At 73.4% G+C, this 55301-nt stretch carries 56 protein-coding genes and 1 pseudogene (2 of these 57 running past the window's edge); 33 read left to right on the forward strand and 24 right to left on the reverse strand.

Annotated elements, in window-relative coordinates:
- On the forward strand, positions 1–480 hold the 3' end of the coding sequence (locus ACQEVB_RS14660) for an MFS transporter (RefSeq protein ID WP_432970553.1). The gene continues 966 nt to the left of window position 1, outside the view; the window shows 480 of its 1446 coding nt (coding positions 967–1446); its start codon lies beyond the left edge, outside the window; the stop codon is at positions 478–480.
- Positions 453–1289: a DeoR/GlpR family DNA-binding transcription regulator gene (locus ACQEVB_RS14665; RefSeq protein WP_432970556.1), complete on the forward strand. Its 837-nt coding sequence runs from the start codon at positions 453–455 to the stop codon at positions 1287–1289. The genes ACQEVB_RS14660 and ACQEVB_RS14665 overlap by 28 nt, the downstream gene beginning before the upstream one ends.
- Here ACQEVB_RS14665 and ACQEVB_RS14670 read toward each other — a convergent pair.
- Positions 1265–1495: a hypothetical protein gene (locus ACQEVB_RS14670; RefSeq protein ID WP_432970559.1), complete on the reverse strand. Its 231-nt coding sequence runs from the start codon at positions 1493–1495 to the stop codon at positions 1265–1267. The genes ACQEVB_RS14665 and ACQEVB_RS14670 overlap by 25 nt on opposite strands.
- 214 nt (positions 1496–1709) lie before the next feature.
- Between ACQEVB_RS14670 and ACQEVB_RS14675 the strand changes: the two genes are divergently transcribed.
- The 6 genes from ACQEVB_RS14675 (at position 1710) to ACQEVB_RS14700 (ending at position 8786) form a co-directional block, all read left to right on the forward strand.
- Positions 1710–3539, forward strand: a complete 1830-nt coding sequence (locus tag ACQEVB_RS14675) for an ABC transporter ATP-binding protein (RefSeq protein WP_432970562.1) — start codon at positions 1710–1712, stop codon at positions 3537–3539.
- Between the two features lie 183 nt (positions 3540–3722).
- Entirely contained in the window at positions 3723–4097 is a 375-nt protein-coding gene (locus ACQEVB_RS14680) for an NUDIX domain-containing protein (protein ID WP_432970565.1), read from the forward strand.
- Positions 4098–4302: 205 nt separating this feature from the next.
- Positions 4303–5298, forward strand: a complete 996-nt coding sequence (locus tag ACQEVB_RS14685; protein ID WP_432970568.1) for a helix-turn-helix domain-containing protein — start codon at positions 4303–4305, stop codon at positions 5296–5298.
- Between the two features lie 275 nt (positions 5299–5573).
- Positions 5574–5783 (forward strand): hypothetical protein, encoded by a 210-nt coding sequence (locus ACQEVB_RS14690; RefSeq protein ID WP_432970571.1) that lies wholly within the window; start codon positions 5574–5576, stop codon positions 5781–5783.
- A gap of 478 nt (positions 5784–6261) precedes the next feature.
- Positions 6262–7650, forward strand: coding sequence for a glutamine synthetase (locus tag ACQEVB_RS14695; protein WP_432970574.1), 1389 nt, complete (start codon positions 6262–6264; stop codon positions 7648–7650).
- Positions 7650–8786, forward strand: coding sequence for an amidohydrolase family protein (locus tag ACQEVB_RS14700; protein WP_432970577.1), 1137 nt, complete (start codon positions 7650–7652; stop codon positions 8784–8786). The genes ACQEVB_RS14695 and ACQEVB_RS14700 overlap by 1 nt, the downstream gene beginning before the upstream one ends.
- 170 nt (positions 8787–8956) lie before the next feature.
- On the opposite strand, the gene ACQEVB_RS14705 is transcribed toward ACQEVB_RS14700, so the two are convergent.
- Genes ACQEVB_RS14705 through ACQEVB_RS14715 form a run of 3 tightly spaced genes read right to left on the reverse strand, consistent with a single transcriptional unit; the run spans position 8957 to position 12086 of the window.
- Complete coding sequence (locus tag ACQEVB_RS14705) at positions 8957–9700, reverse strand: class I SAM-dependent methyltransferase (RefSeq protein WP_432970579.1); 744 nt, start codon at positions 9698–9700, stop codon at positions 8957–8959.
- Between the two features lie 14 nt (positions 9701–9714).
- Positions 9715–10830 carry an RNA polymerase subunit sigma-70 gene (locus tag ACQEVB_RS14710; protein ID WP_432970582.1) on the reverse strand — a complete coding sequence of 372 codons (1116 nt, stop codon included), beginning with the start codon at positions 10828–10830 and terminating at the stop codon, positions 9715–9717.
- A gap of 38 nt (positions 10831–10868) precedes the next feature.
- Positions 10869–12086, reverse strand: coding sequence for an MFS transporter (locus ACQEVB_RS14715; protein ID WP_432970585.1), 1218 nt, complete (start codon positions 12084–12086; stop codon positions 10869–10871).
- A gap of 136 nt (positions 12087–12222) precedes the next feature.
- Here ACQEVB_RS14715 and ACQEVB_RS14720 point away from each other — a divergent pair, with 136 nt between their 5' ends.
- On the forward strand, positions 12223–12750 hold the full coding sequence (locus ACQEVB_RS14720) for an RNA polymerase sigma factor (RefSeq protein WP_432970588.1): 528 nt from the start codon (positions 12223–12225) through the stop codon (positions 12748–12750).
- A complete protein-coding gene (locus ACQEVB_RS14725) occupies positions 12747–13733 on the forward strand; it encodes a CU044_5270 family protein (protein WP_432970591.1) in 987 nt (328 codons plus the stop codon). Before ACQEVB_RS14720 ends, ACQEVB_RS14725 begins: the two co-directional genes overlap by 4 nt.
- Here ACQEVB_RS14725 and ACQEVB_RS14730 read toward each other — a convergent pair.
- The 9 genes and pseudogenes from ACQEVB_RS14730 to ACQEVB_RS14770 all read right to left on the reverse strand — a co-directional run bounded on the left by ACQEVB_RS14730 (position 13727) and on the right by ACQEVB_RS14770 (position 19842).
- Positions 13727–14659, reverse strand: coding sequence for a nucleoside hydrolase (locus ACQEVB_RS14730; protein WP_432970594.1), 933 nt, complete (start codon positions 14657–14659; stop codon positions 13727–13729). The two genes, ACQEVB_RS14725 and ACQEVB_RS14730, sit on opposite strands and share 7 nt — an antisense overlap.
- Positions 14660–14676: 17 nt before the next feature.
- Positions 14677–15147: a cupin domain-containing protein gene (locus ACQEVB_RS14735; RefSeq protein ID WP_432970597.1), complete on the reverse strand. Its 471-nt coding sequence runs from the start codon at positions 15145–15147 to the stop codon at positions 14677–14679.
- Between the two features lie 34 nt (positions 15148–15181).
- Entirely contained in the window at positions 15182–15565 is a 384-nt protein-coding gene (locus ACQEVB_RS14740) for a VOC family protein (RefSeq protein ID WP_432970600.1), read from the reverse strand.
- Positions 15562–16284 (reverse strand): hypothetical protein, encoded by a 723-nt coding sequence (locus ACQEVB_RS14745; protein ID WP_432970603.1) that lies wholly within the window; start codon positions 16282–16284, stop codon positions 15562–15564. Before ACQEVB_RS14745 ends, ACQEVB_RS14740 begins: the two co-directional genes overlap by 4 nt.
- Positions 16285–16300: 16 nt before the next feature.
- Positions 16301–16924 (reverse strand): TetR/AcrR family transcriptional regulator, encoded by a 624-nt coding sequence (locus ACQEVB_RS14750; protein WP_432970606.1) that lies wholly within the window; start codon positions 16922–16924, stop codon positions 16301–16303.
- Positions 16925–17012: 88 nt separating this feature from the next.
- Positions 17013–17635, reverse strand: a pseudogene (locus ACQEVB_RS14755) (SAM-dependent methyltransferase).
- Positions 17636–17690: 55 nt separating this feature from the next.
- Positions 17691–18089 carry an STAS domain-containing protein gene (locus ACQEVB_RS14760; RefSeq protein WP_432970609.1) on the reverse strand — a complete coding sequence of 133 codons (399 nt, stop codon included), beginning with the start codon at positions 18087–18089 and terminating at the stop codon, positions 17691–17693.
- 116 nt (positions 18090–18205) lie between these two features.
- Positions 18206–18721 (reverse strand): N-acetyltransferase family protein, encoded by a 516-nt coding sequence (locus ACQEVB_RS14765; RefSeq protein WP_432970612.1) that lies wholly within the window; start codon positions 18719–18721, stop codon positions 18206–18208.
- Positions 18722–18762: 41 nt separating this feature from the next.
- Positions 18763–19842 carry an aldo/keto reductase gene (locus tag ACQEVB_RS14770; RefSeq protein ID WP_432970615.1) on the reverse strand — a complete coding sequence of 360 codons (1080 nt, stop codon included), beginning with the start codon at positions 19840–19842 and terminating at the stop codon, positions 18763–18765.
- A gap of 90 nt (positions 19843–19932) precedes the next feature.
- Between ACQEVB_RS14770 and ACQEVB_RS14775 the strand changes: the two genes are divergently transcribed.
- Positions 19933–20790 carry a helix-turn-helix domain-containing protein gene (locus ACQEVB_RS14775; protein WP_432970618.1) on the forward strand — a complete coding sequence of 286 codons (858 nt, stop codon included), beginning with the start codon at positions 19933–19935 and terminating at the stop codon, positions 20788–20790.
- Here the strand turns inward: ACQEVB_RS14775 and ACQEVB_RS14780 are convergent.
- Entirely contained in the window at positions 20766–20945 is a 180-nt protein-coding gene (locus ACQEVB_RS14780) for a hypothetical protein (RefSeq protein WP_432970621.1), read from the reverse strand. The genes ACQEVB_RS14775 and ACQEVB_RS14780 overlap by 25 nt on opposite strands.
- A 340-nt stretch (positions 20946–21285) precedes the next feature.
- Between ACQEVB_RS14780 and ACQEVB_RS14785 the strand changes: the two genes are divergently transcribed.
- Both ACQEVB_RS14785 and ACQEVB_RS14790 read left to right on the forward strand, forming a co-directional pair.
- Positions 21286–21825 carry a hypothetical protein gene (locus ACQEVB_RS14785; protein ID WP_432970624.1) on the forward strand — a complete coding sequence of 180 codons (540 nt, stop codon included), beginning with the start codon at positions 21286–21288 and terminating at the stop codon, positions 21823–21825.
- Positions 21826–21858: 33 nt separating this feature from the next.
- Positions 21859–22392 carry a MauE/DoxX family redox-associated membrane protein gene (locus ACQEVB_RS14790; RefSeq protein WP_432970627.1) on the forward strand — a complete coding sequence of 178 codons (534 nt, stop codon included), beginning with the start codon at positions 21859–21861 and terminating at the stop codon, positions 22390–22392.
- Between the two features lie 2 nt (positions 22393–22394).
- Here ACQEVB_RS14790 and ACQEVB_RS14795 read toward each other — a convergent pair whose 3' ends face one another.
- Entirely contained in the window at positions 22395–22829 is a 435-nt protein-coding gene (locus ACQEVB_RS14795) for a S26 family signal peptidase (protein ID WP_432970630.1), read from the reverse strand.
- A 129-nt stretch (positions 22830–22958) separates the two neighbouring features.
- Here ACQEVB_RS14795 and ACQEVB_RS14800 point away from each other — a divergent pair, with 129 nt between their 5' ends.
- The 14 genes from ACQEVB_RS14800 to ACQEVB_RS14865 all read left to right on the forward strand — a co-directional run bounded on the left by ACQEVB_RS14800 (position 22959) and on the right by ACQEVB_RS14865 (position 41709).
- Entirely contained in the window at positions 22959–23981 is a 1023-nt protein-coding gene (locus tag ACQEVB_RS14800) for a LacI family DNA-binding transcriptional regulator (RefSeq protein ID WP_432970633.1), read from the forward strand.
- Between the two features lie 127 nt (positions 23982–24108).
- On the forward strand, positions 24109–25410 hold the full coding sequence (locus tag ACQEVB_RS14805) for an ABC transporter substrate-binding protein (RefSeq protein WP_432970636.1): 1302 nt from the start codon (positions 24109–24111) through the stop codon (positions 25408–25410).
- 2 nt (positions 25411–25412) lie between these two features.
- A complete protein-coding gene (locus tag ACQEVB_RS14810) occupies positions 25413–26378 on the forward strand; it encodes a carbohydrate ABC transporter permease (RefSeq protein WP_432970639.1) in 966 nt (321 codons plus the stop codon).
- Positions 26375–27256, forward strand: a complete 882-nt coding sequence (locus ACQEVB_RS14815; protein ID WP_432970642.1) for a carbohydrate ABC transporter permease — start codon at positions 26375–26377, stop codon at positions 27254–27256. The genes ACQEVB_RS14810 and ACQEVB_RS14815 overlap by 4 nt, the downstream gene beginning before the upstream one ends.
- 24 nt (positions 27257–27280) lie before the next feature.
- Complete coding sequence (locus tag ACQEVB_RS14820) at positions 27281–28732, forward strand: GH1 family beta-glucosidase (RefSeq protein ID WP_432970645.1); 1452 nt, start codon at positions 27281–27283, stop codon at positions 28730–28732.
- A gap of 289 nt (positions 28733–29021) precedes the next feature.
- On the forward strand, positions 29022–29363 hold the full coding sequence (locus ACQEVB_RS14825; RefSeq protein WP_432970648.1) for a phosphopantetheine-binding protein: 342 nt from the start codon (positions 29022–29024) through the stop codon (positions 29361–29363).
- A gap of 11 nt (positions 29364–29374) precedes the next feature.
- Positions 29375–30601 (forward strand): glycosyltransferase, encoded by a 1227-nt coding sequence (locus ACQEVB_RS14830; RefSeq protein WP_432970651.1) that lies wholly within the window; start codon positions 29375–29377, stop codon positions 30599–30601.
- The gene (locus ACQEVB_RS14835; protein WP_432970654.1) at positions 30598–31839 is read left to right on the forward strand and encodes a glycosyltransferase; all 1242 of its coding nucleotides are present in this window, start codon (positions 30598–30600) and stop codon (positions 31837–31839) included. The genes ACQEVB_RS14830 and ACQEVB_RS14835 overlap by 4 nt, the downstream gene beginning before the upstream one ends.
- Positions 31836–32738 carry a thiamine pyrophosphate-dependent dehydrogenase E1 component subunit alpha gene (locus ACQEVB_RS14840; RefSeq protein WP_432970657.1) on the forward strand — a complete coding sequence of 301 codons (903 nt, stop codon included), beginning with the start codon at positions 31836–31838 and terminating at the stop codon, positions 32736–32738. The genes ACQEVB_RS14835 and ACQEVB_RS14840 overlap by 4 nt, the downstream gene beginning before the upstream one ends.
- Positions 32726–33733: an alpha-ketoacid dehydrogenase subunit beta gene (locus ACQEVB_RS14845; RefSeq protein WP_432970660.1), complete on the forward strand. Its 1008-nt coding sequence runs from the start codon at positions 32726–32728 to the stop codon at positions 33731–33733. The genes ACQEVB_RS14840 and ACQEVB_RS14845 overlap by 13 nt, the downstream gene beginning before the upstream one ends.
- Positions 33726–34787 carry a 2-oxo acid dehydrogenase subunit E2 gene (locus ACQEVB_RS14850; protein WP_432970663.1) on the forward strand — a complete coding sequence of 354 codons (1062 nt, stop codon included), beginning with the start codon at positions 33726–33728 and terminating at the stop codon, positions 34785–34787. Before ACQEVB_RS14845 ends, ACQEVB_RS14850 begins: the two co-directional genes overlap by 8 nt.
- Positions 34784–40093: a non-ribosomal peptide synthetase/MFS transporter gene (locus tag ACQEVB_RS14855; protein WP_432970666.1), complete on the forward strand. Its 5310-nt coding sequence runs from the start codon at positions 34784–34786 to the stop codon at positions 40091–40093. Before ACQEVB_RS14850 ends, ACQEVB_RS14855 begins: the two co-directional genes overlap by 4 nt.
- Entirely contained in the window at positions 40090–41265 is a 1176-nt protein-coding gene (locus ACQEVB_RS14860; RefSeq protein ID WP_432970669.1) for a glycosyltransferase, read from the forward strand. The genes ACQEVB_RS14855 and ACQEVB_RS14860 overlap by 4 nt, the downstream gene beginning before the upstream one ends.
- Positions 41266–41277: 12 nt before the next feature.
- Positions 41278–41709 (forward strand): S-adenosylmethionine decarboxylase, encoded by a 432-nt coding sequence (locus tag ACQEVB_RS14865; protein ID WP_432970672.1) that lies wholly within the window; start codon positions 41278–41280, stop codon positions 41707–41709.
- Between the two features lie 244 nt (positions 41710–41953).
- Here ACQEVB_RS14865 and ACQEVB_RS14870 read toward each other — a convergent pair whose 3' ends face one another.
- The gene (locus ACQEVB_RS14870) at positions 41954–42583 is read right to left on the reverse strand and encodes a nuclear transport factor 2 family protein (RefSeq protein WP_432970675.1); all 630 of its coding nucleotides are present in this window, start codon (positions 42581–42583) and stop codon (positions 41954–41956) included.
- Positions 42584–42695: 112 nt separating this feature from the next.
- Between ACQEVB_RS14870 and ACQEVB_RS14875 the strand changes: the two genes are divergently transcribed.
- Positions 42696–44102, forward strand: a complete 1407-nt coding sequence (locus ACQEVB_RS14875) for an MFS transporter (protein ID WP_432970678.1) — start codon at positions 42696–42698, stop codon at positions 44100–44102.
- A complete protein-coding gene (locus tag ACQEVB_RS14880) occupies positions 44099–45061 on the forward strand; it encodes a sigma-70 family RNA polymerase sigma factor (RefSeq protein ID WP_432970681.1) in 963 nt (320 codons plus the stop codon). Before ACQEVB_RS14875 ends, ACQEVB_RS14880 begins: the two co-directional genes overlap by 4 nt.
- A 13-nt stretch (positions 45062–45074) precedes the next feature.
- Here the strand turns inward: ACQEVB_RS14880 and ACQEVB_RS14885 are convergent, their stop codons facing one another.
- From ACQEVB_RS14885 to ACQEVB_RS14895, 3 genes are all read right to left on the reverse strand, one after another.
- Positions 45075–45401 (reverse strand): ArsR/SmtB family transcription factor, encoded by a 327-nt coding sequence (locus ACQEVB_RS14885; RefSeq protein ID WP_432970684.1) that lies wholly within the window; start codon positions 45399–45401, stop codon positions 45075–45077.
- Positions 45402–45477: 76 nt separating this feature from the next.
- Complete coding sequence (locus ACQEVB_RS14890) at positions 45478–46053, reverse strand: hypothetical protein (protein ID WP_432970687.1); 576 nt, start codon at positions 46051–46053, stop codon at positions 45478–45480.
- Positions 46054–46055: 2 nt separating this feature from the next.
- Positions 46056–46871, reverse strand: coding sequence for a hypothetical protein (locus ACQEVB_RS14895; RefSeq protein ID WP_432970690.1), 816 nt, complete (start codon positions 46869–46871; stop codon positions 46056–46058).
- A gap of 108 nt (positions 46872–46979) precedes the next feature.
- Here ACQEVB_RS14895 and ACQEVB_RS14900 point away from each other — a divergent pair, with 108 nt between their 5' ends.
- Positions 46980–47486 (forward strand): beta-class carbonic anhydrase, encoded by a 507-nt coding sequence (locus tag ACQEVB_RS14900; protein ID WP_432980361.1) that lies wholly within the window; start codon positions 46980–46982, stop codon positions 47484–47486.
- A 5-nt stretch (positions 47487–47491) separates the two neighbouring features.
- Here the strand turns inward: ACQEVB_RS14900 and ACQEVB_RS14905 are convergent, their stop codons facing one another.
- Positions 47492–48586 (reverse strand): alpha/beta hydrolase fold domain-containing protein, encoded by a 1095-nt coding sequence (locus ACQEVB_RS14905; protein WP_432970693.1) that lies wholly within the window; start codon positions 48584–48586, stop codon positions 47492–47494.
- 84 nt (positions 48587–48670) lie between these two features.
- Complete coding sequence (locus ACQEVB_RS14910; protein WP_432970696.1) at positions 48671–49309, reverse strand: QsdR family transcriptional regulator; 639 nt, start codon at positions 49307–49309, stop codon at positions 48671–48673.
- A gap of 74 nt (positions 49310–49383) precedes the next feature.
- Between ACQEVB_RS14910 and ACQEVB_RS14915 the strand changes: the two genes are divergently transcribed.
- From ACQEVB_RS14915 to ACQEVB_RS14925, 3 genes are all read left to right on the forward strand, one after another.
- On the forward strand, positions 49384–50172 hold the full coding sequence (locus ACQEVB_RS14915; RefSeq protein WP_432970699.1) for an SDR family NAD(P)-dependent oxidoreductase: 789 nt from the start codon (positions 49384–49386) through the stop codon (positions 50170–50172).
- A gap of 13 nt (positions 50173–50185) precedes the next feature.
- Positions 50186–52126, forward strand: a complete 1941-nt coding sequence (locus ACQEVB_RS14920; protein ID WP_432970702.1) for a glycoside hydrolase family 127 protein — start codon at positions 50186–50188, stop codon at positions 52124–52126.
- 106 nt (positions 52127–52232) lie between these two features.
- Positions 52233–53030 (forward strand): SAM-dependent methyltransferase, encoded by a 798-nt coding sequence (locus tag ACQEVB_RS14925; protein WP_432970705.1) that lies wholly within the window; start codon positions 52233–52235, stop codon positions 53028–53030.
- A gap of 3 nt (positions 53031–53033) precedes the next feature.
- Here the strand turns inward: ACQEVB_RS14925 and ACQEVB_RS14930 are convergent, their stop codons facing one another.
- The 3 genes in view from ACQEVB_RS14930 to ACQEVB_RS14940 are tightly spaced (each overlapping or abutting the next) and all read right to left on the reverse strand, a layout consistent with a single transcriptional unit that may run on beyond the window.
- Positions 53034–53492, reverse strand: a complete 459-nt coding sequence (locus ACQEVB_RS14930; protein ID WP_432970708.1) for an SRPBCC family protein — start codon at positions 53490–53492, stop codon at positions 53034–53036.
- Positions 53489–54271 carry an SDR family oxidoreductase gene (locus ACQEVB_RS14935; RefSeq protein WP_432970711.1) on the reverse strand — a complete coding sequence of 261 codons (783 nt, stop codon included), beginning with the start codon at positions 54269–54271 and terminating at the stop codon, positions 53489–53491. The genes ACQEVB_RS14930 and ACQEVB_RS14935 overlap by 4 nt, the downstream gene beginning before the upstream one ends.
- On the reverse strand, positions 54268–55301 hold the 3' portion of the coding sequence (locus ACQEVB_RS14940) for a sulfotransferase family protein (RefSeq protein ID WP_432970714.1). Its footprint extends 112 nt past the window's final position; 1034 of the gene's 1146 nt are visible here — the last part of the coding sequence; its start codon lies beyond the right edge, outside the window; it ends in the stop codon at positions 54268–54270. Before ACQEVB_RS14940 ends, ACQEVB_RS14935 begins: the two co-directional genes overlap by 4 nt.

Raw genomic sequence — 55301 nt, forward strand, 5'->3', positions numbered from 1 at the left:
GGCACGCAGGTGGGGGAGCGCCTGACCACCCGGCTCGGCACGCGCACCACCCTGATCACGGGGTTCGTCGGCGGCGTCGTGGGCACGGCGGTGCTCGCCCTCGGATTCGGCGCCGACCAGGGCTACCTCGCGCTCGTGCCCGGTCTCGTCGTCTCCGGGGTCGGCCAGGGCATCGTCTGGACGTCCATGTGGATCGCCGCTGGTACCGGCGTGCAGCCGTCGGAGCAGGGCGTCGCGAACGGCATGGCGTCCACCACGTTGAACATCGGCAACGCCATCGGCCTCGCCGTCCTGATCGCGATCTCGAACGCGGACGTCGCCGGCAGGTCGGGACCGGCGCTGCCGGACGCGCTGGCCGCCGGCGGTCGCACCGCCGTCCTGATCGCCTCCGCCGGCATGGTGATCGGCCTGCTCCTCGCGCTGTCGTTCCCCACGGGCCGCGCGGAGGACGGATGCTCGCCCGGCAACGCCAGGGGCTGATCCTCGACGAGGTCCGCACCGCCGGCGGGGTGCGCGTCTCGGAGCTGGTCGACCGGCTCGGCGTCTCGGACATGACGATCCGTCGTGACATCGAGGTACTGGCCGGGCGCGGGCTCGTCGCCCGCGTGCACGGCGGAGCCACCAGCGTGGCCGAGCCTCGCCCCACCACCCGGGCGGCGGCGCGCACCGAGGCCGAGCGGGCGATCGCCGCGGCAGCGGCGACGCTCGTCGAGCCCGGTTCCTCGGTGGCGATGTCCGCTGGCCCGACGACCACCCTGCTGGCCGCGGCGCTGTCGTCGATCCCCCGCCTGACGGTCGTGACGAACTCGCTGCCCGTCGCCGCGGTGCTGCACGAGACGGGCCGCGCCGATCTCGCGGTGGTGCTGACCGGCGGTGAACGCACGGCGTCCGACGCGCTCGTCGGGCCGGTCGCGGTTGCGGCACTCGCCGGCCTGCACGTCGACCGGCTGTTCCTGGGGGTGCACGGGATGGACGCCACCGCCGGGTTCACCGCACCCGGCCTGGCCGAGGCGGCGACCGACCGCGCGCTGATCCGCAGCGCGCGGTCCACGACCGTCCTGGCCGCCAGCGCGACGTGGGGGGTGGTGGGACTGAGCACGATCGCCGCGCTCGACGACGTCGACCTCGTCGTGACGGACGACGGGCTCGACCCGCACGTGCGGGAGATCCTGCAGGCCGAGTGCGGCGATCTGGTGCTGGCGGGCGCTGCGCCACGCGGGCTGCCGCCCGCCGCGGCGATCAGCGTCCGGTCACGCGATGCGGGTCAGCAGAGGTCGCCCGTCTCGTAGCAGGACCCGCAGACCCCGCCGCAGCAGATGCGGACCTGACGCTGCTTGACCAGCGGGTTTCCGAGCATGGAAACGCAGCCGCAGAACTCCTCGTACTGCTCGCAGGCCAATGCCTTCTCGGTGGGCAGGAACAGCGCGACGAGGCGGTCGGCGATCCTGGCGACGTTTTCCACGACCTGCTCACGGTATCCGGATGTCCCCGACATGACTCCCTCTCGTTGACGGTTGTTGATCGAGCCGCCGCAGGCTACACGTCGGCCTTGCGCACCGCGACGGCCGTCATCTCCATTGCGCGCACAAATGCGTTGCGCTCAGTGGGTGCAAAATCACGATGGGTGACTCGGTTACGCTCGCGGAAGTGCGCGGTTCGGATTCTCCGGCCGACGGCACGTCGGGGTGCGCGGGCGTACGGGGGAGCGAGTGGGGGGTCGCACGGTGCTGGGCGGCGCGCTGGGCGCGGGCCGGCTGGCGTTGCGGGCCGCGCCGTTGCTGATCGTCGGCCAGGTGCTGGTGGCGTTGACGACGGCGGCGCTGCCGGTGCTGGTGGCGTGGCTGACCAAGCTGGTGATCGACGCGCTCGTGAACGGCGCGCCGGACGGGCTGGAGCCACTGCTGTGGCTGGCCGGCGGGCTGGTCGGCGCGGGCCTGCTGGTGGCGCTGCTGCCGCGGGTGGCGATGTTCCTGCGGCAGGAGGCGGGCCGGGCGATCGGCCGGTGGGTGCAGGACCGGCTCTACCGCGCCGTCGAGGCGTTCTCCGGGTTGACGCGGTTCGAGACGCCGACGTTCCTCGATCGGTTGCGGCTGGCGCGGCAGGCGGGCGCGCAGTCGCCGGGCAGCGTCGTCGAACAGGGGATCGCGCTGGTCGGAGGCGTGGTGACGGCCGCGGGGTTCCTCGGCTCGCTCGTCGTCATCAGCCCGGTGATGGCGGGCGTGGTGCTGGCGGCGGCGGTGCCGACGGTGCTGGCGCAGCTGCAGCTGGCGCGCCGCCGCGCGGGGATGATGTGGTCGCTGGGCCCGCGGGAGCGACGGGAGTTCTTCTTCGGTTCGCTGCTGAGCGACGTGCAGGCCGCGAAGGAGATCCGGCTGTTCGGGTCCGGGCCGTTCCTGCGCGGACGCATGATGACCGAGCGGCGGGCCACGGACGTGCAGAAGGGGGCGCTGGACCTGCGGGAGCTGTGCACCCAGGGCGGGCTCGCCGTGCTGTCGGCCGCGGTGGGCGGCGCGGGCCTGGTGTGGGCGATCGCCGACGCCTACCACGGCGTGCTCACCGCGGGGGACGTGACGATGCTCGTCGCGGCGATCGCCGGCGTGCAGAGCGCGCTGGGCGGGGTGACGGTCGCGCTGGCCGGCGTGCACCAGCACGTGCTGCTGTTCGAGCACTACCTCGCCGTCGTCGAGGCCGGTCCGGACCTCCCGGCGGCGGCGCACCCCGTGCCGACGCCGCCGTTGACGGGCGGGATCGAGCTGCGGGACGTGTGGTTCCGCTACTCCGATGATCACCCGTGGGTGCTGTCCGGCGTGGACCTGTTCCTGCCCGCCGGCCAGGCGGTCGCGCTGGTCGGGCGCAACGGCGCCGGCAAGTCCACGCTGGTCAAGCTGCTGTGCCGGCTCTACGACCCGAGCAAGGGCGCGATCCTGTGGGACGGGGTCGACCTGCGCGACATGGACGTCGCCGAGCTGCGGCGCCGCATCGGTGCGGTGTTCCAGGACTTCATGCACTACGACCTGACCGCAGCGGAGAACATCGCCCTCGGCGACGTCGAGGCGCTCGACGACCGGGACCGCATCACCGCGGCCGCCCGCCTGGCCGGCGTCCACGACATGATCGAGGCCCTGCCGCGTGGCTACGACACCCTGCTGTCGCGGATGTTCGTGTCCGAGCAGGACAAGGCCGACCCCGACACCGGGATCGTGCTCTCGGGCGGGCAGTGGCAGCGCCTCGCGCTCGCCCGTGCGCTGCTGCGCGGCAACCGCGACCTGCTGATCCTCGACGAACCCAGCTCAGGCCTCGACGCCGTGGCCGAGCACGAGGTGCACACGCGGCTGCGCGCGCACCGCAGCGGCCGCACCAGCGTGCTGATCTCGCACCGGCTCGGCGCGGTGCGCGAGGCCGACCAGATCGTCCTCCTCGACGACGGGCGGATCACCGAGCGCGGCACGCACGACGAGCTGATGGCCGTCGACGGCGGGTACGCGGAGCTGTTCCGGCTCCAAGCTGCCGGTTACCAGGAGAACGTGGGAGCGCGCTGAGCCATTTCCCACTCCTCGATCCGCCGAGTGAGCCGGAAACGGGCAGGGATGGTCGTTCCGAAAACGAAGGAGCGCGCAGAATCCGAGGATCGCGCCGATCTGCGAGAACGGTGAAGAGCACGGGCAGCATTCTTCGGCGGCTTCACCCCGCCCGTCGGCGCGCGGTTCTGCCATCCTTCGCTCGTGGGCGAGGTCGTGGTCGCGATCGTCACGGACGCTCGCGGTGTGCTGGTCGGGCAGCGACGCGACGGCGCACCGCCGTGGACGTTCCCCGGCGGGAAGATCGAACCCGGTGAGACTCCTGAGGCGGCAGCGTGCCGGGAGGTTCGCGAGGAGACCGGTGTGGAGATCCAGGTCGTGGGCGAGATCGGTCGGCGCGTCCACCCGCGCACCGGGCAGGTCCTGATCTACCTCGCCGCCCGCCCGTCGGGGTCGCTGACGCCGCGAGCGGATGGCCGTGAGCTGATCACGCTCAGGTGGGTGCGGTGGCATGAGATCGATCAGCTGATGCCGGACCTGTTCGCGCCCGTCCGCGTCCACCTCCTCGATCACCGTTGAGACTCGCCGGTGCCGCGCAGCCGCGTGAAGGGGCGTGCGACCCGTTCCGCCAGGATGCGCGCCGCCGAGATGTCCCCTCGTGGATGGGTCTTCGCGTGGCGGGCTCGTACCCGGCTTCCGGGGTACGGTGAACACCCGAGAGACGGAAGTGCCCTCGCGTGCGGATGAGGCGGCGGGGCGCGGACCGAGAAGCGGAGTCTCGGACATGAGCGAGAGTGCCGAGTTCAGCGGCGGCATCGGTCGTCGCTTGCGCGAGATCCGGGTCTGGCGCGGCCTGTCGCTGCGAGCAGCCGGTGAGCTGGCCGGGTTCTCCGCCGCCTATCTGTCCCTCATCGAGAGAGGGGTGCGACCCATCGAACGCCGATCAACCCTGGAGGCGCTGGCCGGAGCGCTGCAGGTGTCGCCATCCGAGCTGACCGGCACCGCCACGCGCGCCGCAGAGGACAGGGAGTCCGGCCCGGCCGTGGCCGCGCTGCGCCTGGCCCTCGCCGACGTCGAGTTCGGGGAGGCCGTCGACGCGCCCGCCCGCCCGTGGCCGGATGTAGCTGCCGACCTGGCCGCCATGAACGCGTTGCGCCCGCAGGCCGCCTACGGAGCACTCGGCGCCGTCCTGCCAGCGTTGGTCGTCGACCTGCACGCGCACCTCACGACCGAGCACCGCCGGGCCGCGCTCGCGGGGCTGGTGGACTGCTACGCCGCGGCCCAGTTCCTCGCGAAGAATCTCGGCGTGCCCGACCTCGCACTCGTCGCGTCGCGGCACCTTCGCGACGCCACCAGCGCCTTGTCGGGTCCCGAGTGGGCGGGCCTCGCCGCGTGGTCGCGCGCGCAGGCGATCAGCCAGTCAGCTCGAGACCGAGCGCATGCGGTTGCAACGCGCGGCGCCGCCGACATCGCCAGCGAGCTGGACCGCCCGCAGGTGGCCGACGTGTACGGGTCGCTGCACCTCACCGCGGCCTTGGCGTCGATGACCCTGGGCAGGACCGACACGGCCGCCGATCACCTCGACGAGGCGGCCGCGGTAGCTACGCGTCCCGGTGTCGGGACCGGCTTCGGCAACCTCTGGTTCTCCAGCGGCAACGTGCAGGTGTGGCGCACGATGCTCGCCGTCGAGGCCGGTGACGGTGGCCGCGCCGTCGAGATCGCGCGTGGCGTGGACCCAGCGACGCTGCCGGAGTCGCCGAACCGTCAGGCCGCGTGGTGAATCGACATCGGCCGCGGGCTCGCGATGGAGCGGCGCACCCGCGATGACGCCCCGCAGGCCTTCCGGCGAGCGGAGCAGCTCGCCCCGCAGCGGTTCCGGGCCAACCCGTTCGCCCGTGAGGCGGTTACGGACCTGCTAACCCGCGCACGGCGTGACGCCGGTGGACGGGAGCTACGGGGAATCGCCTACCGCATGGGTATCTCGGCCTGAGCCAGCTGCGGCAGCGTCAACCAGCTGTCAACAACTGAATGCGGAGCGCTCGTAGCTTCCCGGCCATGTCCCACGACCTCACCTTCGCGCTGGTCGACATCCTGGCACGCAACCCGGGTGCCACCGACCGGTTGCTCGCCGAGCACGTCGACGACGGTAGCGGCCGCTGCCAGGTGTGCTCTGCCGGCCCACAGGCTGGACGGATGATGTGGCCCTGCCGCCTCTACGGCGTCGCGGAGGTCGCAGCCCGCGTGGTCGCCGGGAGCGGCTCGTGATCTACGAGTGCGACGCATGTGGCCGCCCGGTCCGGTTCAGAGGTCACGAACGCGGCTACGAGCATCTCCAGCTGACGACCTGCACCGGGATCGACGGGATCGTCCTCGGCGTCGTGGCGAGGGATCGCTCACCAGCGCCGGCCGAGCCTCACCCGTCGGATCAGGCGCGCGCCGCCCGCCCGCCGGGCTCGATCAGCTGAAGGGACCGTCCGCGTCCGGCTCGTCGATCACGTCCACATTGCGCTCCCGGGCCTGGACGTTCCCCGGCAGACGGCGTGAAATCGCTGTGCAACGCGTTCCCGCCAGGATGTGTCGACGGCTCGCCGGCCTGCGTGGCGGACGCCTCGTCTCCGTTCGGGGTTCGATCCGAGGAGGGGCTCATGGCTGGTGACGGACCGCGGCTCGTGCGCGAGCTCACCGTCTGGGAGGCGGTCGGGATCACCGCCGAGGAAGGCCTCACCGCGGCCGGGAGCCGCTCGTGAGCGCGCCGGTTCCGGGTGGACGTCCCGGCGAGGCCGAGCGCGCCGCGGAACTGGCGGCCGCTCTCGCGGACCAGGGCGTGCACGGCGTGATCCTCTCCTTCGTCGACACGGCGGGGATCAACCGCGTGAAGACCGTCCCCGTGCGCGCGCTCCCGTCCGCGGTGCGGTGGGGCGTGGGCATGTCGCCGGTGTTCGACATGTTCCTGGCCGACGACTCCATCGTCGGGAGCGACATCCAGGGCGGCCCGGACGGCGACCTGCGGCACTACCCCGACCTGGACGGGCTGGTGGCGCTCGCGGCGCAGCCGGGGTGGGCGTGGGCGCCGGTGGACCGGATGACCCAGGAGGGCGGGCCGCACCACAGCTGCTCGCGCACCCTGCTGCGGCGCGCCCAGAGCGACGCCGAGCAGGCCGGGCTGACGTTCCGGGCCGCGATCGAGATCGAGTTCGCGCTGGGTCGCGGCGATGTCCCGCACCCGGAGTTCGTGCCGGCGTGCCTGGGCTCGGCCTACGGCATGACGAGGGTGGTCGAGCAGAGCGACTTCTGCGCCGCGGCCCTCGACGCGCTGGAGCGCCAGGGCGTCGAGGTCGACCAGATCCATCCCGAGTACGCGGCGGGCCAGTACGAGATCTCGGTCTGCGCGCTGGACCCGGTGGCGGCGGCCGACCGTTCGGTGCTGGTGCGCCAGACCCTGCGTGCGCTCGCCGGCCGGCACGGGCTGCGCATCTCGTTCGCCCCGTCGGTGGTGGCGGGTGGCGTCGGCAACGGTGGCCACGTGCACCTGTCCGCGTGGCGGGACGGCGTCAACCTGCACGGGACGGGCGAGCGGCGCTACGGCATGACGGGCGAGGCCGAGGCCTTCGCCGCCGGCGTGCTCGACGCCCTGCCCGCCCTGGCCGCGGTCGCCACCCCGAGCCCGTCCAGCTACCTGCGCATGCAGCCGTCGCACTGGGCCGGCGTCTATGCCGTGTGGGGTCACGAGACCCGCGAGGCGGCGCTGCGGGTCGTCACGGGCACGGCCGGGCAGCCCGGCGCCGCGAACATCGAGGTGAAGTGCGCCGACCTGGCCGCCAACCCGTACCTGCTGCTGTCGGGCCTGATCACCGCCGGCCGGGACGGCATCGACCGCGGTCTCGCCCTGCCCGAGGAGATCACCGGCGACCCGTCCCGCTTCTCGCCGGAGGAGGCGGAGCGGCGCGGCATCCGGCGGCTGCCCACCACCCTCGACGACGCCGTGGCGGCGTTCGCGGCCAGCAGCCTGCCCGCGCGGGCGTGGGGCGAGTACGTGCCCGACGCGGTTCTGGCCGTGCGCCGCGGCGAGGCCGCGCGGATGCAGGGCCTCGCCGCCGATGCGGTCGCCGAGGCCTACCGCTGGGTGTACTGATGGGCGGCCTGGTGAGCACCGACGTCGCCCACACGGTCGCGCTGGTCGACCACCACTGCCACGGCGTCGTCACGGCCGAGCTCGACCGACCCGGGCTGGAGGCGCTGATCAGCGAGGGCGGCCCGCCGTCCGACGGCGAGACCAACTTCGACACCCCGATCGGACTGGCCATCCGGCGGCACTGCGCGCCGCTGCTCGACCTGCCGCCGCACGCGCCCGTCGACGAGTACCTGGCCCGCCGCGCCGAACTGGGCACCGCCGAGGTCAACCGGCGGTTCCTGAGCAGCACGAACACCGCGCGGTACCTCGTCGACACCGGGCACGACCCGGCTGGGCTGACCACACCCGAGGAGCTGGCGGCCGCCGCCGGGGCCGGCGCCCACCACGTCGTCCGGTTGGAGAGCGTGGCCGAGGAGCTGGCCGCGTCCGGCGTCGAGCCGGCCGAGTTCGCCCGCCGGTTCGCGGCGCGGCTGGCCGACACCGTGGCCGCGACCGGTGCGGTCGGCGTCAAGTCCGTCGCCGCCTACCGCACCGGCCTGAGACTGGACCCGGCCCGCCCGACCGCGCCCGAGGTGACGGCGGCCGCCGCGACCTGGCTCGCCGCCGGGCCGGGGAGCGGATGGCGGATGGCCCACCCCGACCTGCAGCGCATGAGCATGTGGGCCGCGGTGGACCTCGGCCTGCCGATCCAGTTCCACATCGGGTTCGGCGACAGCGACATCCGCATGGCGGAGGTGGATCCCACCCTGCTCACCGACTGGATCCGGCAGCACCGCGTGCCCGTGATGCTGCTGCACTGCTGGCCGTGGCACCGGCAGGCGTCCTACCTCGCCTGCATCTACCCGAACGTCCACGTGGACGTCGGGTCGGTGCTGCACTACGTCGGGCCTCGCCGCGCCGTCGCCGTCTTCGCCGAGTCGGCCGAGGTCACCCCGTTCACCCGGCTGCTGTACTCCTCCGACGCCTACGGCGTGCCGGAGCTGTACGTGCTCGGCGCGCTGACGTTCCGGCTCGCGCTGGACGCGATGCTCACCGACCGGATCGCCGCGGACGAGTGGAGCCGGCCCGACGCCGAACGCATCGCGGCCATGGTGGCCCACCGCAACGCCGAGCGCGTCTACCGACTGCCGACGTGACCGTGCGCGGCGGTCGGGCAGCGACGCCGGTGCCGGCGCGCACCCGCTCGGCCAGCTCGTCACGCAGCGCGCCCGCCCGGCCGAAGCCGCGGACGCGTTCGGTGCGGACGAACGTGCCCGCGAGGTCGAGCAGGGAGGCGATCAGCCCCACTCGCGCAGCGCGCCGGCAGTCAGCCCGCCAGCGTCAGCACCGCGCCGTACGTGCCGGTCTCCTCGTCGGGCACGACGTCGGACAGCCGCCACGGCGACTCCCCCACCAGCGCGTCGAGCTCGGCGGGTGAGCAGTAGAGGTAGTCGAAGAACGGCGTGGCGAGCCGGTCGAACCGGATCCGCATCCGCATCTGGCCGGGCAGCCGCCCGCGGCGACGGTTCGCCTCCAGCGCGGCGCGGTGCTCCTCGTCCTCGACGAGGTGGGGATCGGCGCCCGTCCCGATGACGCGAGCGCCCGGGTTGGCGAGCTGCGCGAGTCGCGCGAGCACGGCGGCGGCCCGCCGCTGATCGGACAGGAACCCCAGGTTCCAGCCGAGCATCAGGAACGTGTCGAAGCGGCCGAGGTGCGCGGGCAGCGCGTCCACGTCCGCCGCGGTGGCCGGCGCGGACCGCTCCGCGCACACCGCCAGCGCGCCGGCGGAGGTGTCGACGCCGAGCGCGTCGACGCCCCGCGCCTGCAGCGCGAGCACGTGCCGGCCGGCGCCGCACCCGATGTCGAGCACGCGACCGGTGGCGCGCTCACACATCTCGCGCTCGATCGCGCTCCAGTCGTCCGGGCCCGACAGGTACGGCGCGACGTCGGCCACGCTGACCCAGCCGTCGTCGCGCTCGACGACCACGACTGCGCTGCCGGTGGCCCCACCTGCGGCGTGGCACTGCCGGAGCGCAGTGCCGAAGGCATCACCGAGGACAGGAGGGGCCACCGACACCCGTCGAGCTACTTCCGTCGCTTCGGCTTCTTGAGCGGGTACGGCGGGGTGAACTGCATCGCAGCCTCCTTCGAGCTCCTTCGTCGGTTCGTCGATTCCAACCGCTCTGGTGACCACTGCCCAAGCCTTTCGACGATCGTCGGAGAGTGCCACGCGCCTGGTCGGTCGAGCGTCGACGGCAGGCCGAACCGTGCGGCGAGGCCGGGGTCCTCGATCGCGAGGATCCGGGCGATGCCGCTCGCGGTCGGCCAGAGGATGCCGATCCCGAACGGCCGGTGGACGCCGTCGGGGCCGCGCAGGTAGGCGATGGCGGCCGGCTGCCCGTTGGCCGTGGTCGGCACCATCCGCCAGGTTCCGGGCGCACCGACGCTCGCGCGGAGCACGCCGAGGCACGCGAGCCGGCCGGCGAACCACTCGCCGGACGGGATCAGCTCCAGCGCGGCGTCCGTCCGCAGCGCCTTCTCCAGCGCGGCGGTGTCGGCGTGCTCGAACCCGGCCACGTACTGCTCCAGCAGCTCGCGGGCACGCGGGTCGTCCGGGTCCAGCAGCTCCGCCTCGCCAGTGGGGGCCACCTCCGCGAGCCGGGCCCTGGCACGCTGCAGCGCGCTCTTCACGGCGACGACGGTCGTGCCGAGCATCGCCGCGACATCGGCCGCCGGGAAGGCCAGCACGTCGCGCAGGATCAGTACGGCCCGCTGCCGCGGCGCGAGGAGCTGGAGGCTCGCGATGAGGGCGAGCCGCACGCTCTCCCGCGCGGCCACCACGACCGCCGGGTCCTGCGGTCCGTCCGTCATCGCCGCGTCCGCGATCGGCTGGACCCATGGGGTCTCGCCGTCCTCGGCCGCCCCGGCCAGCCCTGACGGCAGGGGCCGGCGGCTGCGCCGCCGACCGGCGGTCAGGCAGACGTTCGTGGCGATGCGGAAGAGCCACGCGCGCAGCAGGTCCTTCTCCCGGAGCCCGCGGTAGGACCGCCAGGCCCGCAGGTAGGTCTCCTGGACGGCGTCCTCGGCCTCGTCCCACGACCCGAGCATGCGGTAGCAGTGGGCCAGGATCTCCCGCCGGTACGGCTCCGCCGCCGGTGCGAACTCGCCGTCGTCCACGGAGCCGAGCACGTCACGTCCCATGCCGGAGAAGACTCGCCGGCACGCCGGAAGGAATCGGCCTACGCCGAGGTGCGCGCAGGGACGCTGCCCACCGCCAGTACGGCGGCCGCGCCCGCGATGACGGCGAGCACGACGAACACGGCGGGGTAGCCGCCGAAGAGCTCCGCCGCGGCGGCGCCGGCCCAGGGCGACAGCGCGGTGACGACCAGGACGGGAGCGCTGAGCAGTCCGTTGAGCCGGCCGTAGTGGGTGGTGCCCCAGCGGTCGCTGATCGCGGTGGCCTGCAGCAGCGTGAACACGCCCCGGGTCGCACCGGCCAGCATCGCCGCGGCGACGAGCAGGGCACCCGGGCCCGGGAGCAGCCCGAGCAGCGCGGTCGCCCCCGCCGAAGCGGCGATGATCGCCACGGTGCGGGTGCGGACGGTCACGGAGCGGACGAGCCGGCCGTAGCCCAGCCGACCCAGTACCTGGCCGAGCCCGCCGAGCCCGAGCGCCCATGCCGCCTCGGCGGTGGTCATCCCGCGCTCGATCAGCAGCGGGACCTGGTTGACGACGACGGCGTACGCGGAGAACCCCGCCAGCGCCACGGCCACCAGCAGCACCCGGAAGGCGCGACTGCGGACGATGTCCGCGGGCGCGTGCTCCGGGCCGGGATGGGGCTCCGGTGCCGGCCAATGCCCGCGCAGCCCCAGCAGGTGCCCCGGGACGGTCACGACGGCCAGCACCGCGGCGAGCGCGAGGTAGGTGCCGCGCCACCCGAGCGGTCCGAGCAGGGCCGCGGTGACCGGGGCGAAGACGGTGCTGGCCAGCCCGGCCAGCAGCGTGACCGCGGTCAGGGCCGTCACCCGGCGCGGCCCCCACCAGCGGGTCAGCGCCGCGAACGCGGGCGAGTAGAGGGTGCCGGCCATCGCGATGCCGACCAGCACCCACCCGGCGACGAACAGCGGGTACGACGGTGCGACCGCGATCAGCACGACCGCCGGCACCGCGAGGAGCGACCCGGTCGTCATCACCAGCCGCGGCCCGAACCGGTCCAGCCAGCGCCCGACCGGGATCCCGACCAGCGCCGAGACGACGAGCCCGGTGGAGAACGCCGCGGTCAGCGCCGGGATCGACCATCCGGTGTCGGCGGCGATCGACGGCGCCAGCACCGGGAAGGCGTAGTACAGCACCCCCCAGCTGACGATCTCGGTCACGCACAGCACGACCAGCACGCGGCGCAGCCCGAACTCGGTCAACCCGCCCGTCACCTGCTCGGCCGCCTGCGGTCCGTGCACAGTGCCCCCCTTCGACGCCCCCCACCTTGCTCGGCGCCGGTGCCGTCGTCGAGGCGGGGCGAAGTTCGCGGTGCGCGCCCTGTAAGGATCGGGTGCCTCGCAGCCTCTTGACGGGTAGACGACGCGAGGGGGATCCGTGGCGGAAGCCGACTCCGAGAGGTTCACGCGGCTGTACCGCGACCACTACGACCGGGTGCTCGCCTACGCACTGCGCAGGGCGCCGGTGGAGGTGGCGAAGGAGGCCGTCGACGAGACGTTCCTGATCGCGTGGCGCAAGCTGCCCGACCTGCCGCACCGCGCCTTGCCGTGGCTGTTCGTCGTCACGCGCAACGCGATCAACAGCCACTTCCGCGGCCGCGCGGTCGACGTCCTCGACGCCGAGCTGCACCGCCTCGAAGCAGGTGTCGACGTCTCGGAGGCGGTCACCGAGCGGACGGTGGTGCTGCAGGCGCTCGCCGGGCTCTCGGCCACCGACCGCGAGGCGCTGATGCTCACCGTGTGGGACGGGCTCTCCGCATCGGACGCCGGGCGCGTCGCCGGGTGCTCCACCACGGCGTTCGCGGTGCGGCTGCATCGCGCCCGCCGTCGCCTGCGGGACGCGCTCGCCCGCGTCGACGTCGACGACACGACCGGTCCGCTGAGCACTGTCCAGGAGGTTCGATGAGCACCCGGTCCGCCGTCGATCGGATGGCCGCACAGCGCTTCCCCACGGACGCGGACCTGGAGCGCATCGCGCCGCACACCGACCGCGAGCGCCGCCTCGACGCGCTGCTGGCCCAGCCGCGCCCGACCGAGGCCGGCCGCGATCCCGCCCTCCCGGTCCCGAGCCGCCGCTCGCCGGTGCTGCTCGCGTTCGCCGTCGTGGCGATCGTCGTGATCGGGATCGTGGGCGGCCTGCGGGCGCTGCCGCAGCGGCCCACACCCGCAGCCCCACCCGGCTGCGGCACCACCCAGGCGCCGGACGCGCCGACGCTCCTGCGCGCGCTCGCCGACTGCGCGCAGGCCCAACCCGCGCTCCCGGACGGCCGGTTCGACTACCTGCACACCCTCTGGTGGGGGCCCGGCCTCTACGAGGGCGGCTCCGGCGAGGAGCTGGGCACCGTGGAGACCTGGACGTGGACGGCCCCCGACGGCTCCGGCCGCAAGGAGTCGAAGACGCCGCGCGCCACGAGCTCGACGGACCTGGGGCCGACCGGTCGCGGGCGAACCGACTGGCCGACCGACGTGGCCGCGCTCGACGCCGCGATACGGGACAGCCGAGGCCACCGCACCCCCCTGCCCGCCCCCGAAACCGAGTGGATCTCGGCCGTGGCGCAGATCGCGAGCAACACCGTCGTGTCCCCGCAGCTGCAGGCGGCACTCCTGCGGCTGCTCGCCACGAAGCCGGGTGTCACCGTCGACGGACCGGTGACCGACCATGCCGGTCGGGCGGGCGTCGCCGTGAGCGTCGGCGGGGAGTACGCCGGTCTGCCGGCCCGACACGTCCTGGTCCTCGATCCCGCGACCGGGAGGATCCTCGGCACCGAGGAGATCGTGCTCGCGTCCGGCAACGGGGTGCTGCTCGCCGCGCCACCCCCGGCGCCGGCGCACTACACGCTGATCCTCGGCTCGACCCGCGTGAACACCACCACCGACAAGCCTCAGTAGGTCGTGATCCGCTCGGTGAACAGCGCGAAGAACCGGTCGACGTCCACGCCGGTGGCGACGTGCACGTTCGCCGGGGCCCCGGTGAAGCCGCGCACGTCGCAGATCGTGCGGCCGAACCCGGGTCCGGGGCCGGTGTCCACCTCCACGGGCATCGGCACCACCTCGAACAGCGTCGGGTCGACGAGGTACGCGGCCGTGCAGACGTCGTGGATCGCGGGGCCGTCCCAGCCGTAGATCTGCCGGTAGGGCTCCGCGAACGTCGTCATCAGATCCGCGGCGCAGGCCGCGAGCGGGTGGCCGGTGGCGCGCAGCGCCTGGACGCGGTCGGGGGTGGCGAGCACCTGGTGGGTGACGTTCAGCCCGAACATCGTCACCGGTGCCCCACAGTCGAGCACGATCTTCATCGCGTGCGGGTCGGCGTAGGCGTTGAACTCGGCCGACGGCGTGGTGTTGCCTTCGTCCAGCGAGCCGCCCATGATCACGATGCCGGCGAGGGCGGACGCGAGCGCCGGTTCGAGGCTCAGCGCGAGCGCCAGGTTGGTCATGGCGCCGGTCGCGACGACGGTGAGCTCGCCCGGCCGGGCGAGCGCGCGCTCGACGATCTGCTCGGCGGCCCGACCCGGCGCGGCAGCACGGGTCGGCGGCGGCAGGACGACCGAGCCGAGCCCGGTGTCACCGTGGTACTCGGCCGCGTCCGTGCGCTGCGCGAGCAGGGCCTTCGGCGCCCCGGCGTGGACGGGCACCTCCGCGCCGAGCAGCTCGCAGATCGCGAGCGCGTTGCGGACGGTCCGGTCGAGACCCACGTTCCCGAACACGACGGTGACCGCGTCGACGTGCAGCTCGCGCGGGCTGGCGAACGCCAGGAACAGGTTCAGCGCGTCGTCGATGCCGGGATCGCAGTCGATGAGGATCGACGTCGGTGCCATGGGCCGATTCTGGCCGATCACTCCGACGGCTGACGCGTCGCCGTGATCGGCGGGCCGAGCAGGCGGCCGCCGTGCCGTCGGCGCAGGCGGTCGAGCTCGTCCCGGTCCGGCGGGCCGGCCAGCCCGGCGAGGTAGGCGGCCTGGTCGGCGAGGAAGTCCTCGAGGCCGCCCGGCGTCGCGACGGTCAGCGCCCGCGCCGGCTCGCCCGTGGCGTTCACGAACGTGTGCGCCGTCCCGCGCGGCACCCAGGCGAAGTCGCCCTGGCCGAGGACGTGGCGCTCCGTGCCGACCTGCATCTCCAGCTCGCCGGACAGGACGTAGAACATCTCGTCCGACTGCTCGTGCAGGTGGAGGTCGGGGCCGGCCTGCCAGCCGTCCAGCCCGAACTCCAGGACGCTGACCAGGCCGGCCGACTCGCGGGCCCGGACGAGGAAGTCGCTCGACCCCGATCCTCGACGGACGAAAGCCGGCGCGCGCTCGTCTCCCATGCGCCGCAGTCTCGAACCTCGACCCGGCTGGAGGTCAACCCGTTTGCGTGACCTGCAGGACGTTGCCTTCGTGGTCACGCAGCCAGAACGTCGGGGGCACGGCGTCGCCGAAGCGGCTGACCTCGGCGTCCACGTCGACGCCGCGGGCCGTGAGCTCGGCGTGGTAGGCGTCGACGTCGGAGGTGTGCAGCGAGATGCCGGTCTGCTTGCCGCCCGCGGTGACGCCGGGCCCGGGAGGGCAGAGGGCGATCGTCGTGTCGGCGCCGGGCGGGGCGACCTCGATCCAGCGGAAGCCCGGCCCGAACGGCACCTCGACGCGCTTCTCGAGGCCGAGCCGTTCGGTGTAGAACTCGACCGCGCCGTCCTGGTCGGCGACCGGGACGATGACGTTGGCGATCTTGACGACGTGCGGGGTCATGCGTTCCTCCTCGTAGGTCGGGTGCGTCGGAGCAGCGTCGCGGCGAGCGCGAGCAGCCACAGCTGGGCGAGCACGGAGGCGAGCAGCCCGTAGATGACGGATCCGGGCATGAGGTCGGGGTCGAGGTACTGGCCGACGGCGGCGGCGAACGTGCCGGCGCCGATCACGATCCCCGCCCATGCCAACCAGGCGGGGTAGGCGTCGCGGAGCAGTCCCGCACCGACCAGCACCAGCGGCAGCCCGAACAGCAGGGCGACGGCGACCAGCGAGGGGCCGTGCGTGCCCGCGAGCACGGCCCTGGCGGCGCGCAGGAGATCGGCCTGCTCGGCCGGCGACGCGCCGGCGGCGGCGTGCGCGAGCTCGGGCAGCGCGAGCCCTTCGCTGGTGCTCTCCACCCCGAAGACCGCCAGCCCGGCAACGGCGCTGACCACGCCGATCCGCCCCAGCGCCCAGGCGACCGGGTCGGTGAACGAGCCGGCGGCGCCGATCGGGGCGGCCAGCCCGAGCAGCGCCGCGACGACGGCGGTGACGTGGACGAACGCGTAGTGCGGTCGGCCGCTCATGAAGTCGAGCGATGCGGTGGCGTCGGCGGCCGGGGTGTCGCCGTGCAGGATGCGGACCACCGCGAACACGCAGGCTCCGACGATCGTGCAGATCCCGCCGATGCGCAGTGCCGCCCGTTCCCGAGCCGCGTGCGGGGCCGACGTCTCCAGCGACATGGCGCTCCCTTCCCGGTCACTCCGTCGGACGGTCGAGCGGCGCGGGCGCGTAGTCGCCGAGCCCGCGGGCGATCAGGTCCAGCGCAGCCAGCGAGTTGTGCTCGGCGTGCCCGCGGGTCGGGGTCGGTGCTTCCAGGCCGGCCCGCAGGACAGCGATGAGCGCGGCCGCCGCGACGAAGGGCTCGGCTGATCCGGGTGGGGCGCCCACGTCGGCGGCGAGCTCCTCGGCCAGCACCGCCTCCCAGCGGGCGAACATGTCGCGGCGGTAGGACCGCAACGCGGGGCTGGCCTCGATCATCTCCAGGAACGCCGGGCCGGGCCGGGGCGGTGACCCGCGGCCGATCCGCTCGGCCCGGCGCTGGACGAACGCGCGGATGCCCTCGACGGCGGGCACGCCGGCACCGCGCTCGCGCAGGGCGGCGAGCAGCTCCGCGAGCAGCTCGTCCGCGGCGTCGAAGACCAGCGCGGCCTTGACCGGGAAGTGGTTGAACACCGTCTTCTCGGCGACCTCGGCCGCCGCGGCGACCTCGCTGACGGTCACGTGGTCGAACCCTCGTGCGAGGAACAGCTCCAGCGCCGCCTCGGCGATCGCGGCGCGGGTGCGCCGCCGCTTGCGATCCCGCAGCCCCTCATCGGGCACACCGCCCCCAGTTACAGTGACTAGATCTGTACAGTCACTGTAACTCCAGTGGGCGCGGCTCGTCCAGGGCTTCCTCGCCCGATCCAGGTCAGGGCTTGCGCGCGACCGCGGCCCACATCGCGTGGTCTCGCGTGGTCCACGTGTCGTCCGGGCCGGGCCGCCAGGCCTGCGGCGCCACGATGCCCGGCTCCAGCACGTCGAGCCCGGACAGGAGGTCGCGCACCTGGTCGAGCGTGCGCCCCCACCCCGGTACCCCGGCCCGCGTGTAGGCGTCGACCATGGCACGCATCTCGCCGGTGGAGTCGTGGTCGAACGTGCCGGCGGTGAGCGTCAGGTACGACCCGGACGGGACGGCTGCCAGCATCGTGGAGACCAGGCGCGTGACGGTGTCGTCGTCGAGGAAGTGCAGCAGCCCGATCACCGACACCGACACCGGACGGGACAGGTCCAGCGTCGCCCGCAGCGGCGGTGCGGCCAGGACGGCGCACGGGTCGTCGGGATGCCGGAGCCGATGTCGAGGAACTGGGTCACACCGGCCTCGGCGATGGTGCGGGCGGTGCGCTGCATGAACGCGCGCTGCGCCACGGCGGTGTCGCGCAGGGACGGCCACGCGGCCAGCGCGGCCTCGGCGGCCTCGCGGTCGGGTGGGTGGTTGGTCGTGCCGCCGAGCAGGTAGTCGTAGATGCGGGCCGAGTGCGCCCGATCGGTCATGAGGTCGATCGTGGGCACGTCGTCGGGCACGTCGCCTGCCTCCCCCTCGTCGGCGTCAGCGCAAGGATGCCGGACGTCGGGCCATCCGGGCGACCACCTGCTTCACGCCGATTTCGGTCAACGACGACAGCCCGCCCACCAGCGGGGCCGTGCGGTTGATGACGTGCTCGGCCGGTGCGACCAGCACCAGCCACACGCGCCGGGCGAGCGCGTCCTGCTCGGTCGCGCGCAGGCACCGCAGCCCACCTGCGTCGCACCATGACAGCCCGCTCAGGTCGATGACCAACCGGTCCTCGTGCGCCGAGCACTCCCGCAGGCCCGCCTGCAGCAGCTCCTCGAACTGCGCCCGGGTGTCCAGGTCCACCGCACCGACCACCCGCAGCACCAGCGCGACGCCGTCGACGGCCTCGCGCTCCGCTCGCAGCACGGCCTCGCCGCGCCTCCGCGTGCTCACCGGCACCTGCTCGGTCAGCCCGGGGTGCATTCTTGCCGGACCACGGTGGACTCCTCGGTCGCAGGGGTGTCGCCGAGTGCGCGGCGACGCCTCTCACCTGCCCGTTCAGCCCGTTCTCAAACCTGCGTCGGCACCGCGCTCCCGCCGGCCCGCCCGTCGAGCCGGCGCTCCATCCAGACCCGCCCGGGCCAGCCCGGCCGCTCCGCCGGCTCCCGGCCGATCTCGGCGAATCCCTGCTTGCGGTAGAAGCGTTCGGCGCGGGTGTTGCCGTCCATGTACTCGAGCCGGACGGCGGTCGTGGTCGCCGGCGGCAGGTCGAGCAGCGTGCTCATCAGGCCCGCGCCGACGCCGGTCCCGTGCTGCTCGGGCAGCACGTAGAGCCGCCAGATGACGGGGGTCTCCAGCCGCAGGTCGATGTTGCCCATGCCGACGACCGCGCCGCTGTCGTCCTGCGCGACGACGACCCGCGTGTCCTCCACGATCGCCAGCACCGACTCGGCGGTCCAGAACTTCGCCAGCCCGTCGGCGACGTACTCGGCGCCGGCGAAGCTCGTGTAGGTCACCGGCCAGGTGCGGAGCCCGATCGATCGGATGGCCTCGACGTCGCCGATGGCGGCGGGACGGATCTGCACCGTCCCACGATCGCCGCCGCCCGGTGCGCGGGCAAGTCCGGTCAGCGCGCCTCGATGCGCAGGCCGCCGTTCATGACCTCGCGGGTCATGTCCCGCTGCAGGAAGGCGTGCGGGAACCCGAGGTCGACAGCGCTGGCCTCGTCGAGGCGGGCGAGGTCCTTCTCGTCGAGCTCGACGTCGAGGGCGCCGAGGTTGTCCTCCAGCTGCGCGAGGGTGCGGGCGCCGACGATGGGTGCGGTGACGGCGGGGTTGCGCAGGGTCCAGGCGATCGCGACCTGCGACGGGCTGTGCCCGGTCGCGCCGGCGATGTCGCGGACGACGTCGGCGATGTCGAGCGAGCGCGCGGTGAGCGCCCCGTTGGCGGCGGCCACGTTCTTGCGGCTGCCGGCGGCACCGCTCGTGCCCTCGCCGAGCGCGAGGTCGTCGCGCGTGTACTTGCCGGTCAGCACACCGCTGGCCAGCGGGGACCACGGCACCACACCGAGCCCGAGCTCGCGCGCCATCGGGACGAGGTCCCGCTCGACGGTGCGTTCGGCCAGGTTGTACTCGATCTGCAGGGCCACCAGCGGGGACCAGCCACGCAGGTCGGCCACGGTCTGCATGCGGGCGACCTGCCACGCCGGGGTGTTGGAGATGCCCAGGTAGAGCACCTTGCCGGCGCGGACGAGGTCGTCGAGGGCGCGCATGATCTCCTCGACGGGCGTCGTGAAGTCCCAGGCGTGCAGGTAGAGCAGGTCGATGTAGTCGCTGTCGAAGCGGCGCAGGCTCTGCTCGACCGAGCCGATGATGCTCTTGCGGTGGTTGCCGCCGGAGTTGGGATCGCCGGGCCGGGTGATGCCGGAGAACTTGGTGGCGATGACGAGGCGGTCGCGCCGGCCCGCGGTCAGGTCGCCGATGAACCGCTCCGAGCTGCCGCCGGTGTAGACGTTCGCGGTGTCGACGAAGTTGCCGCCGCGGTCGAGGTAGGTGTCGAGGATGCGGCGCGACTCGTCGAGGTCGCTGCCCCAGCCCCAGTCGGTGCCGAAGGTCATCGTGCCCAGTGCCAGCGGGGAGACGCGCAGCCCCGACCGGCCCAGCAGGCGGTAGGTGTCGAGGGAGCGCGGGACGTTCGTGGTGGTCATGCCGACGAGTCTGCGGACGCTCCGCCGCCGCGTTCAGGGAGGAGAGTTCCTGGGAAGGCCGGTACCAGGATGTCGACCTACCATCGAGGGGTGACCGCGTCCGACACCGTCCAGCACGAGCTGGCGGCCTTCCTCCGCTCGCGGCGCGAGCGGCTCGACCCCGACCGGTCCGCGCTTCCCCGCCGCCGCGGGTGGCGCCGCACCCCGGGCCTGCGCCGCGAGGAGGTCGCCGAGCTGGCGGGGGTCAGCGTCGACTACGTGGTGCGGCTCGAACAGGGGCGGGCGGGAACGCCGTCGGCCGCCGTCCTGGACGCGCTGGCGGAGGCGCTGCAGCTGACCGACGACGAGCGCGCGTACGTGTTCGACCTGGCCGACCGGCGGTTGCCCGCACCGGCCGGCGCGCCGGACGCGGCCCTGGACCCGGCGCTGCACCGCCTGATCTCCGACCTGTCGCCGCGACCGGCGATGGTGATCGACCACCGCTACGACATCCGCGCCGCCAACCCCGAGATGACCCGCCTCATGATCGACGGGGTGTCGCTGCCGAACCCGCGGCACAACGTCCTGTGGCTGTGCATCCTCAACCCGATGCCCGCCGAGTACGCGCACATCCGCGAGACCACGGTCGCCGAGGGGGTGGCCGGCCTGCGGGCGGCGTGGGCGGCCCGCCCCGACGACGAGGGGCTGTCCGAGCTCGTGGCCGAGCTCATCGAGCGCAGCCCGGACTTCGCCCGCCGCTGGGCGGAACGGGACGTGCGCGTGAACGGCCGCGGGATCAAGGCCATCCACCACTCGACGGTGGGTCCGGTGGTGGTCGAGTTCGAGGGGCTGATCCCGATGCAGGACCCGGACCTGCGCGTCGTCGTCTACCGGGCCGCCGACGAGCGTTCGCAGCGCGCGCTCGACGCGCTGCGTGAGCAGGCTCAGCCGGCCGAGGCCAGCGCGTAGTCCGGCGCCTCGTCCGCGGTGACGAGGACGGTCAGCAGCCCGCTGCAGCGGATCCGCAGGTACTCGACGGGCGGGCCGCTGGGCGTCGTGAGGGTGAAGCGGCCGACGACGGTGGCGGTCTGGTGGCACTCCGGGCAGATCACGGTGTCGGTCATGGTTCCGGTCCTTCCGGGTCGGTGAGCCTCGGCGCTCACCTCCTCCACGAACGGCGGCGCCCGGTTTCGACACCCCGGCGCCCCGGGTCTCGGACCTGCGCGGACAACGGTTCGAACATCCCCGAAATCATCACGGTCCGTGCAATCGTGGACGCTCCCCGTGAATCGTTCGCTCCGTCTCTCGCGAGGGGACGGCTGCTAGGCTGCTCCGCGTCGAGGAGAATCAGGTGGGGGGCGCGCTGAATCGGCGCGGTTCGACGATGCCGGCGCATTCGGCATTGCTCGCGACACCCCGTCTGACGTGCGGTGATGTGCTGTGCAATCGGGGGAGAGGGTGACGATGGCGTACCTGGCTGCGGCCGTTGTGGTCGTCGGGGTGCTGGCCGTGCTGAATCTGCTGCTGTCGTACGGCGTGATTCGTCGGTTGCGGGAACACAGCGCGTTGTTGGCGCAGCGTCCGGCGGGATTGCCGAATGCGATCGCCGCGGCGGGTTCGGTGGTGGCCCCGTTCACGGCGACCACCGTCGACGGCCGCACGGTGGGAGTCGACCTCGCGCCCGGCACCCTGGTCGGCTTCTTCTCGCCCGGATGCAGCGCTTGCGTCGAGCAGCTGCCGCTGTTCGTCGACGCCGCCGCGGCGCACCCGGGCGGGCCGGAGCGGGTGCTCGCGGTGGTGCTCGGTGCCGCCGAGGGCGCCGAGAAGTACGTCGACGCGCTGTCGCCGCAGGCCACCGTGGTAGTGGACCGGCACGGGACGGAGATCGAGAACGCGTTCGCGGTCAGGGCGTACCCGGGGTTCGCGATGGTCGGCGACGGCCGGGTGGTGACCGTGTCGGGCCGGCTCGCGGAGGTCACCGCGGTGGCGAAGTCGGGTGTCTGACCCGGGCGCCCCGCCGGCTGCGGGGGTGGAGCCGTGACCGAGCTGGTCGGAGCCATCGGGGTGGGGTGCTGCTGGCTGGTCGCGGTGGTGTTCGCGATCTCCGCGACGGGCAAGCTGCGCACCGCTGCGGTGCGTGCGGCGTTCCGGCGGTCGGTGGCCGGCATGGCGGTGCTGCCCGCGGGCGTGGTCGGCCCGGTCGCGGCGGCCGTTCCGGTCCTGGAGGCGCTGGCCGCCGTGCTGCTCGTCGTGCCGCCGACCGCGGTGCTCGGATGCGGGCTGGCGCTGGTGCTGGTCGGCGCGTTCAGCACCGGGATCGTGATCGTCCTGCGGCGCGGGACGAAGGCCGCGTGCCTGTGCTTCGGCACCACCGAACGGCCGTACCGGGCCGCGCACCTCGTCCGGAACGGCCTGCTCGCCGCGGCCGCGCTCGCCGGCGCCGTCCTGTCCGGGTACCCCGTCGACCTGCTGGCCGCGCTGATCATGGTCGTGGGCGGCGTGCTCGTCGCGCTGGTGCTCGTCGCGTTCGACGACCTGCTCGATCTGTTCGGCGCGCCCGTCGAGTCCTAGTCCTAGGCGCGGACGCGGCGCACGACGCTGCCGAGCAGGTCGGACGTGGCGAAGTAGCCGACCGCGCGGGAGTCGAAGCTGGCGGCGGAGTTGTCGCCGAGCAGCACGAGCTTGCCCGGCGGCACGACCCGATCGGGCACCGGAATGCCCGGCGGCACCGGTTCGCCGGCGACGGCACCCACCCGCTTGATGACGTACCGGTGCTCCGCCGAGACCGGCGACAGCACCCCGCTCATCGGGCGCTCGATGACCACGACGTCGCCGGCGGAGACCGCCGTCCGGCGCCCGCGGCGGACGGCGAGCCGGTCGCCGTCGTGCAGCGTGGGCTCCATGCTCGGACCCTCGACGGTGACCAGTACCCAGGTCCGCCGCAGCCACCACAGTCCGACGGCCACCGAGAGCGTGACCACGCAGGCGAACACCGCTCGGGCACGCACAAGATCAGCCTACGCGCGTCGCAACGACGTCACACATGGTTGGGCCCGTTCACACATGTCCGAACGTGTGTGAACGGGCCTGACCATGTGTGACGTCGGGTTCACGTCACCTGCTGGCATCATCGGCGCATGGCTGATCCGCGACCGGCGCTGCGGTCCGCGCCGACGCTCGAGTCGGTGGCGGCGCTCGCCGGGGTGTCCAGGGCGACCGCGGGACGGGTGCTCGCGGGCTCGACGAAGGTGACCGAGCGGTCGCGCGAGGCGGTGCGCCGCGCGGCGGAGGAGCTCGGGTACGTGACGAACCGGGCGGCCCGGGCGCTGATGACGCGGCGCAGCGGCTCGATCGCGTTCGTCGTCGCCGAGCCGGAGGAACGGTTCTTCAACGACCCGCACTTCTCGCTGGCGCTGCGCGGTGCGCACGCCGCCGTCGCCGAGCATGACGTGCAGCTGGTGTTCTCGATCGTGCACCGGGACGCGGAGCGGGAGCGGTTCGAGCGCTTCGCCCGCGCCGGCCACCTCGACGGCGCGATACTGGCCTCGCTGCACGGTGACCACCCGCTGCCGCGCGCGCTGCAGGCGGCCGGGATCCCGGTGATCCTCATGGGTCGCCCGCTGGTGCCGGTGCCGGGCGTGAGCTACGTGTCCGCCGACAACGTCGGCGGTGGGCGGCTCGCGGCCGCCCGGCTGGCCGACCGCGGCCGCACCCGGCTGGCGACGATCACGGGCCCGCGCGACATGACGGCGGCGCTCGACCGCGAGTGCGGGTTCCTCGACGAGCTGGCGGGGCGCGGCATGACCGGCGCCGTCGTCGAGGGCGACTTCTCGATGGAGAGCGGGCGGCGGGCGATGGCGCAGCTGCTGGAGACCCATCCGCACGTCGACGGCGTGTTCGCGGCGAGCGACCTCATGGCGCTGGGTGCGTTCCAGGCGATCGTGGACGCCGGCCGCACGGTCGGTGGTGACGTCGCGGTCGTCGGGTTCGACGACTCGCCGCTGGCGGAGAGCGTCCGGCCCGGGCTGACGACGATCCGGCAGCCGGTCGTGGACATGGGTGCGACGCTGGCGATGCGCCTGCTGCGCACGATCGAGGACGGCGAGGTGCTGGACCCCGTGCTGGTCCCGGCGGAGCTCGTGGTGCGCGACAGCGCCTGATCGGCCGGCCGTGACCGGATTGCGACCGAATTCGGTGAGAGCGCTCTCTTGACTTGACCATGTGGCCGCAGCCACCCTGTCACCCGATCGTGAGAGCGCTCTCTCATCCCCGGTACCGGAGGCAATGATGCACATCCCAACCCCGCGCAGGCGCCGAGCCGTGGCGCTCGCCGCGCTCGCCACGAGCGCCGCACTGGCCGTCTCGGCGTGCGGCGGTTCCAGCGGCGGGACGTCCGCGGCCAGTGGCCCGGTCGAGATCACCGTGAGCCTCTTCGGCACGTTCGGCTACCAGGAGAACGGCCTGTTCGCCGAGTACGAGAAGGCGCACCCCGGCATCACGATCAAGTACGACTCCACGCAGAGCGACGACAAGTACTGGCCGGCGCTGCAGACCCGCCTGACGTCCGGCAAGGGTGCGTCCGACGTGCAGGGCATCGAGGTCGCCCGCATCTCCGACGTCGTCACGAACCAGCCGCAGCTGTGGACCGACCTGCGCGACACGCCGGCCGGGTCGGCCATCAACCGCTACGTGGACTGGAAGGAGAAGGCCGCCACGACGAAGGACGGCGCCGTCCTCGGCCTCGGCACCGACATCGGCCCGATGGCCATCTGCTACCGGAGCGACCTGCTCGGCGCGGCCGGGCTGCCCACCGAGCCGGCCGCGCTCGCCGCGCAGATGTCGACGTGGCAGGACTACGCCGCGCTCGGCCAGAAGTACAAGGCGGCCACCGGCAAGGCGTGGGTCGACTCCGCGTCCGGCTTCTACAACGCGATCGTCTCCACCGAGCAGAAGATCTACTACGACGAGGGCGGCAAGGTCATCGCGTCGTCGAACCCGGCCGTGAAGTCGGCGTTCGACACCGCGGCCGCCGCCGGGCAGGCCGGGCTGACCGCCCGGTTCGAGCAGTTCGTCGACCCGGGCTGGGACGCGGGCTTCGGTGCCGGCACGTTCGCCACGATCGCGTGCCCGTCCTGGATGATCGGCTACATCAAGGGCAAGGCCGGTGACGCCGGCTCCGGCAAGTGGAACGTGACGTCGCTGCCCGGCGGCAAGGGCGGCAACTGGGGCGGCTCCTACCTCGGCATCCCCGCGGCCAGCCCGCACAAGAAGGAGGCCGCCGAGCTGATCAGCTGGCTCACGGCCCCCGAGCAGCAGGTGCGCATCTTCAACGCGGTCGGCAACTTCCCGTCGACCAAGGACGCCATCTCGCAGGTCAGCGGCGCCACCGACAAGTTCTTCAACAACGCGCCGATCGGCAAGATCTACTCGGCAGCGACGACGGCGGCTCCGGTGCAGATCCTCGGCCCGGAGGACGGCGTGATCAAGAAGATCATGTCCGACAAGCTGCTGTCGGTGGAGGCGAACAACGTCCCGCCCGCCGACGCCTGGAACGCCGCCGTGCAGGCGATCACCCAGCAGGTCGGCTGACGGTGACGCTGTCGCTCGACCGCACGCCGAAGGCGGCCGTCCCGGAGCCCGGTGCTCCGGGGCGGCCGCCCTGGCGCGCGCGGCTCCACGCCTTCGAGGCCCGTTCCGCGCCCTACGTCTACGTCGCGCCGTTCTTCCTGGTGTTCGGGGCGTTCGGGCTCTTCCCGCTGATCTACACGGCCTGGGTGAGCCTGCACAAGTACAAGCTCGGCGGCTCGATGTCGTGGGTGGCGTTCGACAACTACGTCTGGCTGTTCACGAACCCGCAGTTCTGGAACTCCCTCTGGAAGACCATCACGATCGGCATCATCTCCACGGTGCCGCAGCTGCTGCTCGCACTCGGCCTCGCGCACCTGCTCAACTACAAGCTGCGCGGCCGGACGTTCTACCGGGTCGCGATGATCGTCCCGTACGCGACGTCGGTCGCCGCCGCGACGCTGGTGTTCGCGCAGCTCTTCGGCCGCGACGCCGGTGCGATCAACTGGCTGCTGTCGTTCGTCGGGATCGACGCGATCGACTGGCGCAACGGTGACTGGACGGCGCAGATCGCCATCTCGGTGATCATCACCTGGCGCTGGACGGGCTACAACGCGCTGATCTACCTGGCCGGCATGCAGTCGATCTCCCAGGACCTCTACGAGGCCGCAGCGCTGGACGGCGCGAACAAGTGGCAGCAGTTCCGCCACGTCACCCTGCCCGGGCTGCGCCCGACCATCCTGTTCACCATCGTCGTCTCCACGATCGGCGCCAGCCAGGTCTTCGGCGAGCCGCTGATCTTCGGCGGCGGCCAGCCGACCGGTGGGGCGCTCGGCCAGTACCAGACGCTCGGCCTGTTCATGTACCAGCAGGGATGGACGTTCGGCCAGCTCGGCCGGGCCGCGACCGTCGCGTGGGTGACCTTCGCCCTGATCGTCGTGCTGGTGCTGCTCAACACCTGGCTCGCCCGTCGACGGGAGCGCACGTCATGAGCGCGGTCGCCGAGATCGCCCCGCCGCTGGCCACCGGCGGACGCCGCCGGGGCACGGGCGCCCCGAACGTCGGGGGTCGCTGGACCTACGTCGCGCTGACGCTGACGGCGCTGGTGTTCGTGCTGCCCTTCTACTACATGATCGTCGCGGCGAGCCGGCCGATGGCGGAGATGGCGCAGCAGCCGCCACCGCTGACCCCCGGTCCGCTGCTGTTCACCAACATCGGCAAGGCGCTGGCCCAGCAGGACCTGGGCCTGGCGCTGACCAACTCGTTCATCGTCTCCGGCACCATCACGATCAGCACGGTGCTGCTGTGCACGCTGGCCGGGTTCGCGTTCGCGAAGCTGCGCTTCCGCGGCCGCGCCCAGCTGTTCGGGCTGGCCGTGGGCACGATGATGATCCCGCCGAGCCTGGGCGTCGTGCCGCTGTACAGCCTGATGGTGGACCTCGGCCTCGCCGGGTCGCTGGCGTCGGTGATCCTGCCGTCGCTGGTCGCGGCGTTCGGGGTGTTCTTCATGCGCCAGTACCTCGTCCAGTCGCTGCCCGACGAGCTGCTCGACGCCGCCAAGGTCGACGGCGCCACCACGCTGCGCACCTACTGGAGCATCGTGCTGCCCATCGCGCGGCCGGGCATGGCCGTGCTCGGCATGCTGACCTTCATGACGGCGTGGAACGACTTCTTCTGGCCCGTCATCACCCTCGACTCCTCCAACCCGACCGTGCAGGTCGCGCTGGGCAACCTCGGCACCGGCTACGTGCCCGACACCGGCGTGATCATGGCCGGCACCCTCGTCGGCACGCTGCCCGTCCTCGTCGTCTTCGCGCTGCTGGGCCGCCAGATCGTCGGCGGGATCATCGCCGGCGCCGTCAAGGCCTGATCCGTCCCTCACCCGAAAGGCACCATGACCGCGATCCAGCCCGCAGAGCTCTCCGAGACCCTGCGGTTCCCCGACGGCTTCCTCTGGGGCGCCGGCACGGCCGCCTACCAGATCGAGGGGGCGGTGGCCGAGGACGGCCGCACCCCGTCGATCTGGGACACGTTCGCCCATACCCCCGGCCGGGTGCTGGGCGGCGACACCGGCGACGTCGCGACCGACCACTACCACCGCTTCCGCGAGGACGTCGCGCTGATGGCCGACCTCGGCCTGACGGCGTACCGGTTCTCGGTGTCGTGGTCGCGGATCACCCCGCAGGTGACCGCCGCGGAGCTGGGCCCGGTCAACGAGGCCGGCTTGGCCTTCTACTCCGCGCTGGTCGACGAGCTGCTCGCGGCCGGCATCGCGCCGACCGTCACGCTCTACCACTGGGACCTGCCGCAGGCGCTGGAGGACGCGGGCGGCTGGCCGAACCGGGCGACGGCCGACCGGTTCGGCGAGTACGCCGCCGTCGTCGCGGCCGCGCTCGGCGACCGCGTCACCCGCTTCACCACGCTCAACGAGCCGTACTGCTCGTCCTACCTCGGCTACGGCAGCGGGGCGCACGCGCCCGGCCGCACCGACCACGCCGCAGCGCTGGCCGCCGTGCACCACCTCAACCTCGGCCACGGGCGCGCGGTCGCGGCGATCCGCGAGGCCGCTCCGCACGCGCACGTCAGCGTCACGTACAACCTCGCGTGGGTCCGCCCGGAGACCGACTCCGACCTCGATGCCGACGCCGCCCGCCGCGTCGACGGGCTGCAGAACCGGGTCTTCCTCGACCCGGTCCTGCACGGCCGCTACCCCGAGGACGTCATCGCCGACACGGCTTCGGTGTCGGACTGGTCGTTCGTGCTGCCGGGCGACCTCGAGGTGATCTCCGCCCCGATCGACGCCATCGGCGTCAACTACTACAACCCCACGCACGTGCGGCACTGGACGCGCGAGCGTCCCCGCGAGAACGCCGACGGCCACGACGACACCGGGGCGCGGCCGTGGGTGGCGTGCGACGACGTCGAGTTCCCCGTCCAGCGCGGCGCGCACCGCACCGCCATGGGGTGGACGGTCGACCCGCGCGGGCTCACCGAGCTGCTCCTGCGCGTCAGCAACGAGCGGCCCGGCATCGAGCTGATGGTGACCGAGAACGGCGCCGCCTACCCCGACGAACCGAACGCCGACGGGCAGATCGTCGACCACGACCGCATCGCCTACCTGCGGGGCCACATCGCCGCGGTGCACGACGCCCTCACCGCCGGTGCGCGCGTGACGGGCTACTACGTGTGGTCACTGCTGGACAACTTCGAATGGTCCTACGGCTACTCGAAGCGCTTCGGCATCGTCGCCGTCGACTACGCCACCCAGGCCCGCACGCCGAAGGCCAGCGCCCGTTTCTACGCCGGCGTCGCCCGGTCCGGGGAGGTTGATCGAGAAGGCGTGTGAACTGCCGACGAACAATTTTCGCCGGCAATTATCTGCGCTTTCTCCGCGGCATACCCGCTGGTCGAACATGATCGGCGGGTTTGTCGCGTGTCCAGGATGAACTACTCGACGTGACGGGGCACGTGCCTCCTGTGACGTTTTAGAAAACTCCGGTATTTGTTTGCGCGAACGGCCGGCCCCACTTAACGTGATGGGGGTCACCGCCTGGCCGGGCCGCGGTGACCCATCCTGATGAATCGTCGGCCCGGACCGTCGCGCTCGGTGTTGAGAGCGCTCTCACGGAGGTGCCATGGACACCGCGCCGACCCCCACCGAACGCACCGTGATCGGGATGTGGACCGACCTGCTGGGCAACGCGCCCGCCGGCACCGACGCGGACTTCTTCGAGCTGGGCGGCCAGTCGCTGACCCTGCTGCAGTTCATCGCGCGCGTGCAGGACACCTTCGGCGTCGAGCTGCCGGTCGAGATGCTCTTCTCCGAGGACCTCACGGTGGCGCTGGCCGCCCGCGCCATCGACGAGGCGCTCCTGACGAGCGTCGGGGACGACGAGCTGGCCGCCCTCATGGCCGAGCTGGACGGCCTGAGCGAGGAGCAGGTGCAAGCCCTGCTCGGCGAGCGGGGGAACGCCTGACGATGGCGACCATGCTGCTGGTCAGCCACGGCACGGACGGGGACGTGCTGCCGTTCGTCGGACTGGGCCGGTCGCTGGCCCGACGCGGCCACTCCGTGACCGTGCTGACCCACGCCCCGTACGCGGACGTGGTCGGCCGGGCCGGGCTGGACTTCGTCGCCATCGACACCGAGGAGGAGTACGAGCGGCAGCTCGCCGACACCACGGGCCTGCTGGCCGGTCGGGCGCCGGGCCGGTGGCTGGAGTTCTACCGGCGCAACGACCTGTTCGGCCAGACGCTCGCGGAGTTCCGGGCGCTGTGCGAGCGGCACGTTCCCGGAGAGACGGTGCTGATCGGGCGGCACACGTCGGCCGTCTCGGTGCTGATGGCGGCCGCGCGGCTGGGAGCGCCCGCCGCGTGGGTGGCGGTGTCGCCGGTGCAGGTGATGGGGGAGGCCGGCGCCCGCCTGCTCTACGCGACCACACTGCGGGCCGGGCTCGCCGAGGTGGCGGAGTCGGCCGGCCTGGGCCGCGACTGGGCCGCGCACGAGGCGGCGCCGCGGCTCGAGGTGGGCCTCTGGCCGCGGTGGTTCGACGACGCCGGCGCCCGGTCGCCGGCCCGCGTCCGGCTGACCGGCTTCCCGCTCGCCGACGACCAGCCGCGCCCGCTCGACCCGGCCGTTGTCGAGCTGCTCGCCGAGCGTCCGGCGCTGGTGAGCGGTGGCACCGGCCGGATGATGCACCCGCGCTTCTACGAGGTGGCCGTGCAGGCGTGCCGCGAGATGGACCGGCCGGCCCTGCTGGTGGTCCGGCACCGCGACCTCGTGCCGCACCCGCTCCCGGAGCGGATGCGCTGGGTGCCCGCGCTGCCGTTCCACGCGGTGCTGCCGCAGGTCGGCGTGCTGCTCCACCACGGCGGTGTCGGCACGCTGGCCCGCGCGCTCGCCGCCGGCACCCCGCAGGTGATCCTCGCCCACGGCGTCGACCGCCCGGACAATGCCGAACGCCTCGCCGCGCTGAGGCTGGCGCGCTGGCTGCCGGTCGAGGCGTGGGAACCGGACGCCGTGGCCGCGCTGCTGGCCGACGCCTCGCCCGGCGCCGCACCCGACCCCGGCGACGGTCTCGCGGGCGCCGCGACGGCGATGGAGGAGTTGCTGCACGCGCCGCTCGCGGTGCCCACGCCGCTGCCCGAACCGTCCGGACCGGCCGCCCCCGGCCGGCGCACGGCACTGCTGCGGCTGTTGGAGGCGCGCCGGTGAGGATCCTGCTCGCGCAGAACATGTTCTGGCACCGCACGCACGGCGGAGCCACCAAGTCCAACCGGATCATGCTGGAGGAGCTCGCCGCCCGCGGTCACGAGTGCCGGGTCGTCGCGCCGCTGACGGGCGAGCTGGGTCGCACCACCGTCGACGAGCTGTGCCGCGATCTGATGCCCGAGTCGGTGTCGCGGCACGAGGTTGTGGTGCGGACCGGCGGGGTGCTGGCGCACCTCGCACTGGAACCGTCCGGGCTCGCGGGGCTGGCCCGCCGGGTTGCCGAGGAGTTCGCGCCGGACTGGACGCTCGTCCCGTCCGACGATCCGGGCCTGCTCATGCTGGGCGTCGCCCACCGGGCGACGCCGGGCCGGGTCGTGTACCTGGCGCACACCCTCCAGCAGCTGCCGTTCGGGCCGCGGGCGTTCTACCCCAGCGAGCAGGGGACGCGGCTGGTGGCCCGCTCGGCCGGGGTGGTGGCGGTGAGCCGAACGGCGCAGGAGTACCTGCGCGCGTGGGGCGGCATCGACGCGACGGTGATCCGCCCGCACGTGTACGGGCCCGGCCCGCACCCGCGCCACCACGGCGAGCACGTCACGATGATCAACCCGTGCGGGTACAAGGGCCTGCCGATCTTCCTCGCGCTGGCCGACGCGCTGCCCGACACGCCGTTCCTGGCGGTGCCGACGTGGGGGACGACCGCTGCCGAGCTGGTCGAGCTGGCCCGGCGGCCCAACATCGAGCTGGCTCCGCCCACGGACGACATGGACGAGATCTGGGCGCGCGCCGAGGTCGTCGTGGTGCCGTCGCTGTGGGACGAGACGTTCGGCTACACGGCCGTCGAGCCGATGCTGCGCGGCATCCCCGTGCTGGCGGCCGACACCGAGGGGCTGCGCGAGGCCAAGCTGGGCGTGCCGCACCTGCTGCCGGTGCGTCGGATCGAGCGGTACTCCGCCGTCGGCGGCCGGCCCGAGCCGGTGATCCCCGAGCAGGACCCCGGCCCGTGGCTGCAGGCGTTGACGGCGCTGCTCACCGATCCCGCCCGCCACACCGAGCTGGCCGAACGCTCCCGCGTCGCCGCGGCGGCGTTCGTGGACTCGCTCGACCCGGGCCGGCTGGAGAGCTACCTGGCCGGCCTGGAGCCCGTCGCCCCGCAGGAACCGCCGCCCGTGTCGCGCCTGCCCACCGACCCGCGCCGGCTGGCCGCGCTCGCCCACCTGCTCACGAAGGAGCGACTGCCATGACAGTCCTGCCGCACGCCGTGCGCGAGGATCTCCTGACCGACGACGCCGGCCTGCTGCTGGTGATCCGGCACTTCGAGCTCAAGCTGCTCGAGCTGTTCGACCGCGGTCTGCTCAACGGGACGACGCACACCTGCCTGGGTCAGGAACACGTCCCGGTGGCGTTGGCCCCGCTGCTGACCGAAGCGGACTTCGTGTTCAGCAACCATCGCGGGCACGGCCACTACCTCGCGCTGCGCCGGGACCCGGCGGGGCTGCTCGCCGAGATCACCGGCCGGGCGGGCGCGGTCTGCGCGGGCGTCGGCGGCAGCCAGCACCTGCTGAACGGCCGGTACCTGTCGACCGGGGTGCAGGGGCAGAGCCTCCCCGTCGCCGTGGGCACCGCGCTGCATCTGGCCAGGTCCGAGCCCGGTGCGCTGGCCGTCGCGTTCATCGGCGACGGCACGTGGGGCGAGGGTGCGGTCTACGAGGCCCTCAACATGGCGTGCCTGTGGCGGCTGCCGCTGCTGGTCGTGGTCGAGAACAACGGGATCGCCCAGTCCACCCCGACGGCACTGGAGCTGGCCGGGACGATCGCCGGGCGGGCCGCCGCGTTCGGGGCCGTCCACCACGCCACCGCCACCGCCGACGTGGCCGGCCTGCGCGCGGAGGTCGCCCCGCTCGTCGCGGCCGTCCGGGCCGGGGCCGGGCCGCACGTGCTGGAGGTCGCCGTCCACCGGATCGGCCCGCACAGCAAGGGTGACGACACCCGGCCGGCGGAGGAGAAGCGCCGGGCGGCCAGGCACGACTGGTACGCGCCGCTGGCCGCGGCCCGCCCGGAGCTGGACGAGCGGGCCCGGCGGTTGGTCGACGACATCGCCGCCGACGTCCTGGCCCGCCCGCTCTCGGAATGGCGGGCCTGATGCGGGTGGCCGAGAGCGTCAACGCCGCGCTGCACAGCGCGCTGGCCGACGACCCGTCCCTGTACCTGCTGGGCGAGGACGTCCTGGATCCGTACGGCGGCGCGTTCAAGGTCACCAGGGGACTGTCGACCCGGTTCCCCGGACAGGTGCTGACCACCCCGCTCAGCGAGGGCGGGATCGTCGGGGTGGCCGCGGGCCTCGCGCTGGCGGGCGACCGGGCGATCGTCGAGATCATGTTCTCCGACTTCGTGACGCTCGCGTTCGACCAGATCGTGAACTTCGCAGCCAAGTCGGTGTCGATGTACGGGCGGCCCGTCCCCATGCCGCTGGTGGTGCGCTGCCCGACCGGCGGCGGCCGCGGCTACGGGCCGACGCACAGCCAGAGCCTGCAGAAGCACCTCGTCGGGGTGCCCGGCCTGGCGCTGTACGAGGTGTCGCCGTTCGACGACCACCACGACCTGTTCGCCACCATGCTCGGTCGCGGCGAGCCGTGCGTCCTGTTCGAGGACAAGATCCTCTACACCCGGCAGGTGTTCACCGGCGGCACGGTCGACGGCCTCTTCCGCTACGAGCGGGTCGGCGAGGTCACCCGCGTGCACGTGGGCGATCCGGCGGGCGCCGACGTCGCGCTGATCGTGCCCGGCGGCCTGGTCCACCGGGCGCTCGCGGCGATGCGCTCGCTGCTGCTGGAGGAGGAGATCTCCTGCCTGTTGCTGGTGCCGCGGCGGCTGTACCCGTTCGACGGCGACGCCGTCCGCGCGCTGCTCGGCGATGTCGGCGCGGTGGTCGTCGCCGAGGACGGCAGCGCCGGCGGCACCTGGGGAGCCGAGGTCGCCCACCAGCTCCACCAGCGGATGTGGGGGCAGCTGCGTCGCCCGGTGACGCTCGTGCACGCCGCCGACAGCGTGGTGCCCTCCGCCGCGCACCTGGAACACGCCGTCCTCGTCCAGGACACCGACCTCCGCCACGCCCTCCGGGAGACGTTCGTTGGCTGACATCACCATCCCCAAGCTCAACAACAACGACAGCGAGTACGTCATCGCCGGGTGGCTGGCGGAGGACGGCGCCGAGGTCGCGCCCGGCGAGCCGGTGGTGCTGGTCGAGACCTCGAAGGCGCTCGAAGAGGTGCTGTGCGAGGACGGCGGGGTGCTGCGCCGGTTCCTGCCGGCCGGTGCCACGTGCATGCCGGGCCAGGTCATCGGCCGGATCGGCGGCGACCCCGAACCGGTGAGCGCTCCCGTCACCACCGAGGAGGGCCCGACGATCACCGCGCCCGCCCGGGAGCTGATGGACGAGCACGGCATCACCGACGAGCAGGTCCGGGCGCTGGGGATCGCACTGGTCCGCCGCTCGGACGTCGAGGGCCTGCTGGACGCCGGACCGCTGGCCACGCCGCTGACCCCGGTGCAGCGCGGCATGGCCGCGACCGTGACCCGGTCCTGGCAGACGATCCCCGCCGCCTACACGGCGATCACCGTCGAGGTGGGGCCGGCGCTGGAACGCGCGAAGCAGCTGACCAAGGAGCTGCGGACCCTGGTGGGCCTGCCCGAGCTGCTCGTGCAGGCGATCGGCCGCGCGCACGCCGAGTTCCCCGAGATGTTCGCCGAGCTCGACGGGCAGCAGGTCCGGCCGCGCGACGCGCACGTCGCGATCACCATGGACCTCGGCTCCGGGCTGTACACCCCGGTCGTGCGCAACGCGGACCGGCTGTCCCTCGCGGAGATCTCCGCGGCGGCGATGCGGCTGCGCATGACCGCGATGCGCGGCACGTTCACCAGCGACGACCTCGCCGACTCGACCATCCTGCTGGCCCTCAACACCGACGCGGCCGCCGTCGTCGCCGTGCCGATCGTCTTCCCCGGCCACGCGTGCGCGGTGTCGCTGTGCGCGCCGCGGCCGGAGCTGGCGCTGGCCGGCGACGGGTCCGTCGTCACGCGCACGGTCGTGACGTTGGGGCTGGCCTACGACCACCGACTCGTCACCGGCCGGGACGCGCTGCGGTTCCTGGCCGCGCTGCGCGACGCGCTGCAAGCGGAGGTTCCCGCATGACCACGACCAGCAACCTGCGCGACCTGTCGCCCGAACGGCTCGCGGCACTGGCCCGGCTGCGGGCCCGCAGGACCGGCATCGTCCGCGTCCCCCGCGACGGCGGCCCGCTGCCGTGTTCGTTCGAGCAGCGGCGGATGTGGCTGGCCGAGCAGGTCGACCCGGACGCCGCCGTCAACGTGACGGCCGGACTGGCGTTCCACGGTCCGCTCGACCTGGACGCGCTGCGGACGGCGGTCACCGCACTGGTGTCGCGGCACGAGGTGCTGCGGACCGTGCTGGTGGACGTCGAGGGCGAACCGTGGCAGCAGGTCCTGCCCGAGATCGACCCGCCGCTGACCGTCGTCGACCTGTCCGGCGCGGACGACGGCGAGGCACGGGCCGAGACGCTGGCCCGCCGCGCTGCGGGGGAGCGGTTCGACCGGGCCCGCGCGCCGCTGTTCCGGGCGCACCTCTACCGGCTCGCCGACGAGGAGCACCGGCTCATGCTGGTGTGGCACCACGCGACCGCCGACGGCTGGTCGGTCGACAACGCGGTCGCCGAGCTGGCCGCGACCTACCGCGCGGCCGTCGCCGGCACGGTCACCGACCTGCCGGAACTCTCGATCCAGTACGCCGACTACGCCGCGTGGTCACGGTCGCGGTTCAGCGCGGACGTGCTCGGGACGCGCCTGACCCACTGGCGGGAGCTGCTGGCCGAGCCGCCGACGGCGCTGCACCCCGGCAGCCCCGCGCCCGGAGCCGCCGGCAGCGGTGAGGTGGTCCTCGAGATCCCGGCTGAGCTGGCCGTGGCCGTCCAGCGGGCCGGGGGCCCGCGCACCACGCCGTACGCGGCGTTCCTGACCGCCTACCAGGCACTGCTGGCGCGGCTCACCGGCGACCGCACGGTCACGGTCGGCACCGTGACCGGCGGGCGCGGACGCACCGAGCTGGAACCGCTGATCGGCTGCTTCATCAACCTGCTGCCGCTGCGCACCGAGCTGGACCCGGTCCTGCCCTTCCGGGACGCCGCCGCGCGCGTCCGGTCCGCGCTGGCCGTGGCGCTGGCCAACGAGGTGCCGTTCGACGAGCTGACCTCGGCGCTCGACACCGGACGCGGCGACCGGGTGGCTGCGTTGTTCCAGAGCGCCGTGGTCTGGCAGCAGGCGCACACCGAGCGGCAGGACTGGTCGGCGGAGCTCGCCGTCGAGTGGTGGGACCGGCCCCTCGACGAGGCCGCGTTCGACCTGGCCCTGATCGTGCGGGAGCTACCGACGGGCTACCAGCTGTGCTTCCGCTACCGCCGCGACCGGTTCGCCGCACCGGTCGTCGAGCAGGTCGGGGCGCTGTTCCGCGTCCTGCTGGAGGCGATCGCGGCGGCGCCCGACGCACCACTGGCCGACCACGACCTGCTCACCGCCGCCGACCGGCAGCGGCTGGCGGACTGGAACGCCACGGGCACCGTCGCACCGCCGTGGCCGCTGCTGCACCGCGTGATCGACGGGCACGACCCGGCCGCGGCCGCCGTCGTCTTCGGGGACACCACCCTCACTTACGGCGACCTGGCCACCGACTCGACGCGCCTGGCCCACCACCTGCGCCGTTCCGTGGTGCCGGACCGGCCCGTCGGGATCTGCCTGGAGCAGTCCGCGCAGACGGCGATCGCGCTGTTCGGGGTGCTCAAGGCGGGCGCGCCGTACCTGCCGCTCGACCCGGAGGCGCCGGACCGGCGGCTGGAGTGGCTGCTCGCCGACTCCGGCGCGCCCACCCTCGTCACGACGTCGACGATGCGGCCCAGGTTCGCGGGGTACCCGGGCCGCATCGTCTGCCTCGACACCGACCCGTGGCGCGCCGAGCCCGCCACGGCCCTGCCGGAGACCACGACGGGCGCGGACCTCGCCTACGTCGTCTACACCTCCGGCTCCACCGGCACGCCGAAGGGCGTCGCGGTGCAGCACCGGCAGGTGCTCAACTACCTCGAAGGCGTCCGGCAGCGGTTCGAGATCGTGCCGGGCGCGACGTTCGGGCTCATGCAGTCGCTGAGCTTCGACTTCGGCATCACGACGTTCTACCTGGCGCTGGCCGCCGGCGGCACGGTCCGCATGATCCCGCGCCGCGCGTCGGGCGCCGAGCTCGCCGACGTCGTGGCCGGGCCCGGCCTGGACTACCTCAAGCTCACCCCGTCGCACCTGGCGGCGCTCGCCGACGACGTGGGCGCGGCGGCGCTGCTGCCCCGGCGGGCGTTGATCCTGGGCGGTGAGGCGTCGACGACGGCCTGGGCGCGCGAGCTCGCGCGGCTCGGGACCTGCGCGGTGCACAACCACTACGGACCCACGGAGGCGACCGTCGGCGTCACCACCTGGCGGGTGACCGACGACGGCGAGGCCGGCGCGACCAGCCCGATCGGCCGCCCGCTGCCCGGCGCGCGCATCCACCTGCTGGACGAGGGGCTGCGGCCGGTGCCGCCCGGCACGGTCGGGGAGATCTGCATCGGCGGGGACCGGCTGGCCCGCGGCTACCTGGGCCGGCCGGAGCTGACCGCCGAGCGGTTCGTCGCCGCGCCGCTCGTCGGCGAGGATCGCGTGTACCGGACGGGCGACCTCGGCCGGCACCTGCCGGACGGCGCCATCGAGTTCCTCGGGCGCCGCGACCACCAGGTCAAGATCCGCGGCTACCGGGTCGAGCTGGGCGAGATCGAGGCGGCGCTCGCCGGGTGCGCGGGCGTGTCCCGCGCGGTCGTCGTCGTGCGCGAGGACCGGCTGGTCGCCTACCTGGAAGGGACCCTCGGCACGCCGGCGTCCGAGTTGCGCGCGGAGCTGGCCGAGCGGCTGCCCGACTACATGGTGCCCGGCCGGTTCGTGTGGCTGCCGCGGCTGCCGCTGCAGGCGCACGGCAAGGTCGACCGGGCCCGGCTGCCCGAGCCGGCGGAGGAGCGTTCCACGGACTTCGTCGCACCGGACGGGCCCCTGGAGGAGACGATCGCGCAGGTCTGGGCCGCGGTGCTGAAGGTGGACCGGGTCGGCGCGCTCGACGACTTCTTCGACCTGGGCGGGCACTCGCTGCTGGCCACCCAGGTCGTCGCCCGGCTGCGGAAGGAGCTGCCGCGGCCCGTCACCGTCGTGGAGCTGTTCCGCGAGCCGACGGTGCGGGCGCTGGCCCGGCTCGCCGCCGCCGAGGAGACCGGCGAGCGCCCGCTGCTGCACGAGCTGACCCGCCGCGGCGGGGTGCCGCCGACCCGCACCTACGTGTGCGTCCCGTACGGCGGGGCCAGCGCGGTGGTGTTCCAGCCGCTCGCCGACGCATTGCCCGCCGGGAACGCGCTGCTCGCCGTCGCCGTGCCGGGGCACGAGCTGGCCGTCGAGGAGGAGACGCAGCCGATCGAGACGGTGGCGCAGCGGTGCGTCGCGGAGATCCTGGAGTCGGTGACCGGCCCGCTCGTCCTGTACGGGCACTGCGGCCCGGGCGCCGCGCTCACGCTGGAGATCGCCCGCACCCTCCAGGCGGCAGGCCGTCCGGTGGAGGCGGTCTACCTGGGCGGGGTGTTCCCCTTCGCCCGACCGGACGGGAAGGTGCTGGGCCCGCTCTACCGCGCGCTGCGGATCGAGCGGCTGCGCAGCGACGCGGTGTACGCCAACTGGTTGCAGTCCATCGGCGCCGACGTCGGCGACGGCGAGCAGCGCCGGTTCCTGGTGCGGACGATGCGCCGGGACGCCGAGCTGGCGGAGGAGTACTTCACGCGGCTGCTCGCCGAGCATGCGGAGCCGCTGACCGCGCCGATCATCTGCGTGGTGGGGGAGAAGGACCCCGGCACCGAGTTCTACCGCGAGCGCTACCGGGAGTGGAACTTCCTGACGTCCGCGACCGGCCTGGTCGTGCTGGACGAGGCAGGGCACTACTTCCTCCGGTACCGGGCGGAGGAGCTCGCCGGGATCGTCACGACCGTCCACCTCGATCCGCCGGAGCGGCAACCCGACGACACCTGGTGGGTGGAGGCCGCCGTCGGCGAGCCCCCACGGTCCGGGGGTGCGGCAGTCGCGCCGAGCATGGGCCGGTTCCTCACCGTGGCCGCCGGGCAGATGGTGTCGATGATCGGCACCGCGCTCACCGAGTACGCGGTCCCGCTGTGGGTCTACCTGCAGACCGGCTCGATCACGCGGTTCACGCTGTTCGCGCTGGTCGCGTTGCTGCCCGGGCTGGTGGCGGCGCCGCTGATCGGGGCGCTCGTGGACCGCGGCGACCGGCGCAAGGCGCTGCTCGCGAGCGGGATCGCCGCCGGCACGATCCAGGCGGTGCTGCTGACCCAGCTCGTCGTCACCGGCGATCTCGGCTCGACCAGCCTGTACCTGCTGCTGGCCGCCCTGTCGGTGGCGCTCACCGCGCAACGGCTCGCCTATGGGTCGGCGGTGCCGCAGCTCATCCCGAAGCGGTACATGGGCCACGCCAACGGCGTCGTGCAGTTCACGATGGGCATCGCCCGGTTCATGGTGCCGGTGTTCGCGGTCGCCCTGATGGCCGCGTTCGGGCTGCAGCTGCTCCTGCTCCTGGACGTGCTGTCGTACGTCGCCGCGACCGCCGTGCTGCTGCTCGTCCGCTTCCCGTCGACGCTGCCGTGGCGGCCGCGCGAGGACCTGCTCACCGAGATCCGGCACGGCTTCTCCTACCTGTGGGTGCGGCCGGGCCTGCGCGCGATGGTCGGCTACTTCTTCGTGCTGAACGTCCTGCTCGGTGCCGTGTTCGTGCTGATCTCGCCGCTGGCCCTGTCCGTGGGGGACCTCGCCGACGCGGGCTGGGTCGCCATGATCGCCGGGATCGGCGCGACGGTCGGTGGCGCGGCGATGGCGCTGTGGGGCGGGCCGCGCCGGCGCCGGATGACCGGGATGCTGGTGTCCACGCTGTGCTTCGCCGCGTTCTGCGCGGTGACCGGCCTGCGCCCGTCGCTGCCGGTGATCGCGGTCGGCGTGTTCGGCATGTGCCTGATGATGGCGGTCGTCGACGGCATCTGGATGACGGTGATCCACACCAAGGTCCCGCACCGCTTCCACGCCCGCGTACTGGCGGTCAACCAGGCCATCGCGATGTCCACCCAGCCGTTGGGGTTCATCGTGGTCGCGCCGCTGGCCCCGGCGCTCGGACCGTTGCTGGGCACCACCCCGGCCCGCGGCATCGGGCTGCTCTACCTGCTGTGCGGTCTCGCGATCGCGGTCTGGACGGTCGCGGCGCTCCGCTTCCGCCCGCTCGCCCGGTTCGACCGCGACACGCCCGACGCCGCTCCGGACGACGTCGTCGGCCTGGAGCACCTGGCGGGCCGGCGCACCCGGGTGCCGGTGTGAGCCTGCGCATCGGGCTCGTCCCGGGCGTCTGGTCGTACGGCATCGGCTCGCTCGCCACGGTGCTGTCCGTCCAGGAGGCTGCGGTCGCGGCGGGCGACACGCCCGTCGTGTTCGCGAGCCCGCACTTCCGGCCGATGTTGCGGCGGCTGGGCGTCGAGTGGGTGGACCTGCCGGGGCGCGCCACCGCGGACTACCCCGACGGGAGCGCGGTGCTGCGCCTCGACGACCTCCTGTCCGAGTCGGCGTACACCGACGCGGACTTCGTCGAGGAGCTGGTCCGCGCGCAGACCGACGCGTTCGCGGCGCACGGCGTCGACGTCGTCTTCCACGACTACGACCTGACCTCCGTGGTCGCGGCGAACCGGCTCGGGATCCCCGTCGTCTCCCCGGTGACCTGGCCCGACCATCGCCTCTTCGGTGCTGGCGCGGCGGGCCACCAACCGCCGGCCACCACGGCCGTCGACGCGTTCGCCCCGGTGCTGGGCCACGATGCGCCCGGCTCGCTGTCGGAGCTGCTGTTCGACCGGAGCACCGCGCTGGTCTTCCCGCTGCCGGAGGTCATGGACCCGATCGTGGCGCTGCACGCCCGCGGCGAGTACGTCGGCCGGCTGCACTGCCGCCGGCTGGAGATGGACGTCGACCTGCCGGCGGGGTCGTGGCCGCGCCCGGGCCGGCTGGGCGTGCTCGCCTACACGAGCGGGCCCCCGTTCGACGGCGACCACTACCTGCGCAGCATGCTCGACGCGTTCGAGGGCACCGAGATCGACGCCCTGATCACCACCGGCCGACCTGGGCCCGGAACGTCGTGGACGTCCCCCGCCGGCAACGTCCGGACCGTGCCGCTGGCGCCGCTGGGGCGGCTGCTGGCCGACGCCGACGTCCTGGTCTGCCACGGCGGCCGCAACACCCTCGCCGCCGCGGTCGCCCATGGCGTGCCCGCGCTGGTCTTCGCCGGCGCCGACCCGGAGCGGGGGTACTTCGCCGACATGCTCGCCCGGCAGGGCCTCGCCCTCGACTGCGCGGCCGCGGACTGGGCACCGGACCGGCTGCGGACGCTCGTCCGGTCGGCCGCCGACACCCGCACCGACCCGGCCACCGATCCGTCGCCACCGGGGGCGCGGCGGATCGTCGAGCTCGCCCGCTCGCTCACGCCGACCCCGGCCCACCGCTGACCGGGAGGACCCGTGCACCACTACGGCGACGAGCTGTCGCTGCGCATCGTCGACGTCTCGCGGGTGCACGCGCTGGACGACGACGCGACGATCGCCGCCTTGATGGTCCAGCTCGTCGAGCGGGTGGGGATGCGCATCCTCGCCGGCCCGCTCGTCGGCACCGAGCAGGGAGGGCCGTTGCAGAGCGGCAAGTCGGCCGTGCTGATCCTGGCCGAGTCGCACGCCGCCCTGCACACCTACCCGGAGCTGGGCCAGGCGTTCTTCAACCTGTTCTCGTGCAAGCCGTTCGACGAGTCGACCGTGCTCGCGACCCTCACCGAGTTCCTCGGCGACTTCACGGTGGAGGAACGCGCTCTCGTCCAGCGCGGCGACGGTTGGCCCCAGCAGCTCCACGCCGCGGCGGAGCACTGGCGCCGGGACCGCGGTGCTGCGCGCGACGCGTGAGGTGCGGCCGAGGTGTCACCGCAAACCGCGCCACATCGCCGGACGGTGCGAGCGTGGCCCGCGCGACCGCATAGCCGGGTGTCCGGGGGAGGCGCCGGTCGGATGTCGTTGATCATGGGCAAAACGTCGCTGGACAAGATCGGATTACGACGTTTTGCCCATGATCAACACGCGTGTCCCGGACCGCCGTCCCGGCAGTCAACAACCGCGCCACCTCACCGGACGTCGCCGGCGAGGCCCGGCCTCACCCCGACGCCGCGAGCACCGCGGTGTCGAACAGCAGCTCGTCGGCGACGATGCGGCCGTCGCGCACGGTGATGCGGTCGGCGGCGCGGATGGTGCCGAGCGGGCCGGCGTCCATGTCGTAGAGCACGAGCGCCTGCTCGTGGTCGCCGAACGCGGCCTGCACGGTGATGGCGGAGACCACCTGCGCGAACCCGGCGATCTCGGCGACGACGGCGGCCCGCCCGGACAGCGACTGCCGCGGGCTGGTGAACACCACGTCCGTGGCCAGCAGCTCGGCCATCCCGGTGGTGTCCCCGGCGGCGAACGCGTCGAGGAACGCGAGCGCCGTCCCCACCGCTGCGCTGCTCGCGTAGGAACCCACGACGTGCGCCGGCACCCGCTCGACCGGAATCTCGAGCCGGTCCGCGAGCCCCCGCTGGAAATCCTGGAACGACGCCAGCGCCGGCAGCGTCGGCTGTTCCGCGTCGTCCTCCAGCACGTGCACGAAGTCCGTCCCGAGCTGCACGCACTGGTAGCGCAACCCGGGCGGGCGGACGTGCGCCAGCTCGGCGAACACCTCCTCGACCAGCTCCCGGTTCTCCTGCGCCCCTACTGCGGTCGTGCGGTAGCGGATCACTGACGCGCCCATCGCGTTCCTCCTTCGGTCCTACGGGTTCGACACGGCGCGTGTCGCCCACTCATCGCGATGAGTTCCGGTCGCGGGCGGTGTCGAACCCGTAGGACGTGAGAGAGGTCGGACGATGACGGAACGTGGCACTACGACGACCGCGCAGCGCTGGGTGCTGGGTCTGGCGTCGCTGGGGTCTGCCGTCGTCGCGCTGGACGCCCTGGTGGTGGCGACGGCGCTGACGACGGTGCAGGAACGGCTGGGCGCGACGCTGGCCGAGCTGGAATGGACGGTCAACGCCTACAACCTGCCGTTCGCGGTCCTGATGGTCACCGCGGCGGCGATGGGCGACCGCTGGGGCCGACGCCGGGTGTTCACCGCCGGGTTCGCCCTGTTCACGCTCGCCTCCATCGCGTGCGCGTTCGCCCCGACCGCCGGCTGGCTGATCGCGGGACGGGCCGTGCAGGGCATCGGCGCGGCGGCCGTGCTGCCGCTCGCGATCGGCATGATCGGTGCCGCCTTCCCGGGCGCGCGCCGCGGGTGGGCCACCGGGGTCTTCACCGGGCTGACGGGGGTGGCGGTGCTGGCCGGACCGGTGATCGGCGGGGCGGTGACGCACGGCCTGTCGTGGCAGTGGATCTTCTGGATCAACGTGCCGATCGGCGTGGCGCTGGTGCCGCTGGCTATGGCGCGCCTGCCCGAGAGCCGCGGCGCCGCCCGCCGGCTCGACCTGCCCGGCGCGGTGCTCACCGCGGCGACGCTGCTCGGTGTCGTGTGGGGTGTGATCCGCGGGCCCGAGATCGGGTGGGCTGCCCCTGAGGTGCTGGGGGCCTTCGCCGCCGCGATCGTGCTCGGTGCCGCGCTGGTGGTGCACGAGCGGCGGACCGCGGAGCCGATGGTGCCGGCGGCGCTGCTGCGCGTCCGCCCGTTCCTCACGGCCGGCGCCGCCGGCTTCCTGTTGACGGCCGCGCTGCTCGGCACGCTGTTCTTCGTGACGCAGTTCGTGCAGGTCGTGCTCGGATCCGATCCGCTGCGCGCGGGGTGGCAGGTCCTCCCGTGGACTGCGACGCTGTTCGTCGTGGGACCGCTGGCCGGACGGCTCGTCGATCGGGTGGGGGAGCGTCCGCTCGTGGCCGGCGGGCTGTTGCTGCAGGCCGTGGGCCTGGTGTGGCTCGCCGCCGCCGCAGGGTCCGGGTACGGGGCGCTGGTGGCGCCGATCGTCCTGGCCGGTGTCGGCGTGTCCGTCGCGATGACGGCGGCGCAGAGCGCAGCGGTCGCGGCCGCGCCGCCCGGAACCGTCGGCGTGGCGTCCGGTCTCTACGCGATGGCGCGGCAGCTCGGTGGCGTCGTGGGCATCGCACTGGCCGGCGCGGTGTTCGTCGGCGGCGGGGGCGGCCCGACGCCGGCAGCGTTCCTGCCCGGGTTCGCCGCGGCGATCACTGCCGCGGCCGCCCTCTCCCTCGTCGGCGCACTGGTCGGGCTCGGGTTGCCGGCCCGGCAGCCGGCGAGCGCCGTGCCGGCGACGGCAGGTGCCCGGTGACGGGACCGGACGAGTTCCTGGAGGCCGCCGAGCAGTACCGCGGCCAGCTCGTCGCGCACTGCTACCGGATGCTCGGCTCCCTGCACGACGCCGAGGACGTCGTGCAGGAGACCTACCTGCGGGCCTGGCGCGCGTACGACGGGTTCGAGCACCGGTCGGCGGTGCGCACCTGGCTGTTCCGCATCGCGACCCGCCAGTGCCTGAACCTGGTGCGGCACACGAGCCGCCGGCTCGTCCCGTCGGCGGTGGGGGCGCCGGGCGACGTCGAGGACATCGACGGGCCGGCCGACATCCCGTGGCTGGAACCGTTCCCCGACCTGATGTTCATCTCCGAGCCGGCCGACCCGGGCGCGACGGTGGCGCAGCGGGAGACGTTGCGGCTGGCGCTGGTTGCGGCCGTGCAGTACCTGCCGCCGCGCCAGCGCGCCGTCCTGCTGCTGCGCGACGTGCTGGCGTGGCCGGCCGCCGAGGTCGCCGCGGCGCTGGACACCTCGGTCGCCGCGGTGAACTCGGCGCTGCAGCGGGCGCGGGCCGAGCTGGCGCGGATCCACCCGCGCGCCGAGGACGTCGGCGAGCCGGCGGAACCGGAGCGCCGCGCCTTGCTCGACCGGTACGCCGAGGCGTTCGAGCGAGCGGACCTCGCCGCGCTCGAGGAGCTGTTCACCGCGGACGTCACGTGGGAGATGCCACCGATCGCGACCTGGATGGCCGGCCGTGACGCGGTGCTGCGCCTGCTCAAGGCGAAGATCGGCAGGTCGGGGACGCGCCGGTTGCTGCCCGTGCAGGCGAACGGTGGACCGGGGTTCGCCATGTACACCGTCGGCGCCGACGGTGTGTCCCGCGGGTACGCGCTGCAGGCGCTGACGCTGCGCGGGGACCGGATCGCGGGCGTCATGTCGTTCCACTCGCCGCAGCTGTTCCCCGCGTTCGGCATGCCGCCGGTCCTGGAGACGGCCTGAGGGTGCAGCGCGATCAGGACGTGCGCAGGTCGTGCAGGAGCGAGATCTGTCCCGAGAGCACCCCGGTGAGGATGGAGCGGGCGACGGCCAGCAGCTCCGGCACCTGCGGGCTCGTCACCGAGTAGTGCACCGCTGAGCCGTCCTTGCGGGTGGTGACGAGACCGGTGCGGCGCAGCACCGCGAGGTGCTGCGACAGGTTGGCCGGTTCGATGTCGATGGCGGCGAGGAGCTCCGACACCGCGTGCTCGCGCTCGCTCAGCAGCTCGAGGACCCGGATGCGCACCGGATGGCCGAGCGTTTTGAAGAACTCGGCCTTCAGCTGGTAGAGCGGTTTGCTCACCGGACCCCAGCCTCCCTGACCGTGCAACCTCGACGCGTGGGCCCGAGTCTCCCAGATACGTGCCGAATCGTGGAAATCAGCGATCTTGTCCGGCACGTCCGCGCACCAGCACGTAGGTCTCGGTCGTCGTCGTTCCGCCGTCGCGCACGGCCGAGATGGCGGCGTCGACGCGCTGGGCGTCGGAGTCGGACGTCCACGTCGTCACCAGCATGCCGGCGCCGAGCGCCCGGTCGACCAGCAGTTCGGCACCGCAGAAGCCCGGCACGTGCCGGACGTGCCGGACGAGTCGCTCCCGGAGACCCGCGCCCGCCGTCGCGGTGTCGATCTGCAGGCGGTCGACGCGGACCGTCGCGCCGGGAGACGCCGTCGCGGGCAGCTGCCAGGCGACCGCGTAGCTCTCGGCGACGAGGTCGCCGCCGGCCGCCGCGGCCACTGCCGCCCGGGCAGCGGTCAAGGTCGGCGCCGAGGCGCGGGCCGGCTCGTTCCAGTAGGAGACCGCCACGATCACCCCGGCGTCGGGATCGGCGAAGGTGGCGAGGCCCAGGTTCCCGAACGACGCCTCGACCGCCGCTCGATCGGTGCCTTCGGCGAGTGCGAGGCCGGCCGCGACCTTGTCGCGCCGACCGAAGATGGTGTTGACCCGAGCATGCACGGTCAGGCTCCTTCGAGGTCGTCGACCGAGCGGAGCTCGGCGAGTCGTGGATCGATGGTGCGGCGCACGGCCGCGGCGACGAGGTCGGTGACCGTCGCCGCGGCGAGCCGGCCGTGCCCGGGTGGGGGTGTGGTGGCGGCGATCGCGACCGCCACGGTCCGCAGCATGTCGAGCTCGACGTGCATGGAGCCGGGTGGGCACGCGAGCGCCACGCGCAGCACGCCGGCGACGACGTGGTCCGCCCAGACCGCATCGACGGGCCGCAGGACCGAGCCCTCCGGTCGATCCAGCGCGATCCGCGCGGTCTGCGCCGCGGCGTCCGGGCCGGGCCGCAGGTCGATCACGACGTCGGCCCCCTGCACGGCTCGCTCCCACGGGAACGCTGCCGCGTGCGCGTCCTGCCACGCCACCAGGTCGTACATCCCGGCGATCATCAGGAGCGGGACCAGCCCGGGCAGGTGCCCGTCACCGGCGACCACGACCCGGGCCACGTCGGGCGACCGCTCGACGGTGCGCAGGTGCGTCAGTGCCGCGGCGCACAGCGCGGCGGCGATCCCGTCCTGATCGGTCACGACGAGTCGCTGGTCGCGCTCGGCGGCCCGCTCGCCCACCTCGTGCGCCCGCCGCGGATCGGTCCGGGTGAGGTACACCACCCGGTACCGCTCGGGCAGCCGTTCCACGCGCGCGGCATCGACCGGCTCGGGGAGGACCACCACCTCGGCGTCCACCCCGGCGAGGGTGCCGATCTCCGCTGCTCGTCGGGCGAGCGGCAGGCCATCGTGATCGGTGCCGATCACGGCGACGGCGAGCGTGGTCACCGGCTCCTCCGCCCCTCGGCCACACGGACTTGCGAACCTTAGCAAGTTCGTAGCTCGAATAGCTCGCAGGTGTGAGGAGTGGTTCGCCGCTAGTGTCGGACGGTGGGCATGGACGAGTTGCTGCGCAGGTACGAGGCCGGTGGCGGGGAGCTAGCCGCGGCCAACGCGGAGGGTCTCGCGGTTCCGCCGTCGCTGGCGACCGCCGTCGTCACGTGCATGGACTCGCGGATCGACGTGTTCGCCCTCTTCGGGGCGAAGCTCGGCGAGGTGCACGTGCTGCGCAACGCGGGCGGCGTCGTCACCGACGACGTCGTGCGTTCACTGGCGATCAGCCAGCGCAAGCTCATGACCCGCGACGTGCTGCTGATGCAGCACACGGGCTGCGGCCTGGCCACCTTCACCGACGACGAGTTCACCGAGGAGCTCGCCGAGGCGACGGGCATGCGCCCGCAGTGGCGCACGCACGCCTTCCGGGATCCGGTGACGAGCGTGCGCCGCGACCTGGCTCACCTGCGGCACGACCCGTTCCTGCACCCGGAGACGAAGGTGCGCGGGTTCGTGCTCGACATCAACCGGTTCACGCTGCAGGAGGTGCTCCCCGCGGAGGACCGGTAGGGCGGTCAGCCGGTGAGGCCGGCCGCGAAGTCGTGCACGTCCTGCACGGTGGCGAGGTACATGTCCGGGGCGGCGGCGCGGAACATCAGGTCCGCGGCGTGGCAGGCGCCGGGGACCGTGCGTGACCGCGCGTCCACGCCGGCCTCGAGCAGGGTGCGGTGGTAGGCCAGCCCTTCGTCGCGCAGCGGGTCGACCTCGCAGACGGAGATGACGTGCGGCGGCAGTCCGGCCAGGTCGTCGGCGGTGGCGTGGTAGGGCCAGCAGAGCGGGTCGGTGGCGTGCGCGGCGCCCGGGTCGTAGACCTCGACGAAGACCCCCATGAGGTCACAGGAGATGAAGTAGCCGTCGCACTCCACGAGCGAGGGCAGCTCGGCCTCCCGCTCGGCGGCGGACCGCCCGTAGATGCCGGAGATGTAGGGGACCATCGCGTAGACCCCGTCGATGGCGTCGAGCATGCCGTCCCGCTTCGCGCGGATGGCCGTGGCGAGCGTGAGGTTGCCCCCGCCCGACTCGCCGGCGACGGTGAGCGTGGAGATCCCCAGCTCGGCGCGGTGCTCGTGCGTCCAGGCGAGCGCCGCGGCGCAATCGTCGAGCCCGGCGGGGAACGGGTGCGCGCCGAGCACGCCGGCGCCGTTGCGGTACTCGACGCCGACGACGACCAGCCCGGTGGCCGTGAGCTCGTCGCGCAGCCGGCAGTACAGCGGTCCGGCTGCCTGGAGGATGACCATGCCGCCGCCGTGGATGTGCAGGATCCCCGGCAACGGCCCCGTGGCGCCGGCCGGCCGGGAGATGTAGAGCGTGATGTCGTTGCCGGCCGGACCGGTGATCGTCTCGGTGCGGTGCTCGATCCCCTCGATCGGCTCCAGGCCGTCGGCGAGCGCGGCGAAGACCGCCTCGAAGCCGGCCTCGGCGGCCATGGCGTACTCGAGCTGCTGCTCGCGGGGGGCGTCGGGGGTCAGTGGGGCGGGAGCGCCGTTGACGTCGAGCCCGAACGGCGCGAGTGCCGCGAGGGTGCGGGGATCGGTGCGCGGGTCGGTCCGCAGGTTGCGCTCGGGATCGCCCAGTCGTCCGGGTCGCTGGGTCTCGGTGCTGGCTGTCATGACGCCCTCCTCCGCCGCGGCTGCTCCGACGCGGGGTTGGACAGTAACGCCGTGTGCATCATTTCGACAAGATGTTGCACTCGCTCAGCGCAGCAGGACGTTCAGCAGCCTGATCGAGCGGTCAGGGTCGGGATCGTCGCCCGTGATCCGGGTGCTGTACACGAACGACTCGACGATCAGTGCCGCCGCGAAGGCCAGGTCGCCGGGCGGCACCGACTCGTCGCGCACCCCGGCCGCCACGTCCTCGCGCAGGAGCAGCTCGACGAACCGGACCAGGCGGGGCTGGAACCCCCGTTCGGCCACCGTCAGCAGCCGCACCGCGAGATCGCCCTCGTCGGCGAGGAACGTGCGGAACCCCGCGTGCGACAGGATGTCGCGGATGTAGCGCGCCATGATCGCCGCCACCCGCCCCCGGCCGGTGTCGCCGGTCTCGGCGGCCACGACCCACTGGGTGCGCAGGTTCTGCTCGGTCAACGACCACAGCACCCGCAGCAGCAGGTCCTCGCGCCGGCCGACCCATCGGTAGAGCGTGACCCGGTTGACCTGCAGCTCCGCCGCCAACCCGCCCATGTCGACGCGGCGCCCGTCCAGGAAGTGGTGCCGGGCCAGCCGGAACGCGGCGAGCGGGCCGGTGCCCGGTGCGCTGCGCGGCAGGGCGAGCTCGCGATCGAGTGGGGTGCCGGTGAACCCGGCCACCACCGGGCCGACGACGCGGTCGGTCATCCGCGCAACGATGCCACCCCAGGCTGCGCCGGGTGACTCCTGCCCATGATCGAGGGACTGCTACCAAGAGCGGCATGGCGGACGAACGCATGGCTGGGCAGACCGCGGTCGTCACGGGCGCCGCGGGTGGCATCGGGGCCGGAGTCGCTGCTGCACTCGTCGCGCGCGGCGCGCGCGTCGTGCTGGTGGACGTCGACGCGGAACGCCTCGCCGCGACGGTCGCGGGGCTGCGACCGGGCGACGCGGAGGCGGCCGTCGTCGACGTCACCGATCCGGACGCCGTGGACGCGCTGGCCGCCCGCCTGTTCGACGCCGGGCGCCCGGTGCGGGTGCTCGTCAACAACGCGGGCGTGGAGGCCACCGGTCCGGTGTGGGACACCCCCGTCGAGCGCTGGCGCCGGCTGTTCGCCGTCAACGTGGACGGGGTGTTCCACGGCATCCGGTCGTTCGTGCCGCGCATGGGTGCGCAGCCGGAGCGGTCCTACGTCGTGAACGTCTCGTCGATCGGCGGCATCTCGACGGGCCCGTTCATGGCCCCGTACGTCGCGTCGAAGCACGCGGTGCAAGCGCTCACCGAGTGCCTGCACGCGGAGGCGGCGAAGGCGTTCCCGCAGGTCCAGGTGTCGGTGGTGAACCCGGGTCCGGTCGCGACCGGCCTGTTCGGCGACACGAGCGACGGCGATCCGGTGCGCCGCGCGATGCAGCGGCTCGCCGCGCAGGGCGCGGACCCCGTCGTGGTCGGCCGGCAGATCGTCGACGGCATGCTGGCCGGCGACTTCTGGATCGAGACCCATCCGGATCGCTTCGCAGCCGCGGCGCAGCGGCGGGCGGCGATGCTGCTGGACCGGACCCCACCGGGTTGACGAAGGTGGAGGCATGGATCTTCATCCCACCCCGACCGCCGCGCCGGTCGTGCCGTCGCGCGGCCGCCTGCGCCCGCTCACACTCGGCGAGGTGACCGTCACCGGCGGGCCGTTGCTGCGGCGCCAGCAGGTCAACGGCACCGCGACGCTGCCGCACATCGAGCACTGGCTCGAACGGGAGGGGTGGATCGCGAACTTCGACCTCGCGGCCGCTGGGCAGCTACCGGCCGGCCGCCGTGGGCGGGAGTTCTCCGACTCGGAGGTCTACAAGTACCTCGAGGCGCTGGCCTGGGAGATCGGTAGGACCGGCGATGCGGATCTCGAACGCCGCTTCCACGCGGTCGTCGCCCGGGTCGCCGCCGCCCAGGAGCCCGACGGCTACCTGAACACCGAGTTCGGCCGCCCCGGGCAGCAGCCGCGCTGGTCGGACCTCCCGTCCGGCCACGAGCTGTACTGCATCGGGCACCTGCTCCAGGCCGCCGTCGCGCGGCTCCGCACCCGCCCGGACGCGACCGACGGGCTCGTCGAGATCGCCCGGCGCGCCGCCGACCTCGTCTGCACGGTGTTCGGTCCCGACGGTCTCGACGCGGTCTGCGGGCACCCCGAGATCGAGCCGGCGCTCGTCGAGTTCGGTCGGGCCACCGGAGACGAGCGCGACGTCGCGCAGGCCGCGCTGTTCGTGGCGCGCCGCGGCCACGGGGTGCTCCCCGACGGGTGGCTCGGCCGTACCTACTACCAGGACGACGTCCCCGTCCGCTCCGCCCAGGTGCTCCGGGGGCACGCCGTGCGGGCCGGGTACCTGGCCGCCGGAGCCGTCGACGTCGCCGTCGAGCAGGGTGACGACGAGCTGCTCGCGGCGCTCGTCGCGCAGTGGGACACCACCGTCGCCCGCCGCACCTACCTCACCGGCGGCCAGGGCAGCCATCACGAGGGCGAGGCGTTCGGTGACGACTGGGTGCTCCCGCCCGACCGCGCCTACGCCGAGACCTGCGCCGGCATCGGCTCGATCATGTTCAGCTGGCGGCTCCTGCTCGCCCGCGGCGGGGCGCGCTACGCCGACCTGATCGAGCGCACCCTCTACAACATCGTCGCGACGTCGACGTCCGCCGACGGCACCCGCTTCTTCTACGCCAACACCCTCCACCAGCGCCGCCCCGGTGCGCCCGTGCCGGACGACCGGGTGTCCCCGCGCGCGTCGTCGACGCAGCGCGCGCCGTGGTTCGCGGTGTCGTGCTGCCCGCCCAACGTGGCCCGCACCCTGGCGAGCCTCGGCACGTTCCTCGCCACCGTCGACGACGACGGGCTGCAGCTGCACCAGTACGCCCCGTCGACTATCGCCACGTCGCTGCCCGACGGCACCCCCGTCACCGTGGAGATCGACACGGAGTACCCGCGGTCCGGGCTGGTCAGCGTGCGCATCGGCGCGGACGCCGACCGGCCGTGGACGCTGACGCTGCGGGTGCCGGCCTGGGCCGAGGGCGCCCGGGTCGTCGTGCGGTCGAGCGAGGTCACCGAGCAGCCGGCAGCCCCCGGCACGGTCGCCGTGCGGCGCACCTTCCGCGCCGGCGACGTCGTGGAGCTGCACCTGCCCGTCGCACCCCGGTTCACCGCCGCCGACCCGCGCATCGACGCCACCCGCGGCTGCCTCGCCGTCGAGCGCGGCCCCGAGGTGCTGTGCCTGGAGTCGGTGGACCTCGCCGCGGCCACCGCCGGCGCGCTCACCGACGTCGCCGACGTGCGGCTCGACCCGTCCGTCCCGCCGGAGGAATCCGGCGGCGACGTCGTCGTCCGGCTGCGGGCGGCCCGCACATCTGACCGGGACTGGCCCTACGGCGCCGGAGTCCGGGCGGTCGCCGACGGCGAGGCCATCCCCGTCCGCCTCGTGCCGTACCACGACTGGGCCGAGCGCGGCCCGTCGACGATGCGGGTGTGGATCCCGGTCACCCTAGGCTGAGGTACGCGTCGAGAACGAACTTGTGGTGATCAACAGGCCCTGTTGATCACCGTAACGTCGTTCTCGACGCGTACCGGTGGGGTTGTGAGCGGAGGGGGACCTGAGGATGGACGACCTGCGCACCGACGTGCCGCACCCGGCCCGGGTGTACGACTACCTGCTCGGCGGCAAGACGAACTACGCGGCCGACCGTGCGGCCGCGGAGGCGGGGATGGCGGCCAACCCCGACAGCCTCGTGCCGCCGCGCACCAACCGGGCGTTCCTGCGGCGCGTCGTCACCTACCTGGCGCAGGAGGCGGGGATCCGGCAGTTCCTCGACATCGGCACCGGCATCCCGACCGAGCCCAACGTGCACCAGGTCGCCCAGGCAGCGGCCCCCGACGCCCGGGTCGTCTACGTCGACAACGACCCCATCGTGCTCGCCCACGCCCGCGCGCTGCTCACCAGCAGCGCGGAGGGCCGCACCGCCTACGTGAGCGCGGACCTGCGCGATCCCGAGCAGATCCTGACGTCGCCGCAGGTGCGGGACGTGCTCGACATGGAACGGCCGGTCGCGTTGCTGCTGATCGCGATCCTGCACTTCGTCGGCGACGCCGACGACCCCTACGGCATCACCCGCCGGCTGATCGACGCGCTGCCCTCGGGCAGCTACGTCGCCCTCTCCCACCTGACCGGCGACTTCGTGCCGGAGAAGTGGGCCGGTGTCGAGGCCGTCTACCGCAAGCAGGGCGTGACGATGCAGGTGCGTCCGAAGGCCGCCATCGCCCGGTTCCTCGACGGCCTGGACCTGGTCGAGCCCGGCCTCGACGTGATCACCCGATGGCGGCCGGAACCCGCCGACATCGCCGGCGGCGCCTCCGACGCGGCGGTGTCGGTGTACGGCGCGGTCGCCCGGAAGCCGTAGCCGTCAGCGCGCCGCCCACAGCTCCTCGGCCCGCACCTTCAGCGCGCGCGCGACGGCGTCGAACCCGGCCTTCACCCAGTCGCCCGTCATGGTCATGACGGTGTCGGCGTACTTGCCCGAGATCGCATCGGTGGTGTGGTAGCTGCAGCTGTCCGGGCCGGCCTCGGTGATCCACTGGTCGCGGATCGCGAAGATGCCGGGCATCTCCTCGCCTGTGTCGTAGCGCAGGTGCCGCGGCGGGTCGACGACCCGGATGTACTCGCGGTTGACGAACGTGCCGGGCGACCCGTCCGGGTTGGGCAGCGTCAGGTCGATCGGGTCGCCGATGGCGAGCGTCGTCGCCACCGCCACGGTGTACGGGTTCCACTGCGGGTAGCTCGCGTAGTCAGTCAGCACGTCCCACACGAACGCGGCCGGCGCCGCGATCTCCACCTCCACCGAGGTCACGACGTGCTCTGTCATGACGGCATGTGCTCCCCACCGTTGACGTCCAGCAGCGCGCCGGTCACCTCGGAGGCCAGCGACGACAGCAGGAACAGCACCGCCCCGGCGCAGGCCTCGTCGGTCGGGATGCGGCCCATCGGGTTGCGCGCCGCGATCTCGTCGTAGACCTCCTGCTCGGTCACCCCGCGGGCGCCGGCGGTCATCTGCAGGTAGAAGCGCACGCCCGGCCCGTCGAGCCAGCCGAGCACGGCCTGGTTGACCCGGATCCGGTGCTCGCCCAGCTCCAGCGCCAGGTACTGGGTGGCGCACCCCATCGCCGCCTTCGCCACCGCGTACCCGCCCTCGCCGCGCAGCGGCTTGCGGGTGGACATGGTGCCGATGTTGACGATCGAGCCGCCGCCGGCCGCCTGCATGTGCGGCACGACGGCGCGGGTCATCGCGAGCGCGCCGTGCAGGACGATGTCGAGCGACCGGCGTAGCTGCTTGTCCGGGGTGTCCAGCAGGTCGTGGAAGCCGGGGTGGGAGTAGGCGGAGTTGACCAGCCCGGTGACCTTGCCGAACCGCTCGAGCGCGGTGCGCACGACGGCGTCGACGTCGTCCTGGCGGCGCACGTCCCCGCTCACGGCGACGGCCTCCCCGCCGGCCGCGACGATCTCCTTCTCCACCTCGGCGGTGACCGTGGTCGAGCGGGCCGCCAGCACCACCTTCGCGCCCTCGGCCGCAGCGCGGCGGGCGAGCTTGGCGCCGAGCCCCGCCCCGACGCCCGAGACGATCACCACCTCACCGTCGAGGATCACCGGTGGACCTCCTCGTAGAACGCGAAGTCACGCTCCAGCTGGTCGACGGAGAGCCCGAAGTCCTCGGGGGCGTAGGAGTGCGACCCGTGCCGCTGCTCCCGGTTGCGGGCCAGGTACGCCTCCAGACTGGGGACGTCGGGAGGCACGCCCAGCTCGCCGAGCACCCGGCTCGCCTCGCCGACCGGATCGCCCAGCAGGCTCGCGAACCGCACGTCGACGAACCGCTCGGGCCGCCGCTGCCGCACCGCGGCGAACCCGCGCAGCGTCTCGCTGAACAGCTCCGACCAGTACCGCCCGATGGCCACCGGGTCCACCTCGTCGCTGTACTGCGCGCTGATCGACGCCACCATCGACGCGTACGACGGCACGGCCGCGGCCGGCGAGCGGTGCGTCATGACGATCTTGCAGTCGGGGAACGTGTCGAGCACGGTGTCCACCGCCGTGAGGTGGTGCGGCGACTTCAGCACCCACGCCTTTCCGGCCCGTCCGGGGTCCTGCCACTGCAGCACCTGCAGCCATTCCCGCAGTTCGCGGTAGGCGATGGTCTGGTCGGCGGTGCGCAGCCACCGGCCGTACGTGGGCACCCAGTAGAACGAGTCGTAGCTCATCGACAGGAACGACCGGTCGACGAGGATCACGTCCTCCTCCGGGCCGTCCCACTCGATGGTGTGGATGGCCGCGAACTCGGGCGACATCTGCAGGAACAGCTTCGCCCTGTCCTGCGCGCGCCGCTTGCGCTCCGCCGCGTCCGGGCCCTCGCCGGGGAACGGGATCGGGTAGGAGGTCTCCCACGACAGCGTCGACGTCACCCCCGGGGACGCGGCGAGCAGGCGATGCAGCAGCGTCGACCCGGTGCGCGGCAGCCCGCAGATCTCCGCCGCGACTCTGACCTCGACGTCGGCGATCTCGGGGTGCTCGCGCTGCAGCGCCCGCAGCCGCAGGCGGTCGGCGAGCAGTGCCGTGAGCCGCCGCCGGGTCAGCTCAAGCCCGAGCGGGGAGAGCTTGGCCTCGGCGTTGAGGCTGCCGACCA

This window comes from Pseudonocardia sp. CA-107938 (assembly GCF_050936315.1).
Lineage (GTDB): Bacteria > Actinomycetota > Actinomycetes > Mycobacteriales > Pseudonocardiaceae > Pseudonocardia.

Bases quoted from the DNA above. Each gene is read 5' to 3' on its own strand.
- ACQEVB_RS14665 (WP_432970556.1), top strand. From the start codon at position 453: ATGCTCGCCCGGCAACGCCAGGGGCTGATCCTCGACGAGGTCCGCACC.
- ACQEVB_RS14670 (WP_432970559.1), bottom strand. From the start codon at position 1,495: ATGTCGGGGACATCCGGATACCGTGAGCAGGTCGTGGAAAACGTCGCC.
- ACQEVB_RS14685 (WP_432970568.1), top strand. From the start codon at position 4,303: ATGAGCGAGAGTGCCGAGTTCAGCGGCGGCATCGGTCGTCGCTTGCGC.
- ACQEVB_RS14690 (WP_432970571.1), top strand. From the start codon at position 5,574: ATGTCCCACGACCTCACCTTCGCGCTGGTCGACATCCTGGCACGCAAC.
- ACQEVB_RS14700 (WP_432970577.1), top strand. From the start codon at position 7,650: ATGGGCGGCCTGGTGAGCACCGACGTCGCCCACACGGTCGCGCTGGTC.
- ACQEVB_RS14710 (WP_432970582.1), bottom strand. From the start codon at position 10,830: ATGGGACGTGACGTGCTCGGCTCCGTGGACGACGGCGAGTTCGCACCG.
- ACQEVB_RS14725 (WP_432970591.1), top strand. From the start codon at position 12,747: ATGAGCACCCGGTCCGCCGTCGATCGGATGGCCGCACAGCGCTTCCCC.
- ACQEVB_RS14730 (WP_432970594.1), bottom strand. From the start codon at position 14,659: ATGGCACCGACGTCGATCCTCATCGACTGCGATCCCGGCATCGACGAC.
- ACQEVB_RS14735 (WP_432970597.1), bottom strand. From the start codon at position 15,147: ATGGGAGACGAGCGCGCGCCGGCTTTCGTCCGTCGAGGATCGGGGTCG.
- ACQEVB_RS14740 (WP_432970600.1), bottom strand. From the start codon at position 15,565: ATGACCCCGCACGTCGTCAAGATCGCCAACGTCATCGTCCCGGTCGCC.
- ACQEVB_RS14745 (WP_432970603.1), bottom strand. From the start codon at position 16,284: ATGTCGCTGGAGACGTCGGCCCCGCACGCGGCTCGGGAACGGGCGGCA.
- ACQEVB_RS14770 (WP_432970615.1), bottom strand. From the start codon at position 19,842: ATGACCACCACGAACGTCCCGCGCTCCCTCGACACCTACCGCCTGCTG.
- ACQEVB_RS14780 (WP_432970621.1), bottom strand. From the start codon at position 20,945: ATGACCGACACCGTGATCTGCCCGGAGTGCCACCAGACCGCCACCGTC.
- ACQEVB_RS14785 (WP_432970624.1), top strand. From the start codon at position 21,286: ATGGCGTACCTGGCTGCGGCCGTTGTGGTCGTCGGGGTGCTGGCCGTG.
- ACQEVB_RS14800 (WP_432970633.1), top strand. From the start codon at position 22,959: ATGGCTGATCCGCGACCGGCGCTGCGGTCCGCGCCGACGCTCGAGTCG.
- ACQEVB_RS14805 (WP_432970636.1), top strand. From the start codon at position 24,109: ATGCACATCCCAACCCCGCGCAGGCGCCGAGCCGTGGCGCTCGCCGCG.
- ACQEVB_RS14815 (WP_432970642.1), top strand. From the start codon at position 26,375: ATGAGCGCGGTCGCCGAGATCGCCCCGCCGCTGGCCACCGGCGGACGC.
- ACQEVB_RS14820 (WP_432970645.1), top strand. From the start codon at position 27,281: ATGACCGCGATCCAGCCCGCAGAGCTCTCCGAGACCCTGCGGTTCCCC.
- ACQEVB_RS14825 (WP_432970648.1), top strand. From the start codon at position 29,022: ATGGACACCGCGCCGACCCCCACCGAACGCACCGTGATCGGGATGTGG.
- ACQEVB_RS14830 (WP_432970651.1), top strand. From the start codon at position 29,375: ATGCTGCTGGTCAGCCACGGCACGGACGGGGACGTGCTGCCGTTCGTC.
- ACQEVB_RS14840 (WP_432970657.1), top strand. From the start codon at position 31,836: ATGACAGTCCTGCCGCACGCCGTGCGCGAGGATCTCCTGACCGACGAC.
- ACQEVB_RS14845 (WP_432970660.1), top strand. From the start codon at position 32,726: ATGGCGGGCCTGATGCGGGTGGCCGAGAGCGTCAACGCCGCGCTGCAC.
- ACQEVB_RS14855 (WP_432970666.1), top strand. From the start codon at position 34,784: ATGACCACGACCAGCAACCTGCGCGACCTGTCGCCCGAACGGCTCGCG.
- ACQEVB_RS14870 (WP_432970675.1), bottom strand. From the start codon at position 42,583: ATGGGCGCGTCAGTGATCCGCTACCGCACGACCGCAGTAGGGGCGCAG.
- ACQEVB_RS14875 (WP_432970678.1), top strand. From the start codon at position 42,696: ATGACGGAACGTGGCACTACGACGACCGCGCAGCGCTGGGTGCTGGGT.
- ACQEVB_RS14900 (WP_432980361.1), top strand. From the start codon at position 46,980: ATGGACGAGTTGCTGCGCAGGTACGAGGCCGGTGGCGGGGAGCTAGCC.
- ACQEVB_RS14905 (WP_432970693.1), bottom strand. From the start codon at position 48,586: ATGACAGCCAGCACCGAGACCCAGCGACCCGGACGACTGGGCGATCCC.
- ACQEVB_RS14910 (WP_432970696.1), bottom strand. From the start codon at position 49,309: ATGACCGACCGCGTCGTCGGCCCGGTGGTGGCCGGGTTCACCGGCACC.
- ACQEVB_RS14915 (WP_432970699.1), top strand. From the start codon at position 49,384: ATGGCGGACGAACGCATGGCTGGGCAGACCGCGGTCGTCACGGGCGCC.
- ACQEVB_RS14920 (WP_432970702.1), top strand. From the start codon at position 50,186: ATGGATCTTCATCCCACCCCGACCGCCGCGCCGGTCGTGCCGTCGCGC.
- ACQEVB_RS14925 (WP_432970705.1), top strand. From the start codon at position 52,233: ATGGACGACCTGCGCACCGACGTGCCGCACCCGGCCCGGGTGTACGAC.
- ACQEVB_RS14930 (WP_432970708.1), bottom strand. From the start codon at position 53,492: ATGACAGAGCACGTCGTGACCTCGGTGGAGGTGGAGATCGCGGCGCCG.